Annotated in this window: 36 protein-coding genes (1 of these 36 only partly in view); 19 read left to right on the top strand and 17 right to left on the bottom strand. The window is 68.9% G+C overall.

Translation table 11 applies throughout. The annotated features are described in order from the left end of the window. The 3 genes in view from CMC5_RS27280 to CMC5_RS27290 are tightly spaced (each overlapping or abutting the next) and all read left to right on the top strand, a layout consistent with a single transcriptional unit that may run on beyond the window. Window positions 1–2,265, top strand: partial view of an efflux RND transporter permease subunit gene (locus CMC5_RS27280; RefSeq protein ID WP_050433152.1) — the 3' portion only. It extends 966 nt beyond the left edge of the window; 2,265 of the gene's 3,231 nt are visible here — the last part of the coding sequence; the start codon falls outside the window, past its left edge; it ends in the stop codon at window positions 2,263–2,265. Beyond that, complete coding sequence (locus tag CMC5_RS27285) at window positions 2,262–3,308, top strand: sensor histidine kinase (protein WP_050433153.1); 1,047 nt, start codon at window positions 2,262–2,264, stop codon at window positions 3,306–3,308. The genes CMC5_RS27280 and CMC5_RS27285 overlap by 4 nt, the downstream gene beginning before the upstream one ends. Continuing rightward, on the top strand, window positions 3,301–4,098 hold the full coding sequence (locus CMC5_RS27290) for a LytR/AlgR family response regulator transcription factor (protein ID WP_050433154.1): 798 nt from the start codon (window positions 3,301–3,303) through the stop codon (window positions 4,096–4,098). The genes CMC5_RS27285 and CMC5_RS27290 overlap by 8 nt, the downstream gene beginning before the upstream one ends. A 5-nt stretch (window positions 4,099–4,103) precedes the next feature. Here the strand turns inward: CMC5_RS27290 and CMC5_RS27295 are convergent, their stop codons facing one another. Continuing rightward, window positions 4,104–5,126 carry an isopenicillin N synthase family dioxygenase gene (locus CMC5_RS27295; RefSeq protein ID WP_169796671.1) on the bottom strand — a complete coding sequence of 341 codons (1,023 nt, stop codon included), beginning with the start codon at window positions 5,124–5,126 and terminating at the stop codon, window positions 4,104–4,106. 539 nt (window positions 5,127–5,665) lie between these two features. Continuing rightward, window positions 5,666–6,631: a Yae1 family protein gene (locus CMC5_RS27300; protein WP_050433156.1), complete on the bottom strand. Its 966-nt coding sequence runs from the start codon at window positions 6,629–6,631 to the stop codon at window positions 5,666–5,668. A 343-nt stretch (window positions 6,632–6,974) separates the two neighbouring features. Here CMC5_RS27300 and CMC5_RS27305 point away from each other — a divergent pair, with 343 nt between their 5' ends. From CMC5_RS27305 to CMC5_RS27315, 3 genes are all read left to right on the top strand, one after another. Next, window positions 6,975–7,520: a cytochrome c-type biogenesis protein gene (locus CMC5_RS27305; protein ID WP_063796659.1), complete on the top strand. Its 546-nt coding sequence runs from the start codon at window positions 6,975–6,977 to the stop codon at window positions 7,518–7,520. A gap of 123 nt (window positions 7,521–7,643) precedes the next feature. Beyond that, the gene (locus CMC5_RS27310) at window positions 7,644–8,810 is read left to right on the top strand and encodes a hypothetical protein (protein WP_050433158.1); all 1,167 of its coding nucleotides are present in this window, start codon (window positions 7,644–7,646) and stop codon (window positions 8,808–8,810) included. Between the two features lie 178 nt (window positions 8,811–8,988). Further along, window positions 8,989–10,149 (top strand): hypothetical protein, encoded by a 1,161-nt coding sequence (locus CMC5_RS27315; protein WP_050433159.1) that lies wholly within the window; start codon window positions 8,989–8,991, stop codon window positions 10,147–10,149. 13 nt (window positions 10,150–10,162) lie between these two features. On the opposite strand, the gene CMC5_RS47880 is transcribed toward CMC5_RS27315, so the two are convergent. After that, on the bottom strand, window positions 10,163–10,342 hold the full coding sequence (locus CMC5_RS47880; RefSeq protein ID WP_050433160.1) for a hypothetical protein: 180 nt from the start codon (window positions 10,340–10,342) through the stop codon (window positions 10,163–10,165). An 837-nt stretch (window positions 10,343–11,179) separates the two neighbouring features. On the opposite strand from CMC5_RS47880, the gene CMC5_RS27330 reads away from it, so the two are divergent. Continuing rightward, entirely contained in the window at window positions 11,180–11,725 is a 546-nt protein-coding gene (locus CMC5_RS27330; protein WP_050433162.1) for a hypothetical protein, read from the top strand. Between the two features lie 477 nt (window positions 11,726–12,202). After that, window positions 12,203–12,631, top strand: coding sequence for a VOC family protein (locus CMC5_RS27335; protein WP_050433163.1), 429 nt, complete (start codon window positions 12,203–12,205; stop codon window positions 12,629–12,631). Window positions 12,632–12,660: 29 nt separating this feature from the next. Here CMC5_RS27335 and CMC5_RS27340 read toward each other — a convergent pair whose 3' ends face one another. Further along, window positions 12,661–13,053 (bottom strand): hypothetical protein, encoded by a 393-nt coding sequence (locus tag CMC5_RS27340; protein WP_050433164.1) that lies wholly within the window; start codon window positions 13,051–13,053, stop codon window positions 12,661–12,663. A gap of 716 nt (window positions 13,054–13,769) precedes the next feature. Here CMC5_RS27340 and CMC5_RS27345 point away from each other — a divergent pair. Continuing rightward, a complete protein-coding gene (locus tag CMC5_RS27345) occupies window positions 13,770–14,816 on the top strand; it encodes a hypothetical protein (RefSeq protein ID WP_218920076.1) in 1,047 nt (348 codons plus the stop codon). A gap of 43 nt (window positions 14,817–14,859) precedes the next feature. On the opposite strand, the gene CMC5_RS27350 is transcribed toward CMC5_RS27345, so the two are convergent. Further along, complete coding sequence (locus CMC5_RS27350) at window positions 14,860–15,828, bottom strand: PAS domain-containing protein (RefSeq protein ID WP_050433166.1); 969 nt, start codon at window positions 15,826–15,828, stop codon at window positions 14,860–14,862. A gap of 287 nt (window positions 15,829–16,115) precedes the next feature. Between CMC5_RS27350 and CMC5_RS27355 the strand changes: the two genes are divergently transcribed. Continuing rightward, the gene (locus CMC5_RS27355; RefSeq protein ID WP_169796673.1) at window positions 16,116–19,253 is read left to right on the top strand and encodes a DUF2169 domain-containing protein; all 3,138 of its coding nucleotides are present in this window, start codon (window positions 16,116–16,118) and stop codon (window positions 19,251–19,253) included. Window positions 19,254–19,284: 31 nt separating this feature from the next. Here the strand turns inward: CMC5_RS27355 and CMC5_RS27360 are convergent, their stop codons facing one another. Then, complete coding sequence (locus CMC5_RS27360; RefSeq protein WP_050433168.1) at window positions 19,285–20,835, bottom strand: phytoene desaturase family protein; 1,551 nt, start codon at window positions 20,833–20,835, stop codon at window positions 19,285–19,287. Between the two features lie 284 nt (window positions 20,836–21,119). On the opposite strand from CMC5_RS27360, the gene CMC5_RS27365 reads away from it, so the two are divergent. Further along, window positions 21,120–21,563 (top strand): hypothetical protein, encoded by a 444-nt coding sequence (locus CMC5_RS27365; RefSeq protein ID WP_050433169.1) that lies wholly within the window; start codon window positions 21,120–21,122, stop codon window positions 21,561–21,563. Between the two features lie 27 nt (window positions 21,564–21,590). On the opposite strand, the gene CMC5_RS27370 is transcribed toward CMC5_RS27365, so the two are convergent. The 7 genes from CMC5_RS27370 to CMC5_RS27400 form a co-directional block, all read right to left on the bottom strand. Beyond that, window positions 21,591–22,754, bottom strand: a complete 1,164-nt coding sequence (locus CMC5_RS27370; protein ID WP_050433170.1) for an SGNH/GDSL hydrolase family protein — start codon at window positions 22,752–22,754, stop codon at window positions 21,591–21,593. 30 nt (window positions 22,755–22,784) lie between these two features. Then, entirely contained in the window at window positions 22,785–24,254 is a 1,470-nt protein-coding gene (locus tag CMC5_RS27375; protein ID WP_050433171.1) for an MFS transporter, read from the bottom strand. A 102-nt stretch (window positions 24,255–24,356) separates the two neighbouring features. Continuing rightward, entirely contained in the window at window positions 24,357–25,610 is a 1,254-nt protein-coding gene (locus CMC5_RS27380; RefSeq protein WP_050433172.1) for a hypothetical protein, read from the bottom strand. Next, window positions 25,607–27,433, bottom strand: coding sequence for an AAA family ATPase (locus CMC5_RS27385; RefSeq protein WP_082362839.1), 1,827 nt, complete (start codon window positions 27,431–27,433; stop codon window positions 25,607–25,609). Before CMC5_RS27385 ends, CMC5_RS27380 begins: the two co-directional genes overlap by 4 nt. Window positions 27,434–27,822: 389 nt before the next feature. Further along, window positions 27,823–28,803 carry a thioesterase domain-containing protein gene (locus CMC5_RS27390; protein WP_050433174.1) on the bottom strand — a complete coding sequence of 327 codons (981 nt, stop codon included), beginning with the start codon at window positions 28,801–28,803 and terminating at the stop codon, window positions 27,823–27,825. Window positions 28,804–28,819: 16 nt separating this feature from the next. Further along, on the bottom strand, window positions 28,820–32,179 hold the full coding sequence (locus CMC5_RS27395) for a non-ribosomal peptide synthetase (protein ID WP_169796675.1): 3,360 nt from the start codon (window positions 32,177–32,179) through the stop codon (window positions 28,820–28,822). Next, window positions 32,176–36,582, bottom strand: coding sequence for a type I polyketide synthase (locus CMC5_RS27400; RefSeq protein WP_050433175.1), 4,407 nt, complete (start codon window positions 36,580–36,582; stop codon window positions 32,176–32,178). The genes CMC5_RS27395 and CMC5_RS27400 overlap by 4 nt, the downstream gene beginning before the upstream one ends. Window positions 36,583–37,084: 502 nt before the next feature. Here CMC5_RS27400 and CMC5_RS27405 point away from each other — a divergent pair. Continuing rightward, window positions 37,085–38,122 (top strand): FG-GAP repeat domain-containing protein, encoded by a 1,038-nt coding sequence (locus tag CMC5_RS27405; protein WP_169796676.1) that lies wholly within the window; start codon window positions 37,085–37,087, stop codon window positions 38,120–38,122. Window positions 38,123–38,820: 698 nt separating this feature from the next. Here the strand turns inward: CMC5_RS27405 and CMC5_RS27410 are convergent. Then, window positions 38,821–40,104, bottom strand: a complete 1,284-nt coding sequence (locus CMC5_RS27410) for a PQQ-dependent sugar dehydrogenase (RefSeq protein ID WP_245677775.1) — start codon at window positions 40,102–40,104, stop codon at window positions 38,821–38,823. A 189-nt stretch (window positions 40,105–40,293) separates the two neighbouring features. On the opposite strand from CMC5_RS27410, the gene CMC5_RS27415 reads away from it, so the two are divergent. The 6 genes from CMC5_RS27415 (at window position 40,294) to CMC5_RS27435 (ending at window position 53,589) form a co-directional block, all read left to right on the top strand. After that, a complete protein-coding gene (locus tag CMC5_RS27415; RefSeq protein WP_050433178.1) occupies window positions 40,294–42,432 on the top strand; it encodes an MYXO-CTERM sorting domain-containing protein in 2,139 nt (712 codons plus the stop codon). Between the two features lie 161 nt (window positions 42,433–42,593). After that, window positions 42,594–46,391 (top strand): ATP-dependent RNA helicase HrpA, encoded by a 3,798-nt coding sequence (gene hrpA / locus CMC5_RS27420; protein WP_245677776.1) that lies wholly within the window; start codon window positions 42,594–42,596, stop codon window positions 46,389–46,391. A 92-nt stretch (window positions 46,392–46,483) separates the two neighbouring features. After that, window positions 46,484–48,541 carry a TonB-dependent receptor plug domain-containing protein gene (locus tag CMC5_RS27425; RefSeq protein WP_245677777.1) on the top strand — a complete coding sequence of 686 codons (2,058 nt, stop codon included), beginning with the start codon at window positions 46,484–46,486 and terminating at the stop codon, window positions 48,539–48,541. A 4-nt stretch (window positions 48,542–48,545) separates the two neighbouring features. Next, entirely contained in the window at window positions 48,546–48,965 is a 420-nt protein-coding gene (locus tag CMC5_RS48995) for a hypothetical protein (RefSeq protein WP_082362843.1), read from the top strand. A gap of 264 nt (window positions 48,966–49,229) precedes the next feature. Next, the gene (locus CMC5_RS27430) at window positions 49,230–50,525 is read left to right on the top strand and encodes a PAS domain-containing protein (protein WP_050433179.1); all 1,296 of its coding nucleotides are present in this window, start codon (window positions 49,230–49,232) and stop codon (window positions 50,523–50,525) included. Window positions 50,526–50,829: 304 nt separating this feature from the next. Continuing rightward, the gene (locus CMC5_RS27435; protein WP_050433180.1) at window positions 50,830–53,589 is read left to right on the top strand and encodes a beta-propeller fold lactonase family protein; all 2,760 of its coding nucleotides are present in this window, start codon (window positions 50,830–50,832) and stop codon (window positions 53,587–53,589) included. Between the two features lie 52 nt (window positions 53,590–53,641). On the opposite strand, the gene CMC5_RS27440 is transcribed toward CMC5_RS27435, so the two are convergent. Then, window positions 53,642–54,613 (bottom strand): quinone oxidoreductase family protein, encoded by a 972-nt coding sequence (locus CMC5_RS27440; RefSeq protein ID WP_050433181.1) that lies wholly within the window; start codon window positions 54,611–54,613, stop codon window positions 53,642–53,644. 169 nt (window positions 54,614–54,782) lie between these two features. On the opposite strand from CMC5_RS27440, the gene CMC5_RS27445 reads away from it, so the two are divergent. After that, window positions 54,783–54,962, top strand: coding sequence for a hypothetical protein (locus tag CMC5_RS27445; protein ID WP_050433182.1), 180 nt, complete (start codon window positions 54,783–54,785; stop codon window positions 54,960–54,962). A 94-nt stretch (window positions 54,963–55,056) separates the two neighbouring features. Here the strand turns inward: CMC5_RS27445 and CMC5_RS27450 are convergent, their stop codons facing one another. Together CMC5_RS27450 and CMC5_RS27455 are read right to left on the bottom strand one after the other, a co-directional pair. After that, complete coding sequence (locus CMC5_RS27450) at window positions 55,057–55,965, bottom strand: alpha/beta fold hydrolase (RefSeq protein ID WP_169796677.1); 909 nt, start codon at window positions 55,963–55,965, stop codon at window positions 55,057–55,059. A gap of 125 nt (window positions 55,966–56,090) precedes the next feature. Continuing rightward, window positions 56,091–57,458 carry a zinc-ribbon domain-containing protein gene (locus CMC5_RS27455; protein ID WP_050433184.1) on the bottom strand — a complete coding sequence of 456 codons (1,368 nt, stop codon included), beginning with the start codon at window positions 57,456–57,458 and terminating at the stop codon, window positions 56,091–56,093. Window positions 57,459–57,671: the final 213 nt, after the last annotated feature.

Here is a 57,671-nt window from a genome sequence, read left to right on the forward strand (position 1 = left end):
CAGGACAACAGCGAAGACGTCCGCGCCTCCGTGGCCGCCGTCACCGAGCACCTCCTCCTCGGCGCCCTCCTCGCCGCCGTCGTCGTGCTCCTGTTCCTCCGGAGCTTCCGCGCCACCCTCATCGCCGGCCTGGCCATCCCCGCCTCGATCCTCGGCACCTTCGCCGTGACCCACGCGCTCGGGATGACCCTCAACCTGCTCTCCCTGCTCGGCCTCACCCTCGCCGTCGGCATCGTCATCGACGACGCCATCGTCGTCCTCGAGAACATCGTGCGCGTCATGCAGACGCGGAACCTCTCGCCCGGCGAGGCCGCCGTCGAAGCCACCCGCGAGATCGGCCTCGCGGTGCTCGCGACCACCCTGTCCCTGGTCGCCGTCTTCCTGCCCATCGCCACCATGGAAGGCATCGTCGGCCGCTACCTGAGCCCCTTCGGCCTCACCATGTCGGTCTCGATCCTCCTGTCGATGGCCGTCGCGTTCACCCTCACCCCCATGCTGTGCAGCCGCTGGCTCGCGCCACCTCGACCCAGCGCCGAACCCGAGCGATCCAGTTCGGCCCCCGCGCACGCAGCACCCACGCAGCCCGGAACGCCCGACCTCGCAGCAGCCTCTCGCCGGGATCCCACGCCCCTCGCCCACGAGCACACCCACGACGGCCCCCTCGAGCGCCTCTACGCGCGCGCGCTCACCTTCCTCCTTCGCAGGCGCTGGATCGCTGGCGTGGGCATCACGCTGACGCTCCTCTCGACCGTCGTCCTCGTCAGCCACCTCCCCACCACCTTCGTCCCGACCGAGGATCTGAGCCGGTTCTCGGTCTATCTCCGCCTCCCCGAGAGCGCCTCCCTCGACCGCACCGCGCAGGTCGGCGAACAGATCGCCACCCTGGTGCGCGACCTCCCGGACGTGGACGAGACCGCGCTCACCACCCTGAGCGCCCGCGAAGCCACGGTGACCGCGTACCTCTCCCGCCGCGGCGTCCAGTCGCAGCGCATCCAGCAGATGCGCGAGCGCCTGCGCGCCCCCCTCACCGAAGAGCCCCTCCTCACGATGGTGGGCCCCGCCGACGACTTCGCCCCCCCCGGACCGGAAGGCGCGTCCATCCAGTTCGTCATCCGCGGTGCCGAGCTGAACGGCCTCCAGCAGATCGCCTCGGCGCTCCTCGACGCCGCCAAGGGCCTCGAAGGCACCGTCGATCACGGCATCACCAGCGGCGGCGGCAGGCCAGAGCTCTCCCTCCGCGTCGACCGCAGCCACGCCAGCAAGATAGGCGTCTCCCAGGCCGAGATCGGCAGCGTCCTCGCCCTCATCGACCGCAAAGGCGTCGATCTCGGCAGCGTCCGCGACCCGCACAGCCGCGCCGAGATCTCCGTCCCCGTCCGCCTCCGCGTCGCCTCCAGCACCCTGAACCACGAAGATCTCGTGCGCACCCTCACCGTGCGCAGCGACCAGGGACAGCTCGTCCCCCTCGCCACGCTCGCCGAGATCGAGCGCGACGTCGGACCAGGCTCCATCCGCCGCGTCGGCCGCCAGCGGCAGGTCACCCTGTTCATGAACACCGTGCCCGGCACCTCCGACAGCACCGTCATCGAGGCCCTCCACAAGAAGCTTCGCGAGCTCGATCCCACCGGCCGCTACCAGGGCGAGGTCATCGGCAACGCCAGCGAGATGCAGAAGACGTTCAACGCCTTCCTGACGGCCATCTTCCTCTCGTTCGTGTTCATGTACCTCGTCCTCGCCGCCCAGTACGAGAGCTGGCTCCACCCGGTGACCATCCTCATGTCCTTGCCGCTCACCGTCCCCTTCGGCCTCCTCTCGCTCCTCGTCGGCGGGCAGAGCTTGAACCTGTTCTCCGCCCTCGGATTCCTCGTCCTCTTCGGCGTCGTGAAGAAGAACTCCATCCTTCAGATCGACCGCATCCTCCAGCTCCGCGCCGCTGGCGTCCCTCGCCACCGCGCCATCCTCGACGCCTGCCGCGATCGCTTGCGACCCATCCTGATGACCACCATCGCCTTCGTCGCGGGCATGCTCCCTCTGGTCATCTCCAGCGGCCCGGGCGCCGCGACCAACCGTGCCATCGCCGTCGGCGTCCTCGGGGGACAGACCTTGTCGCTCGTCCTCACCCTCCTCGCCACGCCGATCCTGTACACCTGGTTCGACGACCTCGCGCGCATGGGAAGCACGACATGGACAGCCCGCCTGAGATCCCTCCTGACCCGCAGCGAAAAGCGCCGACCGAACGACGGGCTGGAGGCCCCCTGCGCGTGAGCCGCCACGTTCCGTCGCCGAACATCCTGCAAGCCTTCACGGTCGGCGCCATCGTCTCGGTCTTCCCCTCCCTGATCCGGCTGATCGGCGGCGGCATCGATCCCGGGACGGCCCTCTATCAGCTCGTGGCCCTCGTCGTCCTCTGCGGGCTGTCGATCGCGGTCATCGGCGTCGTCTTCCAGCGCGCCACCCGGCGCGGCGTCGCCCTTCTCCCTGCCAGTTTCCTCGCGCTCGCCGCCACCATCCCGCTCACCGCGGCCCTGTACCTGGTCGAGTTCGCCCTCAAGCGCAGCTACCCCGAGCTGCAGGTACCGCTCAAGCCCGAGCCCCTCACCCTCGGCTACACCCTCGCCACCGCGTTCGGCGACTCCATGAGCATCAGCTTGTTCATGTCCTCGCTGGTCTTCCTGCCCATGTTCGCCCGCGTCCACGAGGAGCGGAACAACGAGCTCGAACTCGTGAAGCGCGAGGCCGCCCTCCTTCGCCTCCGCACCCACCTCGAACCGCACTTCGTGCTCAACTCCCTCAACGCCGTCGCCGGCCTCGTCGAAGAAGATCCCGCGCAAGCCCGCGAGCTGCTCGCCGCCCTCGGCGACCTGTTCCGCGACGCCACCGGCTTCCAGGCCGTGCACCGCGTCCGCGACGAAGTCGCATGGCTCGAGCGCTACCTGACCATTCACGAACTCCGCTACCCCGACAGCTTGCACGCGGTGTGGGACATCGACGACGCGACCCGCGACCTCGTCTGCCCGGCCCTGATCCTTCAGCCTCTCGTGGAGAACGCCGTCAAGCACGGCGCCTTGCGCGGCGGTGGCCACGTCACGGTGCGCGCCCACGTCGACGCCCAGACGCTGGTCCTCACCGTCGAAGACGACGGCCCTGGCCTGGGCGCGCTCCGCGACGGCGGCCGCGGGCTCTCCATCGTCCGCCGCCGCCTGGAGCTGGAGACCTTGAGACCCGAATCCTTCACCCTCCGCCGCGAGCACGAGCGCACCGTGGCCAGCGTGCGCCTCCCCGTCCGAACCGGAGCCCCCGATGCGTGAACCCCTGCGCGCGCTGATCCTCGAAGACGAGTGGCCTGCCCGCAACTACCTCGTCCAGCTCGTCGAACAGTCCGGCCTCGCCCACGTCGTCGCCGCCGTTCCCACGCCCGCCCTCGCCAGCGAGACCCTCTCCACCTCCCCCGGCCCCATCGACGTCGCCTTCGTCGACATCCACCTCGCTGGCGAGCAGGACGCCTCCCGCGCCGGCCTCACCTGGATCGAGAACGTCGCCGCCCAGGCCCAGCAGAACCCGGGCGACTTCATGGCCCCCCGCATCGTCCTGACCACCGCCTCCTCCGAGCACGCCATGCGCGCCTTCGACCTCGGCGTCGTCGACTACCTCCTCAAGCCCTTCACGGAAGGCCGCGTCCGCAAGACCCTGGAGCGCCTCCTCGCCGCCGACCACCGCACCGCCCGCCCCCTGCTCGATCCCGAGATCCGCATCGCCGCACGCGAAGGCCGCTCCGTGCGCTTCCTCGATCGCAAGGACGCCTTCGCCTTCGAGGCCGAAGGCCGCGGCTGCTACGTGCACGCCACCCAGGGGCGCCTCGACGTCGACCTCTCTTTGACCTCCCTCGAAGCCGTGCTCGGCCCGAGCTTCCTCCGCGTGCACCGCAACTGGCTCGTCTCCCTCACCCATGTCCAGGCGATGGATCGCCAGACGGGCGACTGGACCTTGCTCGTCGGCCCTGGCGACCCACCGCTGCGCGTCCAGGTCGCCCGCGACCGCATCGCCACCGTACGCGATCGCCTCCTGGCGAGCGCCATCGGCCTCCGCCGCGAGGGGTGAGCGCCTCAGCTCTGCGCGCGCCGCTCCTGCCCGGGGATCTGGAACTCCTGCCCCTGCAGGTCGAAATCGATCCGCCACCGTCCCTCGTCGATCCGGGCCCGCAGGTAGGGGAAGTCCCGGCAGAGACGCCCCAGAAGGTGCTGCCCCACCACGACCCGCTGCTCGCTCTTCCCATAGACCGGCAGAATCGACACCTCCGTCTCGAAATCGAGGTTCATGAAGAACGGGAAGCTGTACCGCTCCTCCCCCGTCGACACGACCCGGTGCAGCAGCGCCCGCACCACCCCACCCGTCAGAAACTCCAGCATGTCCCCCGCGAGCACCAGCAGCGTGTTCTTGAAGACCGGCATCGCCCCCCACGTCTGCGTCTTCCGGTCGAACGCCGCGAGCCCCGGCGATGCCTGGTGGATGATGGTGAACAGCTCGTAGTCGGTGTGCGCCCCCATGCTCACGTCATCCGCACCCACCACCACATCGTTCGGCAGGTAGTGGATCATCCGGAGCTGCGACGCAGGGCGGGTCGTGTACCGGTCGAAATGGTCCTCGGCGAGCCGTGACCCCCTGGCGATCAACCTCAGGATCTGCGTCCCGATCCGGAAGTTCGCCGCGTAATAAGCCTCGAGCGTCTCTGCCATGCCCGGGACATGGGTCGGATACCTGTTCGGACCAATCAACCTGTAATCACGTCCGTCTCGCGCCCCCGGCCACGCCACGTCGTGACCGATGTCGAACGCCTCGTACACCCGGGCCGTCTCGTCGCTGTACGCCCCCTTCTCGGACGTCGGGACATAACCACGGTGATTGGACGAGTGACCGATGTAGTACTCGAGCTTGGCCCCCATCGGCGACGCAAAGAACGTCTCCGCATTCTCTTTCAATGACTTGAAGAGCCGAGGCGGAACCGCCGCGTCCAGACCGGACAGGTAAAAGTACCCATACGCACGGAGCGTCTCCAGCAGTGTCTCGGGCGCGAGCGTACGGCCGAGAATCTCCGCGTAGTCGAACATCGGGATGGTTCGTATCGTCATGGCGGATCGACACCCTTCTGGATGTGGCCCCGCAGCGCCGGCACAGTTCATTGCGTCGGCATTGCTCTGGGGCATTTCACCACGCCGGCATTGGCATGGGGCATTTCACCACGCCGCCGAAGCATACGCCGAGAATGGCGCTCTGCCAGAGGAGGCCCAATCGCCATGCGTCCGAGCACATTTCTGTGCACACGCCGCCCCTCGCCAGGGGCGTCCGCCCTGGGCTCGTCTCCACGAGCGAATGACGTGCTCGCGTCCATGGCATTCCGGTCCGACGTCCCACGAAGAAGCGCGCGCTACCGACGCCACGCCGCACGTGACGCGCTCGCCGGAGGGCTCACGCCAGACACAGCTTCACCCCCTGCACCGACGACCTTGGCTCGCTCGAGCGGCCTGACGCTCGGCTACGCGCCACCACCACCGTGGCGGCACGCCTCATTCACACGACAGGGGCACGCGCCCACACGACAGGGCACGCGCCCACACGACAGGGCACGCGCCCCCGCCGCCCTGCCGAGCAAAGCGTCCCGTGCTCCCCCTCAGCGGAGCACGTCGGCGGCGCGCTTCGCTCCGAGGACGTTCTCGGCCCACTGGTCCAGCACCGCAGCCTCCGTGCAGCCCTGGATCTGCGTGCGCTGCTCCTCGGAGAGCGCGATCTCGGCCCGGGCCAGCAGCCGCAGGAGCAGGTCCCGCTTCCCTTCCAGCTTCCCCGCCTTCAGCCCTTCGCGCCTGCCCTCGCGCTTGCCCTCGCGCTTGCCTTCCTGCAGGCCCTCGCGCTTGCCTTCCTGGAGCCCCTCGCGCTTGCCCCGGTCGATGAGCTGCTGTGCGAATGCCGGAAACGTCGCCTTGCCTTCCGCCTGCCGTTCCATGATCAGCGCCTCCAGGGCCCTTCGCATGGGCTCACGCAGGGCATTGTAGACGATCTGGAAGTACACCGCAGCGTGCTCGTGGTCGTACCGCCCGAGCGCGCCCAGCACCGCCAGGGCCACCTCCAGCCCTTGCGGACCGTTGCCGTGCGCGGCGGCGGACAGGATCGCCAGCTCCGTCTCCTGCTCCGCCATGGCTTGATCCGTCACCACCGGCACGACGGCTGGACCCATCACCAGCGGATCGAGGCTCCCTCGGCCCAGCCCGAGGTCGATCCGCTCCCCGGCCCACGCGGCGACCTCGGCGTCGGGAGCGACGACCAGCACGATGGTCGGACATTGCTTCTGCGCCCGCGCCACCACCAGGTAGACGGGCCAGGAGTATTTCTTGCGTGGATCCTTGTCGCGCTGCACTTCGAGCACGATCGACAGTACGAGCGCGCCCTGCGCGTCGCGCAGCTCCAGGGCCAGGTCGGCGCGGAACTCCACGGGCGTGAGTTGATCGAGGGACGCCTCGACCACCGCCACGGTCGCGTAGGACGGTAAATCCAGATGGAAAAGGAGCTTCAGCAGGTGAGGCGCAAGGGCCGGCTTCTCGCGGAACATCTCGACGAGCCCGCTGTGTTCGAGCGACGGCATCGGCGCACGCTATCTCTGCCCGACCTTCACCAGCAAGCCGAGGGCCCCTCACGCGCGCAGAAGTGATCACACGATATGACCCGGCTCAGGGTGATTACTGATACCACCTATCAATCACCTGCCAGATGTACCGTGGCATGCGCTGGGTGCAGCGTGGGGTGAGCAGGGTACAGCGTGGCATGCGTTCGCGGTGAGGCGCTGGTGCGCCGTGCGCCTGAGGCTGTCTGCGGTAAACCACCGCAGTGACCTGCGCCTCCGCCCTGGATACGCAGAGGCTCATGACAGATGCGGTGCGCGTCGACGGCGAGGACATCGATTTCGTGCCCGGCACAGGATGGCCGAGATGAGCGGCCCCCTGCAGCGCGCATCAGCCACCAGTTCGCGGACCGCGCGCTCGGCGTCGGCGCTCGCCCTCGTCATGGTCATCTCCTGCCAGACGCTCATCGCCTGCCAGCCGAAGCTGCCGTCGGGGTCGGGTGAGCCCAGCAGCCTGATCCCCGGGGCTGCCGCCGTGGAGAGCCGACTGCTCGCCCCTTGCTGCTGGGTGCAGACCCTCGACGTCCACGAGTCGGAGCTTGCCACGGCACTTCGCGGGGAGATCCGTGATCGACTCCGCCGGGGCGAGCCGGCGCGGTCCATCGAAGACGACTTCGAGGCCCGCTTCGGCGCGCGCGTCCGTGCGCTGCCGAGGGAGGGCGCCCCGCAGAACGTCATCCCCCTCCTCCTCGGGATCGGCATGGTGCTCAGCGCCATCGGCCTCGCCTGGGTGGTGCGGCGGTGGCTCCAGGCGTCGGCTCGACCCCTGCAAGAGGACACGCCCCGTGGGTCCGAGAGGGACGACTACGACGAGCGCCTGGACCAGGAGCTCGCACGCCTGGACGATGCCTGACCTGGCCTTGCGCTGTATGACGTCCCGTCGGGTGTCGACGCGCAGCGCCGAGGTCTCGCACGCCGTGATGTCCTCAGATACCCGCTCGCCCGAGGGGCCTCGGTGCGCGTACCCTCGCCCCCCATGAGCGAGACCTTCCACTTTCGCACGCTGGCCGTGGAGGGATGTGACGTCGTCCTCGAGGTCCGTCCCACCACAGCCGGAAATCTCTGCGCCATTCCGCTCACCCGCTCGTTCTTCACCATCCTGCTCGCGGAGCGCGGCGGGCCACCGACGATCGACCAGAGCCTCGATGTCTCGTGGCTCCAGGCCAATCTGGACGAGTTCGTCACCGGGGTCGTGCTGGAGAGACGGGGCGGGGCGATTTACGAATCCGATCTGCGCACCACTGGGACCCGGTATCAGATCCCCATCCAGCACCTCCAGCCCACCGTGACCCTCCGCGCGACGATGCGCACCGAAGCGCTGGCCGCGAGGTTCTCTCCAGGTTCGTCGGATGGCACGACGGCCTTCGACATGTGGCCCGAGGACCCGAAGCAAGCGTCGCAGCTCCTGGAACGGCACGATCCCACCGAGCCCTTCGGCCCCTTCCCCGACGCTGCGACGAGAGCCATTCCGGCCATCCTCGCCCACCTCCCGCGCTGGAAATCTCATCTCACCTCGCTCCTCTGCCGGACGACGGCGGACGCTCAGATCTCTTTGAGCTTCTCTGATGCAGGGGTGCCCTACCGACCGGGCTTCAAGGCAAGGATCCAGCTCAGCGTCCCGTCGCTGTCGACCCTGGATGGCAGGCGGCGTGACGAGCACGTGTCCACCACCCTCCTGAACGGCACGCTGCGTCCCCCCTTCGCCGATCACTGGTTTCGCCAGTACGTCGGCGCCGACGATGCCGCCCCCGAGCTGATGACGTTCATCGACGAGCGAGAGATCGAGTCCCCCGAAGCGACGTACGCCCGTCTCGCCCGGACCCTCGAGGCGCCGGCCGTGGACGCGCTCCTCACGCGCGAAGGCGTCTTCGGCCTCATGGAAGACGTCGTCGCCTCACGTCCCCCCAAGCAGCGTCCACCCAACCACGCCCGCCTCGGGAACGGCGTCGCGCATCCTCTGGGTGTGGGCTGGGCGTGGGAGGCCGAGCCACAGAAGCTTCTGTGGCAGCGCGTCGCCGTCCACGCCGTGCTCGGGGCCCGCGAGGACGCCCGCGCCGCGCTCGAACAAGCCCGCGCCAGCACGAAGAGGCCACCCCCCAAGGAGTTGAAGCGCCTCATCGCCTCGCTCGACACCCCGGCCTGATCTCGCTCGACGCCCCAGCCTGACCTCCGTCGACGCACCGACTCGACCTCGCTCGACGCCCCGGCCTGAAGGAGGTTTCCCTCTCCACCACACCGTCACCGGCCCTCGAGCGCGGCGCGTGGCGCGCGGCGTGTGCTCACGCTCGCCCTGACGCCCGAGGGCAGTTAGCCTCCCCCTCATGACCGAGACCTTCCGCTATCGCACGCTGGCCGTGGAGGGACGCGACGTCGTTCTCGAGGTCCGCCCTACCCTGGCCGGCGATCTCTGCGCCATCCCGCTCACCCGGTCGTTCTTCGCCCACCTGCTCGCGGAGCGCGGCGGGCCCCCGACGGTGGATCAGAGCCTGGACGTCGCCTGGCTCACGTCGCACCTGGACGAGCTCGTCACCAGCATCGTGGTGGAGCGACTCCGCGGAATGACGCACGAGCAGCTCCTGCGCAGCACCGGGACCAAAAGGCAGATTCCCATCGAGCACCTCCAGCCCACCGTGACGCTCCGCGCGACGATGCACAGCGAGGCGATCGCCGCGGCGTTCTCCATCGGCTCCTGGGAAGGGACGCGGGCCTTCGACGTGTGGCAGGAAGACCCCAGACGCGCGGTACGACCGGACCAGTTCGATACGTTCGATCCCTTCGGGCCCTTCCCCGATGCGGCGAAGGGAGCAAAGGAGGCCGTTCTCGCCAAGCTCCCTGGCTGGGAGACCCCGGACGGGCACACCCTTCGTCGGAGCGCGGCGGACGCTCGACTCACGCTGAGCTTCGTCGACACCGGGGAGACCGAACGCCCGGGCTTCGAGGCGAGGTACGCCCTCGAGGTGCCGGCGATGTCGACGCTGGGAAGCCACCGGGTCGGCGAGAGCGTCTCGCCCACGATCCTGTCTGGCCAGCTTCAACCCCCGTTCTCTCACTACTGGTTCCGCCGGTATGTCGGCGCCGGCGACACCTTCCCCGAGCTGGCCACCTTCGTCGGTCAGCCGGAGCTCGACTCCACCGACGCGACGTACGCACACTTTCTGCGCCTTCTGGACCCGCCCGTGGTGGACGCCCTCCTCACGCGCGCGGGGGTCCTCGGCCTCATCGAAAACATCGTCGCGTCGTACTCGAAAAAGGAGCTTCCCCGGAACCACCGCCGTCTGGGGACCTACGTCGCGCCGCCTCTGGGCAGCGGCTGGAAATGGACGTTCCACCACCAGAAGCTCTTGTGGACGCGCGTCGCGCTCCACGCCGTCCTCGGGACCCACGACGACGCCCGCGCCGCAATCGAGCAAGCCCGGGCCCGCATGAAGGTGCCCCCGCGGGAGCTGAAGCGCCTTTACGTCTCGCTCGTCGAGTCGGCCTGACACAGACCCTCCGTCAGACGGATGTTGCACCTCCGCCTCCGGGACATCGTTCGTCGACCTCGTCCTCCTCGTCGTCACCCTGATCCTCTGCGACCAGCCGGTCGACATCCGGCTCGAAGGCCTGGGCGTCGATGACCTGCTCGCTCGCGGTTCCCAGCCACCGCTCGATCACGATGTCGGCCGTGTCCACCATCGGGCGAGACAGCATCCTCGAATGGATCTCGCCCCCCTCGGCCGGAGCCTCTCAGGTCGAACACATTACACGCCCCCAGGTAGGTCACCCGAACCAGATCCCCCGCAGCGTTCGGCCACTGCCTCCCTGCATACGTTGCGGCCTCCACCTCACCGAGACGGATGGCGTCATCGAAGGTCTCGGCGCGCACGAGGACGATGCGCTCCTCGACAAGGGATGCATCTTGCCGAACCTCCCCTGCTGGGCTGACCCGCATCAACGGCCACCCCTGACACCTCTCCGCCATCTTCGCAGTCGTCGACGACCATCGCGGACAACCCTCCGTCATCTTCGCAGTCATCGACGACCATCGCGGACAATCCTCCGTCATCTTCGCAGTCATCGACGACCATCGCGGACAACCCTCCGTCATCTTCGCAGTCATCGACGACCATCGCGGACAATCCTCCGTCATCTTCGCAGTCATCGACGACCATCGCGGACACCCCTCCGTCATCTTCGCAGTCATCAATGACCATTGCGGACACCCCTCCGCCATATTCGCAGTCATCAATGACCAACGCGGAGACCTCTCCGCCATCTTCTCATCCCACGACGAATTTCTCCTACAATCAGCGCTCTTTCGCGCTTCGTGCGGCGAGCTTCGACAGCTCACGCACGCTCGTCGATCTCGCCTCACTGAAACTTCAAAAATCGCCATTGCCACCATTTACAAGAATGGGATCACGATTCACATTGGCAACCAGTTGGATGACCCGGGCAATTGGGCCCAGGGCGCCAATCCCCTATCTGGAGGAATGTCCGATGGCTGGACCGACTGACCCTGACGTTGGCGAGATGCACATTGATGCTCGCGGCGTGAACCTCAAGACCGTCGCTGTGGAGGATCGCCGCAGTGTGCTCAAGCTCCGCGATGATTCCGATGCAGCGCTGGAGCGCGTCATGCTCCTCACCCCAGAGGAAGTCACCCGCGCTGGCCTCAACCCCGACGATGTCGACCGCCTGCGCAGCCAGATTCTGGAGCGGCGTCGGGTGATGCAGTTCCTCAAGGCGTCGGAGCGGATGACCGACAAGCTGTGGCAGACCAGCCTGGCGTACGGGCACACGATCGCCGGCCTCCTCGGCGAGATCGCGGCGCAAGGGCGGCGTCGGGCGCGCCTGTCCCCCGATCGGAGCGACATCCTCGATGCGCTGTTGCCGCTCATCCGGTACCAATCCGCGCCGGCCCGCAAGGCGCATCGCACCCGGACGAGGAATGAGGGCGGCGCGGGTGTCCCGTCAGGGGAGAGGAGCGCCATGCTCGACTCCTTGTTCCGCGAGCTGCCCGAGGAGGAGCAAGGGCCCGCTTCCGTCGAGCTGGCGCCCGAATCGCAGCTGCCTTGACGGCGGTTCGGCGGCGCGCTCGCTCTCGGTAGCGCGCTCGCTGAAGTGCAAGACCAGCGTCCGTCGAGCTGGTGACTGGTGCTCGGTCGCCAGGATCACGGCGGTTCGTGGCGCGCCGCAGTGAATGCCGCGAGGGCCACCGGTGGGTCGAAGAAAGCCTGCCGGTGGCCCGGCGTGCGCACGCAATGACTTCAGTGCGTGCCTGGAGGAGGCGCGTTGCTCACGGAAAGAGGCAGGATGCAAGCTGGTGTTCTTGCCCGTTTTGCGTCTCGACACGGCGATTGCTCATACAAGCTCTCGTGACGCAAGCAGGCATCGTTGACCCACGCCGACCTCCACATGGCGATTGCTCACACGAACCCGTACGACGCAAGCGCATTCCTGTGCAAATTGGCGCGACGTCGACTCTCGGGGCGACATGCGTGATGCGTCGCAATCGATCTTGTTCGACCAGGCGGCCCGACTAGGATGAATGCAATGAGTGCTTCAACGAGTCCCGGGGTCCTCTCCCACGGGACGCTAGAGGTCAGGAACGTCGACGAGTCGGTGCGATTTTACCGAGATTTCCTCGGAATGAAGGTGATCTACGACGTACCGAAGGCCTGCGTGATCTGGTTGCACGAGAGCTGGTACATCGTCTGCGTCGAGAACCCGAACGCCCGGGAGATGCCGATGCTGAATCATTTCGGAATCGACGTGGAGTCGCGGGAGGCGGTCGACCAGTGGTACGAGCGCGCCGTGAGGGAGCGGGACCTCCACGGGATCTCGACCATCACCAGGCCGAAGGTGCTGCACGAGGCCTATCAGTTCTACCTGAGGGACCGTGACCACAACTGGTGGGAGTTCCAGCACGACACCACCACCTTTGCGCGGATGCGCGCAATGGCCGTAGCGACGCAAGCCTAGAGGCGAGACGGCTCGTCCTTTCGGGGTCGCTATCCCTCCGTGCCGGTTCGCCTGACCTCGCGGAGGCCGCGAAGGCGGTTCCAGAGCTCGTAGTCGGTGTGCTTCTTGGGCACGATCAGGTCGTCGGGTCGGGTCACCATGTCGCTGGTGGCCGTGAACTCGCCGCGTTCTCGCTCGTTCAGATCGATGTAGGTTGCGTTGCGCTCCAGGCGTCTTCCCGGTCGGATGACGCGCAGGGCCTTGAGGTCTTCGGAGGTGAACTCGGGCAGGGCGACGTGGGTCTCCTTGAGATCGTAGGCGGCGATGGTGTCGTCGGCTGGAGAGGCGGCGCCGATGTTCTGACCCGCCATGGCGTTCGGGTTCAGGTCGCTCTCGTAGGCCGTGGGGTGCTTGTCCGGCGTCTCCGCTTGAGGTCGTGTCATGGGGCCCTCCTGGAAGGGGCTGTGGGGCTCCCGGAGCGGAATGGCAAGCACACGCGCCCGAGCAGGAGGCGGCCGAGCGTGGAGGTGGAGGGTGCGAGCACGACCGTTCGCGAAGCGGGTGGCGCTCAGGTGGAAGTGAGGTGCTGTCGAGGTCAGGGCCGAAGCGGCGAGAGATGTCCGACTTTTCCGAGTGGATCCCGGGGTGGTGGGGCTCCGACGCGCTTTGTTCGGCGGGGCAGCGGGGGCGCGTGCCCCTGCCGTGTGTGTGAATGAGTGCGGGCGTGATCGCATGCCAGCAAGGTGCAGGTAGGAGGCCCCTCGAAGGGCAGAGGAGAGCGAAGAGCGCGCGGTGCGAGCGTGCGTGATGGCGCGATGTGCATCCGCGGAGGCCTCTGCGTGTGCGCGGCGGAGGCCTCTGCGTGTGCGCGGAGAGAGAGCACTGCGCATGCATGCGTGGGGACGCACGATCCAGCGCGCGATGTGGCGCTCTCGAGAGGGCGTGGATCGTGGGGAATGGCACCGTGGGCGCGAGCACGTCATGGGGTGCAGAGGCCCGGGTGGGGCGATGTGCTCCAGGTGAGTTCGTACAACGAGGTCAAACTAAACTGGTGTGAGTTCACAACTTTGCGTGTACACACCCGCTCTCGCGGCTTGGGCAGCGCGCCTGGGTGACCTAGGATGCGGCTTCCCCCCCCGCTGGAGAGATGTCGAGCTCTGTGCGATCCGCTGCCCTCGCTTCCTGTCTCCTCGCGCTGTCCGCGCTCGCGCTGGTGGCGTGCTCACCGGTTGCGCCGGTGTTGCCGCCGGTGCAGCAGCCGCAGGTGAGCGTGCCTCCGCCCGAGCTGGCGAAGGTGCCAGCGCGTCCGGCACAGACGATCAGCGGGAGCGAGTTCCTCGATTCCATCCTCGAAGAGGACGAGACGGGGCGCGAGCGGGCGGTGCTGGAGCAGCTCAGCCGGGGCAACCTGCCCGATGCGCTGCGTCGGCTGGCACGGCTGGAGTTCCAGGCGGAGACGCGGTCGGGGACGACGCACACGGTGACGCTGTGGGCGATGCCGGATTACCTGGCGATCGGGAGCGACGAGGACCACCTGCGGATGCCCATGAGCCCGGTGACGGCGCAGCTCGTGGCGGATCACTTCGGGTTCTCGCTGCCGACGACGAAGATCGTCGACACGATCTATGCGCAGGCGACGACCAAGCTCAAGCCGCGGCCGCTGCCGCCGAGCTCGCGGATGGTCCACCCGGACGAGTTCGCGCGGCACGATCAGATCATCAAGGAGCAGCTCGACGCAGCAGCGCAAGGATCGCTCGGCGCGGCGCTCCGCGCGCGGCTCATCGCGGGCCACAAGAAGGACGTGGTGCTGTCCAACAAGCTGGCGCAGCGAGCGCACCGGGTGGCGATCTACGGCTGGCACGAGCCGGACAGCCACCCGATCCAGCCGCTCAGCACGCTGCACGGGGACTGGTACGCGGACTACAGCCACGGGATCCGGTTGATCAGCGGGCACATGCTGGTCGACGGGACGCCGATGAAGATCGCCGAGGTGCTGCAAGATCCGGAGCTGTCGTCGCTGCTCAGCGAGGAGGGGGCGCTGGTGTCGCCCCGCTACCGGACGCAGGAAGGCATGGGGCGGCTGAAGTGGTGGCCGAAGCCGGACGTTCCGACGCCGAGTCCGACGCCCGCCCCGGAGCCGGTGACGGAGCCCGGCGTGACGCCGATCGCGCGGCTGGGCCTCCCTTCGCTGACGGGCACGCTTTGATCGCGCGCCGCTGAGCGAGCGCTGACGCGCAGGCGCGGTTCCGTCAGGAAGTCTGCGGCTTGCGGCGGTTCGTGCGGCGCCGGAGGGCGTGGTGGATGCCGGCCTGGAGCGAGCGGAGGGTGGTGATGCCGCCGAAGTCGACGCCGAGGGAGACGAGCGCTTGCGCGACGCCTGGGCCGAGGCCGGTGAGCACCACCTCGGCGCCGAGGAGCTGAGCGGCGCGGGCGGTGCGGAGAAGGGCGGTGGCGACTTGCTCGTCCATCGTCCGCACGCCGGTGACGTCGAGGAGGGCGACGTGCGCGCGTTGCTCGCTGACGCCTTCGAGGAGGGCTTCGAGGATGTGGCCGGCGCGCTCGGTGTCGATGGTGCCGACGAGGGGCATGGCGATCACGCCGTCGGCGACGGGGACGAGGGGCGTCGCCAGTTCGCGGAGGGCGGCTTGCTGGGTGAGGATCAGCTCTTCTTGCAAGGCGGCGCGCTCGGAGCTGAGCTGGTCGAGGCGCAGGCGGCCGAGGACGCGCTCGGTGACGTCGGTGACCTGCGCGAGCACGCCGTCGACCTGGCCGCGTGTGTCGCGCACGGGCTGGTACACGACGTCGTACCAGCGATCGGCTGGATCGACGCCCTCTTCGAGGATGGTCTGGCCCGGGGCAGCGACGCCGATGTACGGCTCGCCAGTGCGGTAGACCTGCTGCAAGAGGGCCGCGAAGCCCTGCGCTTCCAGCTCGGGCAGCGCCTCGAGGACGGGCTTGCCGATGAGGTCGCGGTTGCCACTGAGGTCGACGTAGCGGGCGTTGGCGAACCCGATGACCAGCTCCGGGCCGTGGAAGTAGCAGATCGCAGCCGGAAGGTTCATGAGCAGCTGGATCGCTTGCTCCTGCTCGGTACGGAGCGCATCGCGCGTGCACTGGAGCGCTGTGCGGAGCTGCTCGCGCTCGGCCTGGCACTCGGCGAGCTGTGCTCGGAGTGCGAGGAGCTCTGCTTCCTGGGCGTTCGGGGGGTGGTTGCTCATCGTGGTGCTCCCCCCCGGTGTCCGGCCGGGCAGGTTAACCACGAACCGGTAGGCGAGACCAGCAAGGCAACCTGTGAACTGGATGCCGAGCGGGTGCTCCCATGTGGGTTCGCGGCAGACGCTCGCGCGCCGAACCCCAGCGTTCCGCCGCTCGCACGGGGGAATCGCAGGGGTCGCAAGCCCTCGGGGGGCCGTGGTAGCGTCGCCGGCCAATGGTCGGACAACCCCCTCATCTGGTGGAGGTGGTGCCCGTCGGCCCGGTCACAGCGGCCTCGGTCGTATGGCGCATGAGCGGGCAGCTCGCGGTCACCGTCATCGTGAAGGCAACGTTCTCGCTGGTTCCTGACGGCGAGATGGAGTTCGCCGAGCCCGAGCCCATCTTCACCACCGAGGTGCATCACGCGGGGAGCCCGGCGCGCAGTGTGCGGGCGACGAGCGATCTCGTGCCGTTCCTGCCGCGCGCCGACGTGGTGCTCACCGGGCACGCGCACGCTCCTGACGGGCGCTCCGTGACGCGGCAGGTGGTGCGGTTCGAGGTGTACCGGGAGAAGCCGCTGCTCGGAAAGACGCTGTTCGTGTACGGCGATCGGGCAGGCGCCGAGCCCACGCCCTTCCAGTCGATGCCGCTCGTGTACGAGCGCGCGTTCGGTGGCGTGGGCTGGTCAGACAATCCTCTGGGGACGGGGAACAGCAGCCAGGGGCATGCGGCGCGGCCAGCGAACATCGAGGTGCCGCGGCGGCCGGGGGTCACGGGCGGGTTCGGGCCGATCTCGCGCGGCTGGCCGGCGCGGCGAAAGCTGGTGAGCGGGCTGGATCGGCGCGTGCTGGATGCCCAGGTGATCGAGCTGCCGGACGGGTTCGATTGGGCGTACTACCAGGCGGCGCCGGAGGATCAGCGGATCGAGCACCTCACGGGCGACGAGTGGGTGGCGCTCGAGGGGATGCACCCGGATCTGCCGAACGTGGAGTCATGCCTTCCAGGGGCTTACGCGGAGGCGCGGGTGCAGCTCGCGAACCGCCCAGGCAACGGTCGGGTGGTGTTCCGCGCCGACACGCTGCGCATCGATGCGGACGTGGGGCGCTGCTCGCTGGTGTGGCGGGGGGTGATCCCGGTCGTCGCGCTGGAAGCACTGGCGAGCTTGCGGATCCAGGTGGGCGTGGGGACGCGCGATCGGCCCATCGTCTGGCCGGAGGAGTCCGCGCAGCGCTCGACGGCGGGCGCGCTGGTGCCGGAGCTGGGGCTCCCTGGGCACGCGGCGTCGCCGTACGCAGCGGCGTCGCACGCAGCGTCACTGCAGGCCGGACCTCCGCACGCAGGCGCTTCGTACGCGGCAGGCTTGCACGCTGGCGCTTCGTACGCGGCAGGCTTGCACGCTGGCGCTTCGTACGCGGCAGGCTTGCACGCTGGCGCTTCGCACGCGGCGGGCTTGCACGCTGGCGCTTCGCACGCGGCGGGTTTGCACGCAGGCGCTTCGCACGCGGCGGGCTTGCACGCTGGCGCTTCGCACGCGGCGGGCTTGCACGCTGGCGCTTCGCACGCGGCGGGTTTGCAGGCGGCGGCCTCGCATGCGGCGGGTTTGCAGGCGGCGGCCTCGCATGCGGCGAGCTTGCAGGCGGCGGCTTCACAGGCGGGGGCTTTGCAAGCGACGCCGCCTCAGGCGATGCCGGCTCATACGGAGATGCTGTCCGTCTCAGGTCCACTGCTCGATGCAGCACGGATCTTCCAGGCCGACGTCAGTGGGAGTGCGCCGCTCGTGCCGCGCCTCGACCCCACGCTGGAGATCGCGCCGCTGCACTTCGTCGACACGCCGGACACGACGGTGGACATCGAGCCGACGAAGGCCACGGCATCGCCGATTCCTTTCCGGCCCAGTGGCGCCGGGCAAGCGTCACCGCCGAAGCAGGATGCGCCCCTTCCCGGGGCGCCCTGGTCCAAGGTGGCCGCAGCCGAGCCGCCGCGAGCCGGTTCGGACCAGACGATGTCGTACACGCCGCGCGAGATCGCGGCGATGCCACCAGCCGCGCCCACGTGGGGCCGACCTCCGGTGCCGCGCCGTGGCTCGGGTCAGATGCCGGTGCCAACCGGGCTGCCGTCTCAGGGCTCCGTCGCTCCGCCGGCCGCTCCGCCGGCCGCTCCGCCGCTGGCTTCACCAGGGCCGTTGCCACCCGCGCTGCTGGGGGCGATGCCGCCGGGCATGCCGTCGCCGTCGGTACCACCGCCTCCACCAGCATCGCTCGCTCCGCCAGCATCGCTCGCTCCGCCAGCGCCGCCCCCCTTGCACCGGCCGCCGATGGGTTCGACAGCAGGGGCCATCAGCAGGGAGAGCGCCGCGCAAGGGGTCGCCGAGCCGCCTGCGATGGCGTCGGCGCTGGCAACGGCAGGGGCCATGCAGAGGGCTTCGGTGCTCCCTCCCGCCATGCCGCCACCTCCAGCGGACCGTGGCGCGGAAGGGCCGAAGGACGCCGCGCCGGCGGTGTCGGCCGAGGGTCCCCCCAGGGTACCGGAGACGCTGAAGAACCAGGTGGAGGCGCGGTTGCGCGCGGCGCAGTCGCTGGAGGGGCTCGATCTGGCAGGCGCCGATCTGGCGGGGGTCGACTTCAGCCGGGGCGCGCTGCAGGGCGTGAACCTGAAGGGAGCGAAGCTCGTGGGGTGCCGCTTCGCCGAGGCGAACCTGGTGGATGCGCACCTCGATGGCGCCGATCTGAGCAGCGCGAACCTCGATGGCGCCGATCTGGAGCGCGCGGTCCTGACGGAAGCGCGACTCGCGGGGGCGAGCCTGGTGGGGGCACACCTCTCGGAGTGCGCGCTGGTGCGGGTGGCTGGCGCCGGGGCGGTGTTCCGCGATGCGCACGGGGAGCGGGCGCTGTTCACCGGGGCGGCGCTGCAAGGGGCGCGGTTCGATGGGGCGCGGCTCGCGGGGGCCGACCTGGTCGGGGCAGAGCTGGACGAGGCGTCGTTCGTGCGGGCGGCGTTGCCGGAGGCGAAGCTCCAGGACGTGAAGGCGCGCAAGGCGGTCTTCGACGAGGCGGTGCTGGAGGGGGTGAAGGCGGAGAGCGCGTGTCTACTGCAGTGCTCGCTGCGGCATGCGCGGGCGGCCGGGTCGATCTGGGACAAGGCGACGCTCGATGGGTCGAGCTTCGAGGGGGTGGCGCTGGCGCGGGCGTCGTTCGCGCGGGTGGCCGCGGAGGGAGCGAACTTCAGCGGGGCGGAGCTGATGGACGCGCGGCTCGGGCGGGCGCGGCTGGTCGGGGCGTCGTTCGTGCGGGCGAACTTGATGCGCGCGAACCTGGAGGGGGCGGATCTGACGGACGCCGACATGACGGACGCGAACCTGCACGCGGCCGAGACGTGGAAGGCGAAGCTGCCCCGCGCCCGGGGCGATGGGGCGCGGACGAATGCGGGGAAGCTGAAGGAGCGGCCCTGAGGGGGGCAGGGGCGCGCCCCTGCCGTGCAGGTCAGCGTCGGCCGAGGTCTTCGAGGGCGCACATGGCGGCGTTGTGGCCGGCACACCCGATGACGCTGCCCGCGGGGTGGGTGCCGGCCGACGCGGAGTAGAGGCCAGCGACCGGCTGGCGGTGCGGGACGCGGTCGGCGAAGCCGAAGCGGTTGTCCACGTGGTGGATGTGGCCGCGGTGGATGCCGATGTACTCCTCGATCTTCTGGGGGTGGAGGATGAACATGTCGGCGACGAGATCGCTGGTGCCAGGGGCGAAGCGGTCGCAGATGGAGAGGAGGTGCTGCGCGTAGCGGGTCTCCTGCTCGGCCCAGGTGCCTTCGGCGAGCCGGTACGGGACCCACTGCACGAAGAGGGCGGCGTTGTGGTGGCCCTCGGTGTCGCGCATGGAGGGGTCGATCGTGGTGTGGATGTACCACTCGATCGTGGGGAACTCGGGGAGGCGGCCCTCCTGCACGGCGCGGAACGAGTCGGTGAGCGACTGGATGACGCCGCTCTCCTCGGGGAGGAGGTGGATGGTGGGGCCGTACTGGCCGCGGTCCTCGGGGAGGCAGGTGAAGCGGGGGAGGCCGCGCAGGGCGAGGTTCACCTTGAAGGTGGTGCCGTCCAGCTCCATGGCGTCGAGGCGCTGGTTGTACTCGGCGGGGAACTGGTCCTGGCCGACGAGCTTGCGCATGCGGAAGGGGTCGGCGTTGACGACGACGGTGCGGGCGCGGATCTCGTCGCCGCTCGAGGTCACCACGCCGACGGCAGCGCCGTTCTCGACGAGGATGCGCTGGACGCCGACGTTCGTCTCGATCGTCGCGCCAGCGGCGCGGGCGGCGTCGGCGAAGCGGCTGGCGATGGTGCCCATGCCGCCCTCGCAGATCATCCAGGTCCCGTCCGCTCCAGGGAGGCGGCACATGTTGTGGACGAGGAAGTTCATGCCCGTGCCGGGGGAGTCCCAGGTGCCGTTCAAGCCCGAGAAGCCGTCGGTCGTGGCGTACATCGCCTTGATCAGGTCGCTCTTGAAGTCGAAGCGCTCGAGGTAGTCGCGGACGGGCTTGCGACACAGGTCGATGAAGGCGCGGCGCAGCGCGGGGCGGACGTAGCGCTCGGCGGTCTCCTCGATGGAGTACGGCTGCGAAAGCCAGGTGGGCGCGATGTCGTCGCGGATCTGCGCGATCTCGGCCTGCATGGCCTGGTTGGCGCGCCAGTCGGCCTCGGAGAAGAAGCGGATGAACTGCGCGCGCATCGCCTCCTGGTCGGATCCGAAGAGGAGGTAGCGTCCGTCGGTGGTGGGGAGGAAGTAGTGAGGGTCGCGGCGCTTGAGGGGGAGGTCGACGCCCGTGATCTGGAGCAGCTCGGGGGGCACGAGGCCCACGAGGTAAGAGGCGGAAGAGATGGCCAGGTTGGGCACCTTGGCGAAGGGTCGCTCGGTGCGGGTCGCGCCGCCGATGACCGCTTTCTCCTCCAGCACGCGCACCCGAAGGCCGCGCTTCGCGAGCAGGAGCGCCGCGACGAGGCCGTTGTGACCCGCCCCGACGACGAGCACATCCGTGGTCTTGTCCATGCGCCAAGGCTAGTACCAATGCCTGCGGAGTTCACTCGCGGCCTGGGTGCAGATGCACGGAAAGGTGTGGAGAGAGGGCCGCGTGCGCGGTTTATCGTGGAGATGGCGACAAGCGGGGACGTGCCTGTCCCTGCCATCGGGGGCCGCCCGAGGAGGGGAAGGCGAGGCGGGAACTTCGGACAGGGGGGCGCACCTCGCGCTGGCCATCCTCCCGAGCAGGCACGACACTGGGTGAAGGGTGGGGTCCTCCTGGAGGCGTCGTCGCTAGGAAAGGCCAGTTCGCGATGAGCTTGCTCACGGATGAGCCACGCACCGTCGGTGCTCACAGCATCGCGTTCGAGCCCCCTTGCCTCGCCATCGTGCGGTTGAAGGGGCGGCTCCGCGAAGAAGAGATCCGGCGCTTGCGGGAGCACATGAACGCTGGCGCGAGCCGGCAGCCCTTCACGCTGTTCCTGCTGGATCTCAGCGCGGCGGGCGAGGTGACGCCCGGCGCGAGGCGCTACATCGCCCACGGGCCGCTGAAGACGCCCTACCGGGGGATGGCGCTGTTCCACGGCAGCTTTCACGCGCGGCTGATGGCCAAGCTGCTGATCGGCGCGCTGAACACGTTCACGAAGCTGCGGGACAACCCGGTGGCGCTGTTCGGCTCGGAGAAGGATGCGCGCGCGTGGCTCCTGGAGCGGCACCGGAAGCTGCTCCATGCCGCCAGCCCTCCGGCGGTGGTGTAGGGACTTGCGGCGCGCTCCCGCGTGAGGTCACCAGCCGGTGGCGGCCTCGATGGCGTCGACCAGGCGGGTGGCCATCTTCTCGTGGGTGGTGAGGTTCGGGTGGTAGTCGCAACCGAGGCCATCGGCGGGGTCCAGCTCGCCGAGATCGACGAAGCCGATCCGGGTGTCTCCCGCTTGCTGGCGGGTATCGATGACGGTCTGGAGGTGCTGCTTGACGCGGGTGAGGCGCATCTCGCCCTGGGGGAAGCCATCGCTCAGCATCGGGCCGACGGCGCAGAGGATGTGCGCGTCCGGGTAGCGCGTGCGGAGGTCCTCCGCGAAGGCGGTGTAGGCGTCGATGAAGGGCTGGCCCGGGTCACCCGCGGAGAAGTCGTTGGTCCCGAGGTTCACGACCACGACGTCGGGCTGCAGGGAGAAATCCCACAGGCTCGTGGCATCTTCGGCCAGGGTGCGCAGGAAGCGGACGGGCATCTGCGCTTCCGTGGTGCCGTCGTAGCTGCGGTAGGCGCCGATGCCCGAGATGGCGAGGGTGGTGTGGCCGGCCGAAAGGGCGCGCGAGGCGATGGCGCCGTAGGTCATGTGCTCGTTCTCGGTGGCCGCGGAGAAGGAGCAGTCGGGGCCGTTGCCCTCGTTGCCGTAACCCGCGGAGATAGAATCGCCGACCACCTCGATGTGCCGATCGTAAGGCGGCGGCGAGGGAAGGATCTCGCCGTCGATGGGGGCGAGATCGAGGAGCTGGACGATGCCGAGGGAGGACTCGGTGCGCTTCGAGAGGAGCACGGTGTGCTCGCCGTCGGGCAGTTCCTTGGCGAGGGTGTACATGCTGTCTGGGCCCTTCAGCTCCAGGACCGTGGGCGCGCCGTCGTCGATGACCACGGTGAGGTAGTTCGAGCCCGTGTCGTGCAGCCGCGCCTGGATGCCGGTGCCCTTGAAGCGGGCCTGGACCTCGCTGCCCGGCCAGGCAAAGCGAGGCCCCGTCGGGTTGGTCTTGTCGAAGCGACCGATGAGGTGGACGTCCGGGGAGACGTTGCCCCCGCCCACGCCCCCAGCGCCGCTCCCACCCTCGCCAGGGCCAGCGCCGCTGCCCTCCGAGCTGCCAGCACCGCTGCCCGAGTTCCGGCTGTCCCCCTCGTCCGATGATCCGCAGGCCAGCGCGACCACCGCCAACGTCCCGATCACGATCCTTCGCATGCGAGGGAGCTTACCAGGATCTTGCCGGCGTCAGTGGGGCGCGGCGCCTTCGGCGACGGACAGAGACGCCGCGGGGCTCCGGTCCACGCGTGGGAAGAAGAGGCCGGCAGCGAAGGCCGCGACGGCGAAGGCGCAGATGATCCAGAAGTTGATCGAGAGGCCCGCGCCGAGGGCGCCGTTCATGGTGGCGAGGAGCTCGGGGGGCAAGCCGCGGCCATGCTCGGGGCCGAGCAGCTCGTTGGCCGCGGAGAGAGGAACGGTGGGATCGCGGAGCAGGTGGGAGACGAGCACACCGCCCATGAGGCCGACGCCGACGGCGCCACCGATGGTGCGAAAGAACATGTTGCTCGCGGTGGCGACGCCCCGCAGCTCCCAGCCGACGCTGGTCTGCACGGCGATGAGCAAGGCGGTGGCGGAGAAGCCGAGGCCGACGCCGAACATGCCCATCGCGATCTCGGGGACGAGGATCGACGCGCCAGGCTCGAGGAGGAGGGCGAGGAGGCCGGTACCGAGGACGGCGAGGCCGAGACCGCCGACGATGAGGGGGCGGTAGCCCGTCCGGAGGAGCAGCCTCCCCGCCACGAGGCTGGCGAGGGGCCAGCCGACGATCATGGGGGTGATCATGCCGCCCGCGAGCGTGGGCGAGCCGCCGAGCACCCCTTGCACGTAGAGGGGGACGTAGGTCGTGGCGCCGAACATCGCCGCGGAGAAGAGTGCGCCCGCGGCCGCCGAGATGGCGATGGCGGGGATCTTGAAGAGGTCCATGGGGATGACGGGGTCGGCCACCTTGCGCTCGACGAAAACGAAGGCCACGAGCAAGGCGGCGGCGACGGGGAGCCAGAGGTAGCTCTGGTCGGTCCCCTGGACGCCGAAGAGCAGGGCGACGACGCCCGCCGAGAGAAGCGCTGCGCCGGCGAAGTCGAGCTTCTGGGGTCTGCTCTCGATGCGCTCGTGGAAGAAGCCGAGCAAGAGGGCGATGGTGCAGAGGCCGACGGGGACGTTGATGAAGAAGACCCAGTGCCAGCTCAGGTACTTCACGAGCAGGCCGCCCGTGAGCGGTCCGAGGAGGCCAGCGAGGCCCCAGACGCCACTGAAGACGCCCTGGACCCGGGCACGCTCTTCCTTCGTGTAGAGGTCGCCCACCACGGTGAGCGAGACCGGCTGCATCGCGCCCGCGCCGAGGCCCTGCAGGGTGCGGAAGGCGATGAGCATGTTCATCGACGCAGAGAAGCCGCTGGCGATGGAGCCGACGAGGAAGAGCACGATGCCGAAGAGGAGGATGGGCTTGCGGCCGTAGAGGTCCGAGAGCTTGCCGTAGATGGGGACGGTGACCGTCGAGGCGAGCATGTACGCGGTGAAGACCCAGGCGTAGCTCTGGATGCCGCCCAGCTCGCCGACCACGGTGGGCATCGCGGTGGAGACGACGGTCATCTCCAGAGCAGCCATGAACAGGCTCAAGGCGAGGGCGACGGTGGTCAGGGGGCGGTGGGTGACGCGCATGATGGAAAGCGAGGGCAGTGCGGGAGGCGCTCCTCTTACCAGGAGAGGCGCCGGCATGCTCCTGGTCTCCCGAGTGTGCTTGGATTCGCTGCCGTCGAGGCTTCACGCACGGTTGCAGGTCGGTGCGACGATCCCGGTCAGCACGCCGTGGAGGAGGGATTCACCGACCCAGCCGTCCCAGCCGACGGCGATGACGTCGTCGTCGTGGCGCGGCTCGGTCGGTACGGGGGCCGGCATGACGAGCACGACCTTGGGCCAGCCGGTGAGCCAGGAGGCGTACTCGTGGCGGTAGAGCCAGGCTTGCTGGAAGCCCTGGGCGAGGTACGTCGGGTCCCGGGAGAGCTTGGCTTCGATGAGCACGGCGCGAGGGGCAGCGCCGGGGGCCTCGACGAGCAGGACGAGATCGGGTCGAAGGCGGCCCTGGAAGCCGAGGTAGCGGCGCACGGTGCGCTCATGAGGGCCCGGAGGCAGGCAGGCCTGGTTGTAGAAGAGACGCAACGTGGCGCCGTCCGAGGCTTCGAGCGCCGCGATCTCGCGGCGGCCTTGCTGGACGGCGGTGCGGCGGAGGTGGAAGCGCCCGGGTGAGCGGGCGTCGAGGGCTGCCTCGAGCGCTTCGACGAGGCGAAGGAGGACGGCGAGCTCGAAGCGGGTGGACGCCTTGAGGGGGAGGAGCGCGCCCTGGGCGACGAGCTGGGCGAGCGTGCCCGGATCGCGGGCGGCTTCGGCTTCGCGGAGGGCGCGGTGGAGGCGGGCAGCGAGCGCGTAGGTGGGGTGCGCGGCGGCGAGGGCAGCGTCTTCGTGGGCGCGGGCGGGGCGCTCGTCGGGGATCGAGGTGAGCGAGGGCGCGGAGAGGGCCTGATCGAGGGCGTCGAGGCAAGCGGACGCGCGAGAAAGGCCGAGCGCTGCGCCGAGGTCAGCGGCGTCGAGGCGCGCGAGGAGGGCGCGCAGGCGTCGGGCGGTGGCCGCGAGGACGGTGTCCTCGGGACGACCGAGGTCTGCCACGCGGTCGCGCGTCACGAAGCGGGTCGGGTGCCCTGCGAGGCGCTGGCGCAAGGTGGCGGCGAGGTCGGGGCGACCCGGGAGGCGGCCCTCCCAGGCGCGGGGCCCGGCGGTAGAGCGCAGGGGGAGACGGGGCAAGAACTCGGGGAGGGCGCGCAGGCAGAAGGCTTCGATGGCGTCGGCGTGGCGTGCCGCGAGGCTCGTCGCCCGGAGAAGCCCGAGCGCGTCGGGGCCGCCGCCGAGGCGTTCCAGGAGCTGCGCGGCGGCTCCTTCCGTCAGCTCGCGTCGTGTGGCGTCGGGGAGCAGGTACGCAGGGAAGCTGCTGGCGAGGTAGGCCTCCCAGGGGGCGTCGTTCACCGCCCTCGCCTCGGCGAGGAATTCGGGAAGGAGAGCGAGAGGGCATCGATCAGACGGCCATCGACCTCGGCCAGCGCTTCGGGAGAGGTCACCGGCTCGATCGCCGCCAGGATCCGACGGTACGCCTCTGCCGCCGGCTCGGGATCGAGCCCTTCGAGCTGCGGGAGCAGAAAGAGCAGCGCCGCCTCGGCCAGGGACTCCGCCAGGTCACCGCGCTGGCGGAGATAGCGCACCATGTCGAGCGCGATGGCCGGGCCCACAGGGCGAATTCCCAGGATGCCCGCGCCGCGGAACAGCCGCGTCAGCGCGGCGACGCCACGTGACGTGAGGGCAGGCGCCGGTCCCGCGCACGCGGCGTTCCGCTCGAGGAGGCGCGCGTAGCCCGTGTCGTCCGGCACGCCCACGTGGACGATCGCGAAGCGCCGCTGGGCCGCGTACGAAAGCCGGAAGAGGCCCGTGCGATCCCAGGTGTTCAACGTCGCGAGCATGCGGAACGGGGGAGGCACCTGGTGCGTTCGTTCGGGCTCGGGGCCAATCGAGACGAGTCGGCCATCTTCGAGGGCGTACGGGGTGGTGGTGCCGTGACCGCCGAGCACGGTGAGCAGCTCGCCGAGGGCTCGGTCGACGTCGGCGCGGTTGAGCTCGTCGACGACGAGCCAGGCGTGCTGCTCCAGTGCGGAGAGAAAGACCCCAGGGCGAAAACGAAGCGCCCCGTCACGCTGCAAGGCATAGCCACCGACCGCCTCGAAAGAACTCCAGTCGCCGGAAGCGGTCGCAGCGAGCACGCCGGCACAGTACCCCGCGGCCTCCGCAGCGCGGCCGATCGCCCGCGCGATCTCGGTCTTGCCTGTGCCAGGAGGCCCCACGAGCAGCAGGTGCTTGCCCGACGCGAGGGCAGCACAGATGCGGTCCACGAGCCTGCGCTGAAGTTCGAGATCACCCAGGTGAGGCAGGACCTGCTCGGGCCGCAGCTCCAGCCGAGCCGCGTTCCAGCGCGGCGGCATCGCCATGCCACGGCTCTCCCCCCCTCCCCTGCCCTCGATGTTCAGCGAAGGCGCGACGTCCGGCGCCCCCTGCCTCGCCTCCGAGGGCCACACCTCATCGGCCGCTCGCTCTTCGGCCTCGAAACCGAGCGCCACCGCCTCTGCCCACTCCGCATCCGTCTGGCGCTCCTCGAACAGAAGATCATCGGTGCGACGAAGGATCTCGCGGACCTCGTCGGCATGCGTGGCGAGAACATGGTGCCCGAGCGGGGTGAGCACATCCCTCGTGCCAGCGCGCTCGAGCAGACCGAGAGAGCGCAGCCACCCCTCTCGCACGCCGAGCTGCGCCGCACTGCGCTCGGGGACGTCGACGAGCGCAGCCAGCAGCCTCCCTCGCCTCCTGGTGTCCTCCGCGCCGGGATGCTCGATAAGCGCCAGCGCCTCCAGAAGCCCCAGATAGCCTTCGTGGAGCCGCTCGAACAAAGCTGCCGCGTCGAGCGAGCGACAGTAGGACGCCGCCGCCTCGGTCAGGTCGAGCCGTTCTCCCCGTCGTACGAGCAGACCTGCCCCCTGGAGCAGGGCGAGGCAACTCTCGGCAGCCCCTCGGCCGGGGGCGTCGAAGCGCTGCGCAAGCACCTCACGCAATCCCTCCATCGTCGGCCGCGCCGCCTGGATCCACGCGAGCAACCAGTCGAGCGTCGCCTTGTATCGAGCCGCGCCGCCTGGCAGCGCATGCACACGGGCCCGACGACGACCCCACGCAGATCCCGCCCCTGCCAGGTTCCTGGCGGTAGGCCGCCGCGAGGCGGTACGGGTCCTGTGCTCGTGTACCTGGTGCATGGCAATGCTCGGTCCCTCGGGTGAAGGGGGACCGAAGCCGGAGCGGCGTTTCCCGGCTGCTGATGATCGGGTAACTGCATTTACGTCCCCGAGCCAGCGGTAACGCGTCGAAATCGACGAGCAACAAATTCAGGAAGAAAACGCTCCTTACATGCAATGCATTATCGAGCAGGCCGCGCCCTGCAAATAAAATGGTCGGCTGGTAGAATCACTCTCATCAGCACAATGCCTCGCCGTCACCTCGACGGAGGAGGACCCAGCTCGACCCGAGAGGAGGGCCCGCGTTGGAGCATCGACGCCCTCGGGCTCCGAGGCCGACCAGCGCTCGCGGCTTCGAGGCGACCGCCTGGGGGGACGTCAGCCGGTGGGGACGTCAGCCGGTGGGGACGTCAGCCGGTGAGGAGGGCCGGCCTCACCCCCGAGTTCGGGACGGCTTCGAGGATCCGCAGCAGCTGGTCCCCGATCTTGCTGATGTGGGGCTCCGACCCATCGAAGAGCGCGCCGCCGTCTGCATCGACGTGGATCACGTCCGTCTGCTCCGGCGGGAGGACGCGTAGCGGCGCGGCGTAGGGGGAATCCAGGGGCAACTCGACCTCGTTTCGCTCCTGCTCACCAACCGCGAGCACCACCATGCGCCCGCGGAGACCGCCGCGAGGTTGATAGGTGAGCATCGCCTCCAGGCTGGCCTGGTACGTCTTCATGCGCTCCTGGAAGGCGAGCAGATCGACGCCCGCCAGCCAGCCGCCCAGCTTGATGTGCTCCACGACGGCGGCTTGCTGGGCCACCTCGTCCAGGGTCGCCAGGCGGTCGAAGGGCAAATTCAGCTGCACCTTCAGAATGCGCTCGATGATGAACGTGTAGTCCATGAAGCCGCGCATTTGCAGGGAACTCTCCCCCGGCAGCTTCTTCCAGGGTCGATTGAAGTTCGGCATCAGGTGCAAAATGAGCGCCGTCTCCTCCCCGCTGTCCTGAAGCTGCCGCGCCGCTTCGTAGGCCGGGAGGCCCCCCATGCAGTTGCCGGCGAGGTAATAGGGACCGTTCGGTTGCACACGGCGGATCATCCGGAGGTTGTGGGCCACAATCTCCTCGATCGTGCGGAGAGGCGCCTGCTCCCCGTCCAGCCCAGGGGTCTGGCAGCCGTAGACGCCCCACCCTTCGGGTACGTACGGCAGGTAGCTGCGCATGTATGAAACGCTCCCGTCCGTCGCCGGGAACACAAACAGGATGGGTGACCCCTCCCGCAGGATCTTCAGGTTCGATCCTTCGAGCCGAAGGAGCATTTCACCCCCGATGTTCTTGTTCTCGAGCAGCTTGCGGAGCAGGAGCTGTTTCGTATCGGAGAGCTGCTTGATGCGGTCCGCTGCATCCATGGCGTCCCAACCTTCCTCACTGACCTACGAGCTGGGCGAAGAGCTGCGCGGCTTCTTCTTCCGACATGGATTCGAGCCGCGCGAGCGCTTCACCGATCACGAAATCATCGTTCGTGCGGCGCTGGACGAGCTCTTTCACACGGGTTGCGAGGCCGGAGACCGTGGCCCGCTGGAAGAGTTCGTGCAGCCCGATCTGCACGCTGTGGCGTTGCTGAAGGCCGTAGAGTACCCGCGCTGCGACCAGGGAATGTCCCCCGAGTTCGAAGAAATTGTCCCAGCGCCCCACCTCGGTGACGCCGAGCACTTCAGTGAAGAGATCAGCCACGGACGCTTCGATGTCATCGAGGGGGGGCTCCCGGAGCGGAGGTGCCTGGATGGTCGGCGAGAGGGGGATCAGGGAGAGCGCCTTGCGGTCGATCTTGCCCGAGGGGGTGCGGGGGAACCTGTCGTGGATCAGGCAGCGCTGCGGGACCATGTAACCTGGGAGGCTGCGCGCGGCGTGCTCGCGCAGGGTGGGTTCGGAGATGCGGGGCGAGCCCTGGGCGAGGACGTGGGCCACCAGAGCACCCGTCGCGGTCTGGGTGGCCACGGCCTCGCGGACGCCTGGATGGGCGCGCAGGGTGTGCTCGATTTCTTCGGGTTCGATGCGGTGGCCGCGGACCTTGAGCTGATGATCCGTGCGCCCCAGATAGACGAGGCTCCCGTCGGGGAGCATGCGCACGAGGTCCCCGGTGCGGTAGGCAGGCTCCGGGTGACCGACGAGGTCGTGCAGATCCTGGAAGCGGCGCGCGGTCTCGCCAGCGCGGTTCAGATAGCCTCGAGAAAGTCCGTCTCCGGCGATCCATAGCTCACCAGGGAGACCCGGAGGACAGAGCGCACCTCGCATGTCGAGGAGGTAGAGGCGGGTGTTTTCGATGGGAATCCCGAGGGAGACCGGTCCTCCTCGCGTGACCCGCCAGCGCGTGGACCAGATGGTGGTCTCGGTCGGGCCGTACAGGTTCCAGACCTCGGCGCAGGCGTCGAGGAGCCGATCCGCGAGGGCTCGGCTCAAGGGCTCTCCGCCGCACAAGGCGCGGAGGGTGGGGCGACCGGTCCAGCCCGCGTCGAGGAGCATGCTCCACGACGAGGGGGTGGCTTGCATGACGGTGATACCGGTCGTTTCCAGGAGCGCTGCGAGGGCGATGGGATCCGACGCCTCGTGCTGCTGCGCGATCACCACGGTCGCGCCCCGGACGAGAGGAAGGAGGAGTTCGAGGAGGGCGATGTCGAACGAGAGGCTGGTCACGGCGCAGAGGACATCGTCCGGCGCGATGCCAGGCAGATGGGCCATGGCGTGGAGCAGGTTGACGAGGCTGCGGTGGCTGACGAGCACGCCCTTGGGCTTGCCGGTGGAGCCCGAGGTGTAGAGCAGGTAGGCCGCGTCGGCGGCGCTGGGGCTCCTGGCTCCAGAGGCGCTCGGGTCCGCGCCGGGGGACGCGGGGAGCGCATCGACGAGGACCCAGCCGACGCCGCGGGGGAGCGCGGCGAGGTGCTCGGACCGGGTGAGCACCGTCTGCACGCCGCTGTCCTCGAGCATGAAGGCGATGCGCTCGGGCGGGAGCGCAGGATCGATGGGTAGAAATGCGGCGCCGGCCCGGGGAATGGCCAGGAGCGAGGCGAGCATGTCGACGGAGCGATCGAGCAAGATGCCGAGGGTCGACCCCGGCTCGCGGAGCGACAGGATGGCACCGGCGAGCGCCTCGACCCGCGCCTCGAGCGCGGCATAGGTCACGCGCTCTCCCGCGCAGATGGCCGCGATCCGATCGGGGGTGCGGCGCACCTGCTCCGCGAAGAGGTCTTCGACCCGGGTGGCTCGGGGGTACTCCGCGCGGGTGTCCCCGAAGGCGTCGAGGGCGCGCTGGCGTTCGTCCGCCGAGAGGAACGAGATCTTGCCGAGCGGCTGATCGGGCTGTTCGAGCAGGGCCTCCGCGAGGCGTGTCCACCGCTCCGCCATGAGGCGCATGGTGCGGTCCTCGAAGAGATCGCGGTTGTAAAGGAGGATTCCCGTGGGCTTGCCGGCCCCTCCGAGGAAGAAGTGAAGCTCGACGTCGAATTGCACGAGGCCGGTGTCGAGCAGGAGCATCTCGGCGCTCGCTCCCGGGATCTCGAGCGGCTCGAAGACGTTCTGGAGGGCGAAGAAGACCTGAAAGAGCGCGTTCCGGCTGGTGTCGCGGGCGGGGGCGAGGCGGGAGACCAGCCGCTCGTAGGAGGCGTCCTGGTGATCCCAGGCGTCGATGCACATCTCGGAGATGCGGCGCACGAGGTCGCGGAAGCTCGGATCGCCCGAGAGGTCGGCGCGCAGGACGAGGGTGCTCACGAAGCATCCGGCGGTGTCCTCGAAGCCGGCGTCGGCGCGGTTGGCGTGCGGTGAGCCGACGGCGAAATCCTCCTGCCTGGAGTAGCCGCGGAGCAGGGCGAAGCTCACGGCGAGGAGGACGGAGAAGCGCGTGGCTTCCTCGCTCCTGGCGAACGCTTCGAGCCCCGTGAGCAGGGCGTTCGGAAGCTGGATGGTGGCCTGCCCGCCCCGGTGGGTGCGCACCGGGGGCCTCGGGTGGTCGAGCGGGAGGTCCAGGTCCGGCGTCCCGCCGAGTTGCCGCACCCAGTAGTCGAGGTTCTCGTCGCGCTCCGGGCTGTCGGCGCGGAGGCGCTCCCATTCGACGAAATCGGCGTAATCGAGCCGGGGAGCGTCGGAGGGGGGGACGTCCAGCGCAGGCGTGGCGAGCGCCAGGGACAGGTCCCGGACGAGGATGCCGAAGGTCCGGCCGTCCGCGACGAGGTGGTGCATCGTGAGGGTCCACAGGTGCTCCTCCGGGGAGATGCGCGCCAGGCAGGAGCGGAGCAGCGGGCCGCGCGCGAGATCGAAAGGCGCAGCGAGGAGGTTGCGGATCCGGGCGGTGGCGACCTCCAGCGACTCGTCTCGGCAGTCGATGCACGGGGTCTCCACGGCAGGCGGGGCGCCGAGGAGCTGAAGGGGTGTCCCCTCGATCTCGACGAAGACCGCGCCGAGGGCCGGATGACGGCGGAGCATGACCTGGAGCGCCTCGCCGAAGCGCTGGACGTCGAGAGGACCGCGGATGCGGTAGGTGAAGGCGAAGGAGTACCCCACGCCGCTCGGATCGAGGCGGCTGAGGAACCAGAGGCGCTCCTGCACGCTCGAGAGCCGCACGGCCTTCCGACCGGCGAGGAAGCGCAGGATCTCCGGCTTGTGCTCCTTGAGCATCCGGAGGTCCGCGTCCCCGAGCACCCCCTTCGCCGTGCGATACCGGAGGCGGTCGCCGTCGGCCGTGATCTGGGCCCCTCTCCTGACGAGTTCCGCGAAGGCGCCGAGGGCGTTCATAGCTCGCCTTCTTCCATCGTGCGCAGGGTGGTGGCCGCGTCGACGGCAGTGGCTTCCGGGAGCTGCATGCGGTCCAGGACTTCCCGGGCGAGCTGTCGGATGCCGTCCGCGAGAAGCACACGCGAGACGAAGAGCTCGACCCGGAGTTCGGTCAGGATCCGGTTGCGCACCTCCATCGCGATCAACGAGTCCACCCCGAGGGTCCTGAGGGGCTCGGTGACGTCGATCGCCTCGGGAGAAAGCCGGAGGACGTGGCTGATGTGCGCGCCGATCGCCTCCTCGACGAGGCGCTGGCGCTCCGCGGCCGGTGCCCCCTCGATGTGGTCGCGCAGCCTCACGTCCGGCTGCCCTCCGACGCCCAGCGCTCGTCCGGCGTCGAGATCGAACCAGTAGCGCTGACGCTGGAAGGGGTAGGACGGCAGGCGGACCACACGACCCCCCGCGCGGTAGAGGCGCGAGAAGTCCACGGGGTGGCCTGCGGCATAGAGCGCGCCCAGCGACTCCAGGAGAGACTGGCGGGCCCCTTGTCCCCGGCGGAGAGAGCCGACGACGACGCCGCCTCGGGGGCCCTCTTGCAGGGCTTCTTCCATGGCCGGGACGAGGACGGGGTGAGGGCTCACCTCGATGAACAGCGCGGGGCCTCGCGCGAGGGTCCGCGCGATGGCCTGGTGAAACAGCACCGGAGCGCGCAGGTTACGCGCCCAGTAGTCGCCATCGAGGTCCGAGCCGGTGCACTCCTCTCCGGTCACCGTGGAGCGCATGGGGATCCGCACGGCGAAAGGGGTGATCGGGGCCAGCGCTGCGCGCAGATCGGGGAGGAGCGCGTCCATCTGGGGGCTGTGGGAGGCGACGTCCACGTTGATGCGGCGGACGAAGACGCCCGCCTGGGTCAGCGTGGAGAGCACCTGCTCCAGCGCTTCGGGCTCGCCTGCGAGCGCGGTCGATCGGGGGCTGTTGCTCACGGCGACGGCGATCCGGTCGGCGTGGGGACCGAGGGCATCGCGCGCCTGAGCGAGACCCAGCTCGACCAGCGCCATCGCGCCACGGCCACTGAGGCGCCGCAGCAGGGCGCTCCTGCGGCAAATGATGCGGGTCGCGTCCACGAGCGAGAGCGCGCCCGCCACGTGGGCCGCCGCCACCTCCCCCATGCTGTGACCGATCACGGCATCCGGAAGGATCCCCCACGCGCGCCAGAGCGCCGCGAGCGCCACCTGCAGCGCGAAGAGCGCGGGCTGGACGATGTTGATCCGATCGAGACCGGAGCGCGGGGCGTCGGCCCACAGCTCGTCGAGCAAGGACCACCCGGCCTCTCGGTGGATGGCCCGGTCGCATACCTCGATCGCCGCACGAAACGACGGCTCGTGGCGGAGCAGCTCACGCCCCATGCCCAGCCACTGCGAGCCCTGGCCCGGAAAGACGAGCACCACCGGGAGCGGCCCCTCGAGCGCTCTCCCGCGGCCCGTGGACGCAGTGGGTTCATTGCGGAGGAAGGTGTCGAGGGAGGCGCGCAGATCGTCGCGACACGCGCCCACCGCGGCGAGTCGGTGCGCGTGGTGCTCACGCCGGACCCCCGCCGTGTAGACCACGTCCCCCAGGGAGGGGAGCGCGCCGTCCGACGCCTCGTCCCCCTCCAGAGCGCGCCGGTGAGCGCGCGCCAGCGCCACCAGCGCCTCCCGAGACTTTGCAGAGAGCGGCAGGATGCGCGGGTCGTCCTCGTCGAACGCCTCGGCGTCTTCGGGGAGGGCGTGCCAACCTCCTGGATGAAACCTGGGGCCGGCCCCCCCCGGGATCTGCGCCGCCGCCCGCCGCGAGACGGGCTGAGAGAGCGCCATCAGCTGCTCCAGCGACGAGCGCAACGCCGCGCGCTCGTCGACCTCACCGCGGCGGAGCGAGCGGAGCACCGCGCACGTCCGCCCCGACGCCTCCAGGTTCGCGGCGATGGCGCGCCCGACCAGGGGGTGCGGGCTGATCTCGAGAAAGACGGCCCCCGAGGGGTCCATCGCCTGGATCGCCTCGGCGAAGCGCACCGGCTCACCCAGGTTCTTCGTCCAGTGGAGGGCGTCGAGCCGCTCGCCCTCGATCTTCGCGCCGGTGACCGACGAGAACATCGGGATGGCTGCCGGGTGAGGATGGACGGCGCGGAGCGCGTCGAGGAGTTCGCCCCGCAGGGGATCGATCTGTGGGCTGTGAGGCGCGGAATCCATCTGGATCCGACGACAGAAGATGCGTCGCTGCTCGAGCGCGGCGAACACCTCGTCGAGCGCGCCGGGATCGCCAGCCAGGACCACCTCGCCAGGAGACGCATGAATGGCCCGGGAGAGGAGGCCTCGATGCGCTCGAATCGCCTCGCCCGCCTCGTCCCAGGAGAGCGCCACCACACCGAGCGCTCCTTGCCCGCGGATTCTGGCAAGGAGGCGGCCGTGCATGCAGGTGACGCGCATGGCGTCCTCGAGATCGAGCGCCGAGGCGACCTGGGCCGCCGCGATCTCGCCGCTGCTGTGTCCCACCACCGCGACAGGCTCGACTCCCCAGGCTCTCCAGAGCGCGGCGAGGGCGATCTGAAACGCGACGATGGCCGGACAGGCCACCTCGGCTTCTTCCAGCCGGGAAGAGCGTTCATCGGCCAGGAGCTGATCGATCAGGGAGAACCCCATGAGCTGCTGGACGACGCGATCGCAGGCCGCAAACGTGGTCCTGAAGACGGGCTCGTCCCGCAAGAGGGCGCGACCCATTCCCGGCCACTGAGAGCCCTGACCAGAGAAGACGAAGACCACCGGGGGTGCCTGCCGGGGTGCCCCCTCCACGACAGGCAGCGCCTGGCCAGCGGCCGTCGACATCACCTCGGGCGAGGACGGCGCCTCCTCGTCGCCTCCAGGGGCCCACGCTTCGAGCACGAGGTGACAGTTGGTTCCCCCGAAGCCAAAGGCGCTGACCCCTGCCCGCGCGGGCCGCTCACGAAGGGGCCACGGCGTGAGCTGCTGCACCACCTGGAGGCGCAAGGCTTCGAACGGAACGAGCGGGTTCGGCTCGGCGTAGTTCAAGCTCGGCGGGATCAGGCGCTGCCTCAGGCCAAGCGCCACCTTGATCAGCGAGACGATGCCCGCCGCGGCCTCCAGATGACCGATGTTCGTCTTGACCGAGCCCAGCAGCAAGGGTCGCTCGGGTGACCTCCCTCGACCGAGCACGGCACCGAGCGCGCTGGCCTCGATGGTGTCGCCGAGCGGCGTGCCCGTGCCATGGGCCTCCACGTAATCGATCTCGACCGGAGCGACGCCAGCCCGTGCGCAGGCGAGGCGGAGCACGTTCTCTTGAGCCCTCGGGTTGGGGGCGGTCAGCCCATTGCTGGCGCCATCGCTGTTCACCGCCCCGCCCAGAATGAGTGCATGGATGGCATCGCCGTCGGCGAGGGCCCTCGAGAGCGGCTTGAGCACGACCACGCCGGCCCCCTCCCCCCGCACATACCCGTTCGCGCGCGCGTCGAAGGAGAAGCAGCGTCCATCCGGTGACAGGGCGCCCAGCTTGCCGACGCCGATGGCGCTGTCCTCCACGAGGTTCAGGTTCACCCCGCCCGCGATCGCGAGCGTCGACTCACCGCGCCGCAGGCTCTCGCAGGCGAGATGGACCGCCACCAGCGAGGAGGAGCAGGCGGTGTCGACCGCCATGCTCGGCCCTTCCAGGCCGAAGACGTAGGAGACGCGGTTGGCGACGATGCTGTGATGAAACCCGGGGACCGTGTGTTGATCGAAGACGCGCCCCGAGCGGTACTGCAGGGTGGCGTAGTCGGCCCAGGCCACACCGACGAAGACACCGGTCATGCTCCCCTGGAGACGCCGCGCCGGGATCCCTGCGTCTTCGAGCGCCTCCCAGGACAGCTCCAGCACGAGGCGCTGCTGCGGGTCCATCTCGGCCGCCTCACGGGGCGAGATGCCGAAAAAGAGCGGCTCGAAGCCGTCCACATGGTCGAGAAACCCGCCCTGCCGAGGATCCACCGCCGTGGTCCCCACGGGCGCGTGGCGAGCCTCCGGGGGCCATCGCTCCGAAGGCGCCCTGGAAACCGCATCCACGCCCCCGGAAAGCAGGCCCCAGAACGCCTCGGGCTCCGCGGCGCCGGGCACGCGGCAGGCCATCCCGACGATCGCGATCGGCTCCTCTGCCTGGGGGCGAAGAGCCTGCGCAACGCGGGGGGCAGGCGCGGTGGAAGCGCCGCTCAGGTGGCGCGCCAGCGCCTCGATGCTGGGGTGCTCCCACGTCAACGTGGGCGACAGACGCCGTCCGAGCGCCGCGGAAAGATCGTCGACGAGCTTCGCTGCGCCGATGGATTCGAGGCCATATCGGCTGAACGGGACGCGGACGTCGATCGCGGAGACATCCAGCCCGCGCAGCTCCGAGAGCCGACGGACCAACCACTTCTCTATCGACTCAGGCAGCCGAGAGCTTTCAAGCATTGCTGGCCTCTGAAAGGCGGCGCGCGCTCTCGCTGTTCCGTGCTTCGACCTACGGGGCCTGAAGCCGGCGCCCTCGCGAACAGCGCACGCAGACAGCCTTGCGTGCTAACACGGCGAGATCACTGCGGCCACTTTCCTGAGCGGTCGAGCAAGTCCGTCGTTCTGGCTCGAAGACCACGTGGATGAAGGAGTGTCGTCTCCCTCGCCGCGGCGCGCAACAAAGCTGCGCGCCGCCGCGCGCAACAAAGCTGCGCGCCGCCGCGCGCAACAAAGCTGCGCGCCGCCGCGCGCAACAAAGCTGCGGTGTGCCCTCGAAGCGCACCGAGAAGCGCCGCCCACGGCATGCTTTGTGAACTTCCCGCGACGTCCACCATTCACCACGAATGCATCGAGCGGAGAGAACATGGGCCTACGAGCACGGCATATTTTGATCGCGAGTGGTTTGGCTTTCACCGGCTGCATGTTCTCGCGGGTCGATACGAAGCTGCCTGCGAGCAACGTACAGAGCATGGCGGTCGGCGATCTGGATGGCGACGGCCACATGGACCTGGTGGTGGCGCACGGCCCGGTGTCCGGAGACCGCGATCCTCGGCCGACCGTGAGCGCGCTCCTCAGCCAGGGAAACGGGACCTTCGTGACCAGATTCACGCCATTTGGCGACCGTACAGCCAGGCGCGTGTTGCTCGAAGATCTCGACGGAGATGGACGTGTCGACCTGGTGGTGCTCGGACGCGACGCGGACGGTCTCGGCCCGGTGCAGGTCTACCTGGGCCAGGGGAATGGCACCTTCGACGGGCGCGTCGACGTGGCGCTCGTCTCCCCGGGCGGAATCGCGGTCGGCGATCTCGATGGCGACGGCAAGCCGGACCTGATCATGAGCGACGCCGATGGCAACAGGCTTCTGCTCGCCTTCGGGCAGGGAGACGGCACCTTCGAGCGCCAGGCGGCCCACGAGGGCCTGCGAGGAAGGGAGATCGCGCTCGGAGACGTCGACGGCGACGGCCAGCTCGACGTGCTCGTTCTCGGGGCGGAGGTGCATGTGCTCCTCAACCGTGGCGGCGTGCTCCGCGAGGCCACGCCCGTGGCGGTGAGCCCCTCGGCGAGCGCGATGAAGCTCGCCGATCTGAACGACGACGGCGTGCTCGATCTCGTGGTGGTCGAGCCCGACGAGAACGCACTCACCGTCTTCCCTGGCCTCGGCCAGGGCAGGTTCGGTTCCGCACAGCGCCTGAGCGTCGGAGCAGGGCCGCGGGACGTCGCCATGGCCGATGTCGATGGCGATGGGCACCTCGACCTCATCAGCGCCGATCGAGAGGCTGACGAAATCTCGGTGCTGCTCGGCCGTGGCGATTGCACGTTCGAGGACCGACGGGCGTTCGCCGTGGGAGCCCAGCCGGCTCATGTCGTCGCGGCCGATGTGACCGGAGACGAGAAAATGGACATCGTCACGGCCAATGCCTCCGGGTCGGTGACCGTCCTCATCAATGCATTGCAGTAGCGCCGATACGCTCCCGCCGCGTGTTCCAGCGGGGTCCGACGATTCGACGTCCAATGCGCTCGTCGGCCGTCGACGTCGGCAGTTTGCGTGAAACCACGAGACCTGCCGGGCGCTGACGCTGGGCCTTCGTGAGGGAGATCCCCTCCCCCAGCGTTGCCATGGGCTTTCGAGGCGGGAAAACGAGGGGGTCGCCGCTGACGAGGAGGGTTTTGCGGCGATCACCCACACCATCAACCGCCGACGCACCCACTTTCGCTCTGAAACTGTGCGTGTCGGCGACCACCGACGCACCCAGTTTCGCGGCGAGAGCCCCTCGGTCGACCGCCGACGCACCCAGTTTCGCAGCGCTCACCGGGTGCGGGCCGCCGACGCACCCAGTTTCGCAGCGCTCACCGGGTGCGGGCCGCCGACGCACCCAGTTTCGCTCCGCGATCCACCCTGCCCCCGGTGACGGGGGCCGTTTCGCGCGAACAACGCCTCCGGATGCGCTGCCGACGCACGCACTTTCCGGTCCCGCCCTGCCATCGTCCGGCCCGAGGAGAAGTCCCCTCCCCTCCCCGACTCGGGTCGAGGTCACCGGGAACCCCCAGCGCAGCAGGGGGACTCGTACCAGGTCGGGTTCATGGGTCCGGGAGATCGAGGCGACGGTGGGGACTGCCGCACGGAGGCACGCAGCGGCCTCCGTGCCCGAGGCAAGCTCACTTCTTGTAGGCCACGTGCCACACCGTTCCGCTCCCGTCGTCCGTCACGAGCAGGGCCCCGTCGTGGGCCACGGCGACCCCCACGGGCCTGCCCCAGACGCGGTTGTTGTCGATCACGAAGCCGACCATGAAGTCCTCGTAGTAGCCGACGGCTTGCCCGTTCTCGATGGGGATCCGGATGATCTTGTAGCCCGTGCGCTTGGAGCGGTTCCAGGAGCCATGGGCTGCGACGAAGAGGTCGCCGGAGTAGTCGGCCGGGAACTGCGTGCCGGTGTAGAACGTGAGACCCAGCGTCGCCGAGTGAGACTGGACGAGCACGTCGGGGATGATGGACTTCTCTCGCAGATCCGGGTGAAGGTCCTCGTGGCGAGGATCCTGGAACTGGCCGAGGTAATACCAGGGCCAGCCATAGAAGCCGTCCTCCCGGACGCGGGTGACGAAATCGGGGACCAGATCGTCGCCGAGCTCGTCCCGCTCGTTCACCGCGGTCCAGAGATCGCCCGTCGTGGGCTCGATGGCCAGCCCCACGGGATTCCGGATGCCGGATGCGTAGATCACCTCGTTCTTGCCGTCGGGCGAGTAGGCGAGGATGTTCGCGCGGCGCACCTCGGTGTCGTCGTCGGCGGCGTTCGTCCGTGAGCCCACGGAGACGAACATCCGCGTGTTGTCTTTGCTGAAGACGAGATCCCGCGTCCAGTGGCCTCCCCCACCCACCGACTCTTCGCCCGAGGGGATGTCGCTCACCAGGGTCTCGGCCGCGCCACGCGGCTCGGTGTCACCGACCTGGTAGGGGAAGCGGATGATGCTGCCCGTGTTGGCAATGTACACATGCGTCGGCGCGTCGGAGCCCGAGGGGAAGAAGGCGAGGCCGAAGGGCCTGGTCAGACCGTCGGTGTACGTGGCGCGGCTCTCGGCCACACCATCACCGTCCGCATCGCGGAGGATTTCCACCCTCCCCGCATTGCTGTCGACCACGAACACGTCGCCATTGGGCGCCACCCGCACGATGCGGGGTTGGGTGAAGCCCGTCGCGTATTCGGTCACGGTGAAATTTGGCGGGACCAGTGGCCACGCCCCCTCCGGGCGAGGCGCGATCGCGGGGAAACTGAAGGCGAACCCTGTGTGATAGGGCTCAGGAAGGTCGTCGACGGTGATCTTCCGCTTCACCCCTGGCGCATCGGTCGTCCAGTCCCCCATGGCGTCTGCGCCCGTGAGGATCTCGAGTTCGGGCTCGGAGGGCCCCTTCGGCCCATCATCTCCTCCCGAAGAGCATGCAGCCACGACGCCGATGCTCACCAGCAAAGTCCCTGCGCTCCAGCGCCGAGCGCGATGGGTTCCAGCCTGTCTTTCGTTCATGAGGGTTCTCCGTGGTCTTCGACGGGACATTCGATGTCCCAGGTGAGGTGGTCGTGGCGTCTCCCGATGCTGGAGACGCTTCCGGCGGCGCTACGTTAGGCCTAGCATGGCCGGATGTCGCAACGTGATGCTCGGTTCCGTCGCCGCTCGCGTGTCAGCCTGGCAGGCCTGCTGGCCGGCGCCGTGGGCGCCTGTGTTCTGGGCGCGCCCTCGGACGCACGCGCCATCACGGCCTTCGCTTCGGATTGCAACTTCGACTTCCAGGATGTCTACAACCCGGGAGACGCCGTCTGCGTCACCGGCGAGATGGATATCGTCCCTCCGGGGAAGATCTGCGCCGAGGGGTATCTGCACATCGTCCCCGCCGGCAGCGCGAACCCGTTCGCCGACGTGACACAGGGCGGAGCGAACTACATCTTGGGGTGTGCCGGGGCCGGCGCATTCTACGACGAATACGTCTGGCTGCCTCCGCTCATGCCTGGCCAGTACGAGATCGTCATCGATCAATACCCATTCTCCGGCGCGTTCAACCCTGCGACCGATTACCGCACCGGTGGTGTCGCCTTCAGGGTCTCCGACGCCCCCATGGTGCTGTCGGTCGACGTGGGCGCCATCAAGCTCGCCGCCGCAGACGGCCTTGCTTACGCAAAAGCCATCAAAGACCTCGCGGAATACCTCGCGCTCGTCGATTACCTCAGCACCATCGTGGACTGGACGGGTTCGTTCGGTCTGGGCGGGGGGCTCGCCGCCATCGCCCTCGACAAGTTCTGCACGGCCACCAAGCTGGATTGCCCCACCTCGTACAACTCCGCCGTGATCACCATCGGCAACAAGATCCTCGAAGGGATCTCCGAGTCCCTGTCGCTCAAGTACCTCGCGATCATCGCCGACCCACCGGATCCCAATTTCGGAGCGGTCGTCGGGCTGAACGGCGCGGACGCCCTCGCGCTCGGTGCCCCGTGGACGCCGGGCGCCAACCGCGAGATCCCTCGTGGCCAGATTGCAGCAGCGCAGCACCTCGCCACGCAGGTCGCCGCGTACGACGCGCTGGTCCCTTCGGTGGAGAAGCTGCAGGGGGCCCGGATCGCAGGCTCCAACCTCGGCGCGACCCTTCAAGCGGAGAAGACCAAGGCGTACGCCGAGCTCGCGCTGAGCGCTGGCGAGGGGCTCCTCGCCGAGCTCGACACGCTCGCCTCGTTCCTGGAGAGCAAGGGGACGCTGAACAGCGGCGTGGATGTCGCCGACCTGCAAGAGAAGATGGCTGCACTCGCAACGAACGGGTTCTCGGCCGAGGAGGTGGCGATCCTGCGCTCGTTCGGGGCGAGCGAAGCCGACATCGAGCAGCTGCGCGTGGAGCTGCCCCAGCGCGCGATCCCTGCCTCGGTCGACTGGGCCGCGCTGCTCGGGGCCATGCGGGGGTCCTTCGAGTCGGTGCGGCCGGCGCTCGTGGATCTCGCGGCGCAAGCAGAGGCGATCCGCGCCGAGAATGCGCCGTACGCCTTCCGACCGGGACCGCAGGCGTCCATCAACGCGCCGGCCTCGGGCCAGGTGGGCACGGCCATGACGCTCTCGGCCGCGGTGAACCACTTCGATCCCAGCGCGGCCCTCACCTACGGGTGGGACACGGATCTCGATGGCGACTTCGACGACGGGGCCGGGAGCGCACTGTCCTTCACCCCGGTGGCGCCAGGGCGCACGGTCGTGTCACTCCGGGTGCGCGATGCCAGTGGCCATGCGGACATCGTTCACACGACGATCGAGGTGGCGCCGTCGGGCAGCCCGCCCGAGTTCGTCGAGGTCACGCCGGGGGAGATGGCGCCTTTCGCGGACGTCGATGAGGTCGTGAACTTCTCGGCCCGTGCCGAGGATGCCGATGGAGACGCGGTGACGATCCGCTGGGCCGTCGACGGCGTGGAGCAAGCCACGGGTTCCACCTTCGCGTTCACCATGCCGGACGAAGAGCCCCACCGCGTCGAGGTCGTTGCCGCAGACACCGATCCGTACTCCCCGGATGCACGGGCGGTGTTCGTCGTGCGCGCAGCGCGCTGGCAGAACGGCAGCAACGGCTCTGGAGCCGGGGGTCCCGGAGGCCCGAGCTCCGGGAGCGGTGCCGGCGCTGGCGCGGGAGAGGGCGATGGATCCAGCTCGGGCTGCGGCTGCGAAGTGCCCAGCGGCGCAGGGAGTGCTGGCGCGCCGCTGGCAGCGCTGGCGCTCGTCACGCTTCTGGCCGCGCGACGTCGCCGCCTCGGCTGAGCCTCCGCCCCTCCTGGCGCCGTCACCGCACGGCGCGCGCGTGCGAAAAGCCCGGGTGGAGCGCCCGTTCCAGCCGGGTCGACTCCCTGAGCCAGCTCGGCTGAGCCTCTTCGTGCCCGGAGAGCGCTGCCTGCTCTCCCGTCCAGGGAGAGAAGTGCTACGTGTCCTGCCCTGTGAAGCGCACCCCGCCTCCTCCGGCCGCTCCCTCACGCAAGGGTCCTCCCGCCCCCGTCGACGAGACGCGTTCGCCCGTCACCTTCCCGGAAGAGCTGCCGATCTCGGCCCGCGTGCGGGACATCGCAGAGGCCATCGCGTCGCACCAGGTCGTCATCGTGGCCGGCGAGACCGGCTCGGGGAAGACGACCCAGCTCCCCAAGATCTGCCTGGCCATGGGCCGCGGCCTCGACGCGCACATCGGCGTGACCCAGCCGCGCCGCATCGCAGCCACCAGCGTCGCCGCGCGGGTCGCGAAGGAGCTGGACGTCGAGCTGGGGCGCGAGGTCGGCTACAAGATCCGGTTCGCCGATCGGACGAGCCGCTCGACCTACGTCAAGTTCATGACGGACGGCATCCTGCTCGCCGAGCTGCAGGGGGATCCGCTGGCGCGAGCGTACGACACGATCGTCCTCGACGAGGCCCACGAGCGGAGCTTGAACATCGATCTCCTGCTCGGGCTGATGAAGCGGCTCCTGCCGAAGCGGCCGGACCTGCGGGTGATCATCAGCTCGGCGACGCTGGAGACCGAGCGTTTCGCTGCCTTCTACGGCAATGCGCCGGTGATCCATGTCTCCGGCCGGACGTTCCCGGTGGAGGTGTTCCATCGCCCACCGCGGGATGGCGAGGGGGAGCTGAGCGAGCACGTCGCCAACGCGGTGGAGGAGATCACCTCGCTCGATCCGCGCGAGGACATGCTCATCTTCCTGCCGGGCGAGCGGGAGATCCACGAGGTGGAGGGCGAGCTGGCCAGCCGCAACCTGCGGCACACGGTGGTCCTCCCCTTGTACGGCCGGCTGTCTCAGGCCGACCAGCAGCGCGTGTTCCAGTCGTTGCCGGAGCGTCGCATCGTGCTGGCCACGAACGTCGCCGAGACGTCGCTCACCATCCCCGGGATCGTCTACGTCGTCGACGCCGGCCTCGCGCGCGTGAACCGCTACAGCGCCCGGACGGGCGTCACCCAGCTCCAGATCGAGCCGATCTCGAGGGCCAGCGCCGATCAGCGCAAGGGCCGCGCGGGCCGCGTGCAGAGCGGCTGCTGCTTCCGGCTCTATGAGGAGCAAGATTATCTCTCTCGTTCTGCCTATACCGATCCCGAGATCCTCCGCGTCGGGCTCGCAGGCGCGATCCTCTCGATGAAGTCCATGGGGCTCGGCGCGATCGAGGAGTTCCCCTTCCTCGATCCACCGCCGCGGAAGGCCGTGGAAGAGGGCTACCGCGTCCTCGAAGAGCTGGGCGCCCTCGATGCGAAGGGCGATCTGACCGACATCGGAAAGAAGCTTTCTCGGCTGCCGCTCGATCCCCGGATCGGGCGGATGATCCTGGCTGGCGCCGAGGAGAACGCGCTCCGCGAGATCTTGATCCTCGCCGCCGCGCTCGGCGCTCAGGATCCGAGAGAGCGCCCGCTGGCCGCACAGAAGCAGGCCGACGACGCGCATCGCAAGTTCCGCGACGAGGCCTCCGACTTCGCGGGGTTGCTCAAGCTGTGGCACTTCTATCAGGACGCGCAGGAGCGGATGACCCGGGGGCAACTCCGCAAGCTCTGCCGCGACAATTTCCTCTCGCACCTCCGGCTGCGCGAGTGGAGCGACGTCCACCGCCAGCTCTCGGAGATCGCGCGTGACATGGGCCTGCGGCCTGGCACCCAGGCCGCGAGCGACGAGGCCATCCATCGCGCCATCTTGCCCGGCCTGCTCAGCCGCATCGGGATGTGGCAACCCGAGAAGCGCGTGTATGCCGGTGCGCGGCAGACCCGCTTCGTCCTTCATCCGTCGTCGGGGCTCTCCAGGAAGCCACCGGCGTGGATGGTCGCCGCCGAGCTGGTCGAGACCTCGCAGCTCTTCGCCCGCATGGCAGCGCGCATCGATCCTGTGTGGCTCGAACCGGCTGCTGGAGCGCTCTGCAAGCGCAGCCACGGCGATCCGCACTGGGAGCAGCGCCCAGCGCAGGTCATGGCCAAGGAGCAAGTCTCGCTCTACGGCCTCCCCATCGTCCGGGATCGTCGCGTGCATTTCGGCCCGATCGATCCGGTCGCGTCGAGGCGCGTGTTTCTGCTGCACGCCCTGGTGCGCCAGGAATATGCCGGCCGGGGCGCCTACCAGGATCACAACCAGGGGGTGATGGAGGAGGCGCGAAGGCTCCGTGACAAAGCGCGCCGCAGTGATCTCCTGGCCGACGAGGACACGCTGCTTCGCTTCTTCGATGCGCGTGTGCCCGAGGGCATCTACAGCGGCAAGACGTTCGAAGCGTGGCGCAAGGAAGCCGAGGAGAAGGACCCGCGCGTCCTCCATCTCTCGCTGGCCGACCTCCTCCTCGACGAGGCCGCCGAGCTCACGGCAGAAAGTTTCCCGGACACGCTGGAGCTTTACGGGGCCTCGCTCCCGCTCACCTATCGGTTCGAGCCAGGTGAGGACGATGACGGGGTCACCGTCACCTTGCCCCTCGCCTTGCTCCCTCAGGTGGATCCTGCCGTCCTGGAGTGGACGATCCAGGGCTGGCACGAAGAGAAGGTCACGCTCTTGCTCGAATCGCTTCCCAAAGCGCTGCGCCGAGAGCTCGGTCCTGCGCGTGAGGTCGGGCGCGAGCTCGCCGCGGCCCATCCTCCCTTCAAAGGACCCATGCTGGCCACGCTGGGACGAGCCATCCAGGATCGAACGGGCATCCGGGTCCCCCCGGATGCGTGGGATCTCGCCGACCTCCCTGCGCACTATCGGTTTCATTTCCGGCTGGTCGACGCGGCCGACAAGGTCGTGGGTGAAGGTCGCGATTTCCGGGAGCTGAAGGAGCGCTTCGGCAGCAGAGCGCGGGAAGCCTGGGGCCGCGCGACGGCCGAGGGCTTCCCGAAAGAGGGGCTGACCTCGTGGAGCTTCGACGCCCTGCCGGAGCGGATCCCGATGAACGTGGGCGGCGTGAAGCTCTGGGGCTATCCAGCGGTGGTCGACACGGGGAGCGCGGTCTCGCTGCGCGTGACGCCCTCACGGGAGCTGGCCGACGAGGCGACCCGGAGCGGCCTGCGTCGCCTCTTGCTGCTCGGTCTCGGCAGCACCGCGGCGAAGCTCGAGCAGCAGCTCCCTGGTGGACTGGACAAGGGTCTGCTGGCCGAGCGCGTTGCCCTCCGCGCTTCCCCCTTGGCCAGGGAGAGCCCGCACCTCGGCCCTCGCGCTCAGCTCGCACGTCGCGCTCTCGATGAGGCGTTCAAGCTCGATGCGTCGGAGACCTTCCCGCGCACCCGTGCCGACTTCCAGGCCCGGCTGGCCGAGGGACGCGCCGGGATTGGCGCGGCGCTGCCCAGGCTGGGACGTCTCGCTCAAGAGATCGCCGCGGAACTCGACAAGGCCGAGGGGGCGCTGCGTTCGCTCTCCGCCAGGCCCATCGCGCGGTCGGTCCTCGACGATGTCCGCGCCCAGCTCGCGCACCTCCTGCCACCGGGGATGTTTCTCTCCACGCCCACCGAGCGCCTGGTGCACCTCCCCCGTTACCTGCGCGCCATCCAGGTACGGCTGGAGCGGCTCCCGAACGGCCCTCAGAAGGACCAGTCCAAGGCCGAGCAGGTGCTGCCGTTCTGGAACAACTGGCTCAAGCACCGCGAGGGCCTCCGCGCGCGAGGCGTGCCTCCCGAAGATCTGGAGGCCTTCCGGTGGATGATCGAGGAGCTTCGCGTCTCGGCGTTCGCGCCCGAGCTGAAGACCGCGGTCCCCGTGTCCCCCCAGCGCATCACGGAACAGTGGCGCGCGCTGACGGGCTGATCCTCTCGAGGCGCACCGCGTGAACCTCGTCGCTTGACCGGGCGCCTGGCCCCTACCATTCTGCCTCCCCCTTCCCTTGGAAGCGCGCGAGCATGCGCCCCAGGCCATCTTCCCCTCTCCAGCACCTTCTCGATGGGGTCATCGTCGCGCTGACGGTGAGTCTCGGTGCGGGGACGGCAGCCGCCCAGCCCACCGCAGCACCTGCGGAACAGCCTTCCGCAGCACCTGAAGAGCAGGATGGTGAACCAGCAGCTCCGCCTGACTCCCAGGCAGCTGTCGACCCCGCCTCTGCCGCCGAGCCGCCGACCTCCGGGCCGCTCGAGATCATCGTCGAGGGCGAGCGCAATCCGGCAGGCTCGAGGGGGCTCTCTCGCCGTGAGATCCGCGAGATGCCGGGGGTGCTCGGAGATCCCTACCGCGTCATCGAGATCGCGCCGGGTGTCACCCCGACCGTCAGCGGGTTTCCCTACTTCTTCATTCGAGGCGCTCCTCCCGGCAACATCGGGTACACCTTCGACGGCATCCAGGTCCCGCTCCTGTTTCACGTGGGAGGCGGGCCCAGCGTCATCCCTCCCGCGCTCGTGCAGCGCGTCGATCTCCACCTCGGCCCCTACCCCGCCCGGTTCGGACGGCTCGCGGGCGCCGTGGTCGAGGCCGAGGCGGCGCCACCGCCGTACGATTTCCGGGGTGAGGCGAGCTTGCGCCTCGGCGATCTCGCGGGGCACGTCGAGGGGCCAGTGCGCGACGACCTCACGGTGTTCGTCGCCGGTCGCTGGTCGGCAGGCGTCGCACTCATCACCGCGCTCGTGCCGAGCGTCGACCTGAACTACGGCGACTACCAGGCACGCGCCATCTACGAGCCCCGCAAGGGGGAGCGCATCTCGGTCTTCGCCTTCGGGGCCAGGGATTACCTCGCCGCAGCGATCAACGGCGAGACCCCGGAGGTGCTCCTCGATAGCGATTTCCATCGCCTCGACCTGCGCTATGGGCGCGATTTCGACAGCGGCACCATCGACGCGGCCGTCACGCTCGGGCTCGATCAATCCCGCGGCCTCGGTGGTGTGGAGCGCGCGAGCGACTGGAAGCTCGGCGCGCGCACCCGCTTCGTTCGCCAGCTGGGTTCGCGCGCCATTCTGCGCGGTGGGCTCGACATTGCACTCGATGATTACGACATCGACAAGGGCGGCGCCGGCGGCAGCGGCGGGCTGTTCCCCGAGGTCTCGACGGGCCAGCTCCAGGATGCCTTTTCCGAGCTGTTCCAGAGCCGCCTCGACGTCGCCGTCGGTGCCTGGACGGAGGCCACCGTGGCGCTGAGCGATCGCTCCACGATCACCCCTGGCCTGCGCGTCGACTACCACACCTCCATGGGAGACGCCTCGCTCGCCATCGATCCGAAGCTGGTCGGGAGCTTCGGTGTCGGCAAGCACCTGAAGCTCATCCCCGCCATCGGCGTGGCATCGCAGCGCCCGGGCTTCCTGCCGTTGCCAGCGCTGCAGATCGCCGGCATCCCCGGGGGCCTTCAGCGCAGCTTGCAGACCAGCTTCGGCGCCGAGGTCGAGGTGGGGCCGCTGCAGGTCGGCGGGACCCTCTTCCGCCAGGTCACCTTCGGCCTCACCGACGCGCTCGGCACCGGCCGCGGGACCGAGCTGTCCTCGGAGAGGTTTCTCGCCCGCAGCCTCGGTGATGCCTACGGCCTGGAGATCGGCGCCCGCGGCGCATTGCGACGGGATATCCTCTTCATGGTGTCCTATACCCTCTCGCGTGCCACGAGGGAGCGCGATGGTGTGACCGTCCCCTCCGCCTTCGACCGGACCCACGTTCTGCACGCCGCCTTGCTCTACGATCTCGGTCGCGGCTGGCGCGCCGGGGTGCGCCACGTCTTCTACACGGGCTTCCCTGCCGACGAGGTGGCCGCTGGACGCCCCTTGAACGAGCACCCCGATCGCGTGCGCCCCTTTTACCGATTCGACCTGCGCGTCTCCAAGCGCTGGCGCGTCGGTGAGACCGGGTACATCAATCTCATCCTCGACCTCCAGAATGCGACCTTGAGCCGTGAGGTCCTGGATGTGACCTGCGATGCAGCAGGCTGTTCGCCTCGGATCTTCGGCCCGATCACGCTGCCTGCCCTCGGCCTCGAGGCCGGGTTCTGAGGCGATGACCTCGGCATCGACGAGGCCAGGGGCGCCGGGGACCGCTGGAGGGTCCCCCGTGACCCCTGATGGCCGTTATCTCGTCGTCCGCGGGAGGCTCTGGCGATGCGCCAACCCATCGCTCGACCCCGAGACCCGACGCGCCCTCGTCGAGAGCCTGATGCGCGCGCGCCGGGAGGTCGGCCAAGCCCTGCGTGCAGGTGACGCAGCCGACCTCAGCAGAGCGCGGGCGCGCGTTCATGCCGCCAAGGTGGCGCTCGGGGAGCGTGGACCGGTATGGTGGACCGACGGCGCCCCGGATCATAACCGCCGCCTCGTCCAGAACACGCCCTATGCCGGGTGGTACGCCTCCCTCACGGAGCGAAGTGACGCCGCCCCCCCTTCTGCTCGTTCCCCACGGCGCGGCCGCAAACGCAATCGCTAGCGATTGTTCGAATTCATACCCTCCGCGCGGGTGGATCCATGCACCTCGTCGCCACGAACGCACCTGGAACGGCGATGACCACGCACATCCCCTTTCGCCGCGCCCAGGGCATACCGTATCGTACCAAGTCCCGTTGAGAGCAAAGATGTCCCGCGCTCTGGCCGTCGCGGCCAGCGCGATAGCAGTTGCGTCACTGCAGCCCGGGCTACAGGAATCGTGAGGGAATGGGCGTGCGTGACGAGTTACGGATCTCGGAGAGACAGGATGCTTACTGAGGAGCCGACCTACGACGTCTTGAAAGCCGAAAATGAGTTCCTCCGTGCCCGGGTCGTGGAGCTCGAGCGCGCCCTCGGCGAGTGCGAGGAGCTCACCGAGCACGAGCGACGGGTGCCTTATCGGAAGATCTTCGACGCGCTCCCCGTCTCACTCGGCGTCTATCGACGCGACGGCCTCAACGTCGCCATGAACGCCTCGAGCCTGGAGCTGATCGGCGGCGTCCGCGAAGACATCATCGGCAAGTTCAACATCGTCTCCGACCCGTCATCCATCACGGCGGGCTTCGTCCAGAACTTCGAGAGAGCTGCCGAGCAGGGGAAGAAGATCACGATGCCCCCCTGCGCCTACGACACGACCGGGTCGAGCCTCGCCACCGTCGACGAGCGCGTGGTGTGGACCGAGACGACGTATGTACCCATCCACGGGGACAAGGGGGTCGAGTTCCTCGTCGAATGCAATGTCGACGTCACGGATCGCCAGCGCACGCAGCGCGCACTCGAAGAGAAGCATGCGCTGATCCAGACGCTCATCGACAATGCCCCCATGAGCATCTTCGCCAGCAACCTGGAGGGCCAGGTCACCCTGGTGAATCGACGCTGCGCCGAGGCGCTTCGAATCCCCCCTCAGGAGATCCTCGGCAAGACCGCGCGCGAGCTCCTCCCCCCGGAGATGGCCCGGACCTCCATCGCCCAGGACCTGGAGGTCATTGAAAAGCAGGCCGCCATCGAATGGGAGCAGGAGCAGATGCTCGCCGATCGGCCGGGCGACTTGATTTTGACCAAATTCCCGCTCCGAGACGCGAGCAACAGAATCAATGGGGTGTGCGGCATCTCCATCGACGTCACGGAGCGCAAGCGCGCCGAGGCCGACAACCGACGCCTCCAGGAGGAGATCATCCGCATCCAGGAAGAGAACCTCCGCGCCCTTTCGACGCCGCTCATCCCCATCGCCGACCGGGTGGTGGTCATGCCCCTCATCGGCAGCGTGAACGATGCGCGCGCGCAGCAGGTCATGGAGACCCTGCTCGACGGAGTGACGCGTCATCAGGCCACCATCGCCATCCTCGACGTGACCGGCGTTCCCATCATCGACAGCCACGCCGCGGATGCGCTGCTCAAGGCCGCGCAAGCCGTCAGCCTGCTGGGCGCCCGGATCGTGATCACCGGCATTCGACCCGAAATCGCGCGGACGCTCGTCGAGCTCGGCGCCGACCTCCACGGCGTCGTGGTGCTCAGCACCTTGAAGAGCGCCGTCGCGCACGCGCTGCGCGGCCACATCCGCTGACGAGCACCTCCGGGCCTGACGTCTTGGCGTCGGGAAGCGGGCAAAGCCTCCGGCCGCATGGATCGGACGAGCCGCCATGAGCGCTGGCTGACATCGACGTCCCGCAGTGAGGCATACCGAGAGACACGCTGCGAAGCTGATCCGCCTGACGACAAGGTGGCGGTGGATCACGCATAGAGACCCACAGGGAATGCTTCGCCCTCTGCGCTCTGCTTGACACTGATTTAGGCCCCAGGGCACCTTGGATGCTCCGGTATTCACGTCTGGTGCCGGATCACATGAACCTAGCGCTCAGGGAGGCCATATGTACGGGCTCCGACTCCGCCGCTATCTTACTGCGCTCGTCGCCGCCACGCCGCTGTCCGCGCTGACGCTCGCAGCGCCCGCGGACGCTGCGCCGAATTACACGCTTTTCGAGAGTGGTCACGTGCGACCACTCGCCATGTCCCCCGATGGGAAGCATCTATTCGCCGTCAATACACCCGATGGACGACTGGAGGTATTTCGAATCACCAGCTCCGGAATCGAACACCGCGCCTCGGTCCCGGTCGGCGTCGATCCCGTCGCCGTCGCTGCCAGGACCAATGCCGAGGTCTGGGTGGTCAATCACATCTCGGACAGCGTCAGTATCATCGACGTGAGCAATCCCACGAGGGCGCGCGTCGTCCGCACGCTGCTGGTCGGCGACGAGCCCCGCGATATCGTCTTCGCAGGCCCTGGACGTCGTCGCGCGTTCATCACCACCGCCCACCGCGGCCAGAACAGTCCCATCGACCCTCAGTTCACCACCCCCGGCGTGGGTCGCGCGGACGTGTGGGTCTACGACGCGATGGCGCTCGGCCCGGCCCTGAAGGCGCCCCCGCTCACCATCGTCACCCTGTTCAGCGACACCCCACGCGCCCTCGCGGTCTCACCCGATGGCACCAAGGTGTATGCCGCGGCGTTCCACTCCGGCAATCAGACCACGGTCGTCAGCGATCTCCTGGTCCCTGACGGTGGAGAAGCCATGGGTGGCGTCCCCGGCCCCAACACGAATTTCCAGGGCCTGCCCCAGCCCGAGTCCTCGATCATCGTGAAGTACGATGGCGCCAACTGGCTCGACATTCTCGGCCGCAGCTGGGATGACCAGGTCAAGTTCTCCCTGCCGGACAAGGACGTATTCGTCATCAATGCGATGGCCAATCCGCCGACCCAGCTTGCCGGATCGGCAGGCTATTACACGGGCGTAGGCACGATCCTCTACAACATGGCCGTCAATCCCGTGAGCGGGAAGGTCTACGTCAGCAACACCGACGCGCTGAACGACACGCGCTTCGAGGGGCCTGGCATCTACGCGGGCGAGACGCTGCGAGGGCACCTGCACGAGAGCCGGATCACCGTGCTCGGAACCGGGAGCGTCCTCCCGAGGCACCTCAACAAACACATCGACTACGACACGTGCTGCGCCCCGCTCCCCAACAGCGAGAATGCGAAAAGCCTCGCATTGCCTCAGGAGATGGCAGTCAGCAGCAATGGCGCCACCCTCTACGTCGCCGCCCTCAGTTCCCAGAAGATCGGCGTATTCGACACGGCAGCGCTCGAGAACGACACGTTCGTGCCCGACGAGAGCACGCACATTCCCCTCTCCGCAGGAGGCCCCGGGGGGCTCATTCTCGACGAGGCGCGTCAGCGTCTCTACACCCTCACCCGGTTCGACAACGCCATTTCCATCATCAACACGGCGACCCGCACCGAGACGGCACACGTCCCGCTGTTCAATCCGGAACCGGCGCACATCGTCCAGGGACGACGGTTCCTGTACGACGCCGCATTCTCGTCGAGCCATGGCGACTCTTCGTGCGCCAGCTGCCACGTCTTCGGCGACTTCGACAGCCTTGCCTGGGACCTGGGCAACCCCGACGCCGAGACCATCACCAACCCGGGCCCCTTCCTCCTGGAGGACCCCGACGATCCGAACTACCGCCCGCTCAAAGGCCCGATGACCACCCAGAGCTTGCGGGGGATGGCCAACCACGGACCCATGCACTGGCGTGGCGACCGCACCGGCGGCAATGATGCCCCCTCCGTGCAGCCGGACAGCGGGATCTTCGACGAAAAGGCCGCCTTCCACCAGTTCAATCCGGCCTTCCCCGAGCTGCTGGGGCGAGACAGCGAGATCTCCCACGGGGACATGGATGTCTTCGCGGAGTTCGCTCTGGAGATCACCTATCCGCCCAACCCCGTCCGGGCCCTCGACAACGCGCTCACGCCGGATCAGCAGGCAGGCCGCGATTTCTACTTCGGCCCCCTGTCGGACGTCAGCCACAGCTGCGAAGGCTGCCACCACCTCGACCCGAACGGGAACCCCGGGGCATCCAGGCCAGGGTTCTTCGGCACCGAGGGATTGAGCACGTTCGAAGGGACGCCGCAGACCATGAAGGTCGCGCACCTGCGGAACATGTACCAGAAGGTCGGGATGTTCGGCATGGCCGAGGCCCCCGGGATCGAGCCGGGGGACAATGGCTTCACGGGCGATCAGGTCCGTGGCTTCGGCTTCCTGCACGACGGCATGATCGACACCATCTTCCGCTTCATGCACTTCGGTTTCGGCGAGAGCCCAGAGAACCCCGAAGGCTTCCCCATCGGCCCTTCCGGAACGCTCCTCCGTCGGCAGGTCGAATCGTTCCTCCTCGCCTTCGACTCCAACATGGCGCCCATCGTCGGCCAGCAGGCGACGCTCTCGGCCACGAGCGGCGCCGACGTGCATGCCCGCATCACCCTCCTGCGCAAACGCGCCGAGGCGGGGGAGTGCAATCTCATCGTCAAGGGTCGCGCCCTGCAGAAGGAAATCGGCTTCGTGTACAGGGGTGGCGGGCTGTTCGAGACCGATCGCGCGCAGGCCCCCTTCGTCCACGATCTCGCCCTGCGACTCCTCGGTCAGGTGCTCTCGGTCCCCCTGACCTATACTTGCGTGCCACCGGGCTCCGGCTACCGTCTCGGTGTCGACCGTGACGGCGATGGGTTCCGGGATGGCGACGAGCTCGCGGCTGGAAGCGACCCTGCCAACCCGGCGAGCACGCCTTGATCGTTCCCTCAGCTCATCCCTGACGCTCTCATCAGCGTCGCCGAGCAGCTCCTCAGTCCGGAAGCAGCAGGATCTTTCCCGACGTGGCGCGTCCCCCGAGGGCCGAATGCGCTTCGGCCGCCTGGGCCAGGGGATACGTCACACCAATGCGGAGGGTCAGCTCTCCTTTCTGAATGCCGAGCAGCACGTCACTCGCGCGGGTGAGCAGATCTTCCCGGGTCGCCGTGTAATCTCCGAGCGTGGGGCGCGTGAGGAACAACGAGCCGTGACGCGCGAGGAGCTGCGGGTCGAATGGCCCCACCGGGCCACTCGACTGACCGTAGAGCACCAGCATCCCCCGACGTCGTAGACACGACAGGCTGCGCTCGAACGTATCTCGTCCGACGGAGTCGTAGACCACCGAGACGCCCTTCCCTCCCACGAGCCGCTGCGTCTCTTCCGCGAAATCCTGCTGCGTGTAGACGATCACCTCGTGGGCCCCCGCGTCTCGCGCGAGGGCCGCCTTCTCCTCTGTCGACACGGTCCCGATGACGAACGCCCCGGCGCGCCGGGCCATCTGGCAGAGCAGCAAGCCCACGCCCCCGGCAGCGGCGTGGATCAAGCACAGGTCCCCAGGACGAAGCGGCCACGTCGTCTTCGCCAGGTACTGGGCGGTCATCCCTTGCAGCATGGCCGCGGCCGCCATGCGCGCATCGACCCCTTCCGGCACCGGGACCAGCTTGGAGGAAGGAATCACCACGTGCGACGCATAGGACCCAGGCCCGGCGGCCCACGCCACGCGCTCTCCGACCCCCACTTCGGTGACGCCCTCGCCGACGGCCTCGACCACACCGGCCCCTTCCAGCCCCAGGGGCATGGGCTGCGGCATGGGGTACTGACCACTCCGGTGGTAGATATCGATGAAATTGACCCCCGCAGCCTCGATGCGAACGAGCACCTCCCCCACCGCCGGCGCCGGCGTGGGGAGCTCTTCGAGCTTCAGGATCTCGGGGCCACCCGGCTGATGCGGTCGGATCGCGAACATGCTACGGGTGTCCCCGCGCAGCACACCGCTGTCAAGAAAGCCGGATGGTGAGGCCCTTTTCAGGGCATCCCTGCGCTGTTATCGAAGCTCCGCCCCCCGAGAAGCCTTGACGACGAGGTGTGGGTGGGTAGGCTGCGAGCCCCTCGCTCAAGAAGGTCGAATTCACATCATGGCGAACACTTCGAAGTGGAACGTGCGGTTGCGTCACGAGTGGCTTTCCTCCCCGCTCAAGAAGAAGCGTGTGAAGCGGAGCCAGAAGGCCCGGATCGGCCTCCTCGATGCGGAGAACCGCAAGGCAACCAAGGAAGAGAGGAAGCAGGCCTCGTCCGAGCAGCAAGCTGCGGGCTGAGACCTCTCCTTTCTCGGCATGCCTCGACGCGACGCCGCCTCGGCGTCGTGACCCCTCACCCGGCCGTCCTCTCTCTACGCCGGGTGGATGACGCTCAGCAGGCAAAGAACGACGTCAACGCTTCGTTCACTTCCTCTGGCCGCTCGCGCTGGAGAAAGTGTCCTGCGTTCACGATCTGTCGCGACTCGAAGCGACCTTCGTAGAAGCGCTCCTCTCCGCGACCACACGCCACGCCGATGCAGCCATCGTCCATGCCGTGAAGGCGAAGGGTCGCGACTGTCGTCGGCGCGAGCAGCAAGCGCCTCTCCGGCCCCGAGAGAACGCACGGGATGGCCCGGTAGTAGCCGAGCACCGGTCCGATGCGCTCACGGATGCCTCGCTTGACGGAGCGGAGCTCCTCCACCGAGGCAACGTGGCCAGGCGACCAGTCACGCCAGAGCCGGTCCACGAGCGCCAGATCGGCTGCGCGCAAGCGCGCCTCGGCGACGCCCGGTATCTGAAAGAGGCCCATGTACCAGGAGCGTCGGAGCTGCGCCGGGGTGACCATCCGTGGCAGCAAGGCGCGCAGGTGAGGGATGGCCAGGGCGGCGAAATGCGAGACCCGATGAGGGGCGAGCGCCACGAGCGCAAAGCCCGCGACCGCCCCCCAGTCGTGTCCGACGAACCTCACGGGCGTCCCAGGTGAGAGCCGATCGGCGAGCGCGAGCAGATCGCGCGCGATGGTGACAGGGTCGTACCGACCGCTCCGCGGGACACCGCTCGGCGCGTAACCCCGCAGCGTGGGCGTCACCACGCGATACCCGGCGGCGACCAGCGCTGGCACCTGTGCATGGAACGTCGTCGCGTCGTCGGGAAAGCCATGCGCCGCGATCACCAGAGGACGCGCAGCGATCGGCTCGACATCAGCACGAGCGGCCGCCGAGACAGCGGGTGGACGTTCGTCACTGACCTCGTACGCCAGCGTCACATCACCGAGATCGACGCGATGAGAAGCTCGCCACACGTGGATGTCGGCGGAGGATAGCCGATGAGGTGGCGCAGCAAGAAGAGCGCCTTCGAGCCGTTCGGCTGACTTCGGTGTTCTGGAGCAAGCGCCGCGGAGGCCTCCGAGGCGCCTTGGGTGGGATGCTACTTGCCCTTGGCAGAGCACTGCATGTTGCACATCAGATCGTCAGGACGGCAGCCGCAGTTCCCACGGGCAGGCGGCTTGGCCGTCGCCGCCGGCGTCGCTGCGGTGGGAGGCTTCGACGCAGCGCCGCTCCCGGAGCCCGACTTCGTGGTGCTTCCACCGCTCGCCGGACGCGAGGTGACCGGCTTCGACGCGGCCACGGCACTCGCGCTCGCGCTCGCCGTCGGTGCCGCCGCCGTGGCCCCTGGATCGATCGCGCTCGGCGTGGGCTCGGGCGTGGGCTCGGGCGTGGGCGCCGTGGTCTGCACGGGCGCTGGCGTCTCGGCCCCCGTCGTCTGCACCTGCGGATCTCCCCCCTTGGCGGCGAAGAACGCACCAGCGATGGCCAGACCTGCCACTGCGATCCCGACGCCCACGAACATCGGGCCTCGGTTCTTGGGGGGCGTGTCGGCGATGGGCGCAACCGACGGCGCGGCCGATGCGGGCGCGCCGAGGGCACCGATCGGCGCGCTGAGCTGGAACAGCCCGCCGTCATCCTGCACGATCGCGGCTGCAGGCGAGGGAGCGGGCGCCCCTGCTGCCAGCGCCTTCAGATCGATGAGGCCCGAGTCGTCGCCGCGCGCCGTCGTCTTCGCTGGAGGCGAAGCCGAGACCGTCGACGACTTCGACGTGAGGGCCGACAGCGAAAACAGGACCGAATTCTCCTCCCTGCGCCCCGCGCCACCGCCACCGCTGAAGAGCGGCGCGCTCGTGGCCACGTCGTCGCTGGGTCGCTGCGACTCCCGCCCGCCCGCGCCGAAGAGATCGGCGCTCGGCTTGGCAGGATCCCGACGCGCTGCGCGCGGTGCGGAGGCAGCCACCGCCTCGGCCGACACCCCGCCCCCCGAGGAGGGCCCTGCTCCGTAGCCCGACGTGGCGCCGTATGCGGGCGCAGCAGCCGCGCTCGGAGCGGCCACGGGCTCAGAGGCCGTGCTGTAGGCAGGTGCAACGTCAGCCGACGTGCCACCGCTCAACGCGGACACGATCGACTCGACCTGCCCGAGCGGTTGCCAGTCCGCCATTCCATCCGCCCACACGTATGTATCGGCGGTGACGGCGCCGCTCTGGTAGAGCGACACGAGCTCCGGGAGCGACAGCGTGCGCTGATCTCCCTCGGCCACGTTGACCAGGTACGTCGTGGCGTCGCCCGGAACTCCGGCGGCCGACACCGGATCGGCGATGCCGCCTCCAGTCCCGGCCACCGCCCCGGAGCTGTTCACCAGGATCGTCGCACCGCACTTGCGGCACTTGATCTTGACGGTTTTGCCTTGGACCTTCTCGTCCGAGACCGTGTACTTCGACTGGCAGGACTGGCAGGTGATCTTCATGAGGGCTTCGCTCGCAGGGGCTGGCTCCGACGAGGCATGAGACGAGTGTAACCCGGCCGCGTGCCTCTTTGCCCGATTCCTGACGGACGTCTTGCGCGGATGGTCTCGCTGCGCGCCCCACAAGATTACTCAGGTCTGCGGCGAGAGGTAAGCCCAAGCCGACGCATCACGTGCGTGTCTCAGCTTTTCTGCCTTCTCCGGCTCGAACAGCGA

Source organism: Chondromyces crocatus, from assembly GCF_001189295.1.
Lineage (GTDB): Bacteria > Myxococcota_A > Polyangia > Polyangiales > Polyangiaceae > Chondromyces > Chondromyces crocatus.

Bases quoted from the DNA above. Each gene is read 5' to 3' on its own strand.
- CMC5_RS27290 (WP_050433154.1), top strand. From the start codon at position 3,301: ATGCGTGAACCCCTGCGCGCGCTGATCCTCGAAGACGAGTGGCCTGCC.
- CMC5_RS27295 (WP_169796671.1), bottom strand. From the start codon at position 5,126: ATGACGATACGAACCATCCCGATGTTCGACTACGCGGAGATTCTCGGC.
- CMC5_RS27300 (WP_050433156.1), bottom strand. From the start codon at position 6,631: ATGCCGTCGCTCGAACACAGCGGGCTCGTCGAGATGTTCCGCGAGAAG.
- CMC5_RS27305 (WP_063796659.1), top strand. From the start codon at position 6,975: ATGAGCGGCCCCCTGCAGCGCGCATCAGCCACCAGTTCGCGGACCGCG.
- CMC5_RS27310 (WP_050433158.1), top strand. From the start codon at position 7,644: ATGAGCGAGACCTTCCACTTTCGCACGCTGGCCGTGGAGGGATGTGAC.
- CMC5_RS27315 (WP_050433159.1), top strand. From the start codon at position 8,989: ATGACCGAGACCTTCCGCTATCGCACGCTGGCCGTGGAGGGACGCGAC.
- CMC5_RS47880 (WP_050433160.1), bottom strand. From the start codon at position 10,342: ATGGTGGACACGGCCGACATCGTGATCGAGCGGTGGCTGGGAACCGCG.
- CMC5_RS27330 (WP_050433162.1), top strand. From the start codon at position 11,180: ATGCACATTGATGCTCGCGGCGTGAACCTCAAGACCGTCGCTGTGGAG.
- CMC5_RS27335 (WP_050433163.1), top strand. From the start codon at position 12,203: ATGAGTGCTTCAACGAGTCCCGGGGTCCTCTCCCACGGGACGCTAGAG.
- CMC5_RS27340 (WP_050433164.1), bottom strand. From the start codon at position 13,053: ATGACACGACCTCAAGCGGAGACGCCGGACAAGCACCCCACGGCCTAC.
- CMC5_RS27350 (WP_050433166.1), bottom strand. From the start codon at position 15,828: ATGAGCAACCACCCCCCGAACGCCCAGGAAGCAGAGCTCCTCGCACTC.
- CMC5_RS27355 (WP_169796673.1), top strand. From the start codon at position 16,116: ATGAGCGGGCAGCTCGCGGTCACCGTCATCGTGAAGGCAACGTTCTCG.
- CMC5_RS27360 (WP_050433168.1), bottom strand. From the start codon at position 20,835: ATGGACAAGACCACGGATGTGCTCGTCGTCGGGGCGGGTCACAACGGC.
- CMC5_RS27365 (WP_050433169.1), top strand. From the start codon at position 21,120: ATGAGCTTGCTCACGGATGAGCCACGCACCGTCGGTGCTCACAGCATC.
- CMC5_RS27370 (WP_050433170.1), bottom strand. From the start codon at position 22,754: ATGCGAAGGATCGTGATCGGGACGTTGGCGGTGGTCGCGCTGGCCTGC.
- CMC5_RS27375 (WP_050433171.1), bottom strand. From the start codon at position 24,254: ATGCGCGTCACCCACCGCCCCCTGACCACCGTCGCCCTCGCCTTGAGC.
- CMC5_RS27385 (WP_082362839.1), bottom strand. From the start codon at position 27,433: ATGCACCAGGTACACGAGCACAGGACCCGTACCGCCTCGCGGCGGCCT.
- CMC5_RS27390 (WP_050433174.1), bottom strand. From the start codon at position 28,803: ATGGATGCAGCGGACCGCATCAAGCAGCTCTCCGATACGAAACAGCTC.
- CMC5_RS27395 (WP_169796675.1), bottom strand. From the start codon at position 32,179: ATGAACGCCCTCGGCGCCTTCGCGGAACTCGTCAGGAGAGGGGCCCAG.
- CMC5_RS27405 (WP_169796676.1), top strand. From the start codon at position 37,085: ATGTTCTCGCGGGTCGATACGAAGCTGCCTGCGAGCAACGTACAGAGC.
- CMC5_RS27415 (WP_050433178.1), top strand. From the start codon at position 40,294: ATGTCGCAACGTGATGCTCGGTTCCGTCGCCGCTCGCGTGTCAGCCTG.
- CMC5_RS27425 (WP_245677777.1), top strand. From the start codon at position 46,484: ATGCGCCCCAGGCCATCTTCCCCTCTCCAGCACCTTCTCGATGGGGTC.
- CMC5_RS48995 (WP_082362843.1), top strand. From the start codon at position 48,546: ATGACCTCGGCATCGACGAGGCCAGGGGCGCCGGGGACCGCTGGAGGG.
- CMC5_RS27430 (WP_050433179.1), top strand. From the start codon at position 49,230: ATGCTTACTGAGGAGCCGACCTACGACGTCTTGAAAGCCGAAAATGAG.
- CMC5_RS27435 (WP_050433180.1), top strand. From the start codon at position 50,830: ATGTACGGGCTCCGACTCCGCCGCTATCTTACTGCGCTCGTCGCCGCC.
- CMC5_RS27440 (WP_050433181.1), bottom strand. From the start codon at position 54,613: ATGTTCGCGATCCGACCGCATCAGCCGGGTGGCCCCGAGATCCTGAAG.
- CMC5_RS27445 (WP_050433182.1), top strand. From the start codon at position 54,783: ATGGCGAACACTTCGAAGTGGAACGTGCGGTTGCGTCACGAGTGGCTT.
- CMC5_RS27455 (WP_050433184.1), bottom strand. From the start codon at position 57,458: ATGAAGATCACCTGCCAGTCCTGCCAGTCGAAGTACACGGTCTCGGAC.